This window comes from Candidatus Phytoplasma pruni (assembly GCF_013391955.1).
Lineage (GTDB): Bacteria > Bacillota_I > Bacilli_A > Acholeplasmatales > Acholeplasmataceae > Phytoplasma.
Genome location: NZ_JABUOH010000051.1, coordinates 1 through 54,887 on the forward strand (window position 1 = coordinate 1; position 54,887 = coordinate 54,887).

The following is a 54,887-nucleotide window of genomic DNA, read 5'->3' on the forward strand; positions in this document are numbered from 1 at the left end:
TTATTTTAATAATTATAAAATTATTTTTAAATTATTACATATTTTATATTTAATAATAAAATTATTTATAATAATTAAATAATATTAGCGAAACGATCGAATAACAATAAAGCGTCTTTTTGTAAATGATTTTTAATAATAAAATCTAAATTTAAAGGCCAATCATTATATTTGATCGTTAATAAAACACGATATAAGTTGTTTTTTTTAGGAATTAAAGGAATAGAAGGACCTAAAACTTTTATTTTATGATAAACATTGTTTTCTAAAATTTTTTTCAAATTATGAGCGATATTTAACACATTGTTAATAAATCTATGAGCTATCATTATTTTACTAACAAAAACAAAAGGCGGATTTTGGGAAGTCTTTCTTTCTTGTAAATTGGTTTTTAAAAAATAATTGATATTATAATTCACAGCGCTAGTGATAGCGTAATGTTGAGTATCGTAACTTTGTACCATAACTTGTTCTTCTTGAGCGTGTTTAGCCATATGAGTTAATAATTGAAAGGTTTTTTCTGAAGCTTTAAAATGAGGAATATTTAATAAGATATCTGCCATAATAATGCCCACTAAAGAGACATTAGAAAAATTGAAATTTTTAGCGATAATTTGGGTCCCTAATAAAATATCTATTTTATCTTTTTTAAAATCATTTAATATTTTTTCGTATTTTTTGACATTAGTAATAGTTTCTGAATCCATTCTCACTATTTTGCTATGTGGGAATTTATCTTGTAAAAAATCTTCCACATATTCAATCCCTAAACTAACTTTTTTCATAGCTATTTCTGAGCAAGAAGGACATTTAGGAGTGAATTTTTCACTATATCCACAAAAACTACATTTTAAAACGTTTTTAGAACGGAAAAAAGTTAAACTTTGTTGACATTTAACACATTTAGGAACATAACTACAAAAACGACATAACACAAAAGGCGAAAAACCTTTCGAATTAATAAATAAAATATTTTTACGCTTATTTTCAATGTTTTGTTCTAAAGCTTGAGTTAATTCTGTCGATAAAGGCGATAAATTGCCTTTTTTCAATTCTTCCCTCATATCAATCAGTTTCATCGTTTTTGGTTTATCATTTACTTTTAAAACTAACAATTCATCTTCTTTCTTTTTAAAACGGTAATAACTTTCTAAAGAAGGGGTCGGGCTGCTTAAAATTAAAGGGATCTTGTGGTAAAGACTTCTAATATGAGCCAATTCTTTAGAATCATAATTAGGTATTTTTTCTTTTTCCAATAAAGATTCATCATGTTCTTGGTCGATAATGATAGTGCCTAAATTATTAAGAGGCGAAAAAACCGCCATCCTCGTACCAATCACTAAATTAATTTTTTGTTCCTTAATGGCTTGATTTTGTTTGAAATTTTCCAAATGAGTCATTTCTCCGTTTAAAACTGAGATCGGTAAATTAGGAAAAAAAGTTTTAATTTGAGCTACCAATTGTTTAATTAAAATAATTTCCGGGACTAAAAGAAGGATTTGTTTCTGGTTGGCTAAATTCTGTGCTATTAATTTTAAATAAAGGTGCGTCTTATCTAAATCACTGTCATAATATAATAAATAAGTTTGCTGACGAAATAAATCTATTTTATCAAAAACAGCTTGTTGATGAGAAGTTAACACAATTTCTTTATTAACTAGTTCTTCTGAAACCTTTTTTTTATCCCCTATCAGAGAGGATTTTTTTTTACGAACAGTTTTTTTTATCATATTTTCATAAGATAATTCTTTTAAATCATCTTTAGTGATAGTGATAATATCAATGATTTTTTGGTTTTTTAATTTTTGCAATTCCTTGTTTAAAGATTCTTTTTCGACCTTTAAAAGCCATTTATTTTTCTCTAAATAAGTTTTAATTTCAGAAGGTATCAATTCTTCTTGAAGAACGATTATTTTTTTAACATAAGGAACTAAAAGGCTTTTCGGGAAAATGGTTCTATAAACAGAAGATTTCAGCGTAAAAGGGATTTTTAAAATTTCATCAGCTAATAAAAACATTTCTTCATCGAAAAAAGGTGTTTTATCCAATAATTCAAGAATCGGTTTTTTCGCTAATTTACTAGTGGATTTAATTTTAACAATATAACCTAAACGGTGTGTGTTCTGTTTACCAAAAGACACAATCACTCTCATACCTTTTTTCACTAAAGGTTCTAATTCAGTAGGTATAACATAATCAAAACATTGATTTAACGAAGCACTTTCTACATCTATAATAATTTCCGCAAACATCCTGAACCTCTTTTATTCTTATTATATACAGATAATATATAATAAAAAAAAGATAAATAATAAATATTTATCTTTTTTATTTATTTATGTCTTCTAAAAGTTTATCAATATGTTTGCCATAAACTAAAGATTGATCATATTTAAAAATTAAATTAGGAATTTTTTTAATATTTCTGATTTTTTTAGCCAATTCCATACGAATTTCTTTTTTATGTTCTTCTAAAACTTCAGCCGCTAAAGCCACAGTTTCTTCGTCATCTTTTAAAAGAGTATAATAAATATTACTAAAGGATAAATCTTTAGTTAAATCAACATCAGTGACATTGATATACCCTATTTGGTCGTTTCTAACTATTTGATTAATTATAAAAACTATTTCTTTGTGAATTAAATTCGCTGTTCTTTCATTTGTAATACTCATATTATTTACACTACTTTCTCCATTTTAGAGGATTCTATTATATCATCAACTTGAAAAGTGTTGAAATTATCTAAAACAATACCACATTCATGACCTTGTTTGGCACTATTGATATTATTTTTTAAATGTTTTAAAGAAGTTATTTTACCTTCGTAAATCACTTCTTTATTACGGATTACTTTCGCTAAAGAATTGTTAAAAACGGTTCCACTAGTAACATAACAACCTGCTACATGGCCGATAGAACTAATATAAAATATTTTTCTAACTTCAGCTTGGCCCATCATTTTTTCTTCAAAAACAGGTTTGATTAATTTTTTCAAATCAATTTCAATATCTTCCATCATTTTATAAAGAATTTGATAAGTTTTAATTTCTACTTTAGAATCTTGCGCAAACTTAAGCAAATCATTATTTAAAGGAGTGTTGAAATTAATCAATAAAGCTTCAAAAGTTTTGGCTAAATTGATATCATTAATAGTTACCATTCCTACAGAAGTTTTAATGAAATTAATTTTCACTTCTTCGGTAGACATTTGCCCTAAAGCTTTTTGAATCGCTTCAATACTTCCTTGTGTATCAGTTTTTAAAATGATGTTTAAAGTTTTAGTTTCGTTTTCGTCTTCTAATTCAAAAACATTATCATTATAAGCTGCTGTTTCGTCTAAAAGAGCGTATTTTTTTTCTTTCGCTAAATGTTGCCTTTCATCTGCCATACGTTTTGCGACTTTTTCATTCTGAACTACCATAAAATGATCGCCAGCTTGAGGAACTTGTTTTAAACCCGAAACTACTACTGGTTGCGAAGGTACCGCTTGTTTAAAACTTTTCTTTAAATCATCTTCTATAGAACGTATTTTACCATAAGTTTCCCCGACAACAACCACATCACCGATTTTTAAAATTCCGTTAGTGAGAATTAAAGTAGCTAAAGGACCTTTATTTTTCACTAAACTAGCTTCTAAGACAGTTCCTTCGGCTTTTTTAGTTAAATCAGTTTGAATGTTTTTAATATCACTCATTAATAAAATCATTTCTAATAAGTTGTTTAAACCTTGTTTTTTAAGAGCCGACATTTCAATATAAGGAGTATTTCCGCCCCATTCTTCAGGTAATAAACCATAATTAGATAATTCGGTCATAATGTTTTCTTTTTTATTGTTCAATTTATCGATTTTATTAATAACAACAATAATATCTACATTAGCCGCTTTAGCATGTTCTACGGATTCAATAGTTTGCGGTTTTACTCCGTCATCGCAAGCTACCACTAAAACACAAATATCAGTTACTTTAGCCCCTCTAGAACGCATTTGTGAAAAAGCTTCATGACCTGGACTGTCGATAAAAGTTATTTTATTATCATTATAACTAATTTCGTAAGCACCAATATGTTGAGTAATCCCCCCAAATTCTTGGTCTACTACACGAGTTTGTCTGATAGAATCTAATAAAGTTGTTTTACCGTGGTCCACATGACCCATAATAGTCACAATAGGAGCTCTTTTGGTCAATTTAGCGTTCTCTTTTTTGGCTTTACCTTTTTTTTGATCTGGATCAGCTTGAGGAGAATAAATGATTTTAAGGTTTAATTCTAATCCCAAAAGTTCAATAGTTTCGCGATCTAAGGTTTGATTAATATTAGTTTTAACACCCATTTGTAATATTTTTTTAATTAAAAAAATATTAGAAACTTGTAAGTGTTTAGCTAAATCTTGAACTGTGTGTTTAGGATTGAAAACATAACTTGTTACTCCAATAGTTTCGTTATCAGTCGCTTTTTCTTCTTTTGGATTTTTTTCTAAATTCATATTTTTCTGTTCTCCTTTGAATAGTATTTTTCTTCTCTTATCAATTTAACAAATCCCAAAGTTGTTTATAAATCTTTTCATCAACAAAAGATTTTAATTTTTTGTCTAAAAGTTTTTTTTGTTGAATTAACAAAAGATTTTCATTATTTAAAATAAAATAAGCACCTCTTCCGGGTAGTTTTTGTTCCAAATCAAGAGAAATAACGCCTCGGTTGGAAATCGCTACACGAATCAACTCTTTTTTGGGTCTTTTTTGACGACTAGCGATACAAGTTCTTAAAATATCTTTGGGTAAGAATGCTTTTTTCACCATAACGATTAAATCATTCTACTTCTTCTTGTTGGGATAAGGTTTGAATGTTAATGTTCCATTTAGTCACTTGAGCAGCTAATTTAACGTTTTTACCTAATTTACCAATTACTAAAGAGACTTGATCATCAGCCACCACAACAGACGCTGTTTTATTTTTTTCGTTAATAGCGGTAATTTTAAGAATTTGAGCTGGTTGAAGAGAGTTGGTTATCAATTCTATCGGATCGGAACTCCATTGAAATAAATCAATTTTTTCACCCTTTAAAATGCTAACAACACTTTTAATTCTGCTTCCGCCCTCACCGATACAAGAACCAATAGGGTCTACTTTAGGATCAGTAGAAATTAAACCTATTTTAATTCTGTCTGAGGGTATACGCGCTATTCCCATAATTTTAATGATGCCTTCTTGCACTTCTGGAACAAATTCTTTTAATAATTCAACAACAAAATTAACATGAACTCTACTAACAAAAATTTTAGGCATTTTAGTAGTATTTTGAACTTCTGCGACAAAAACTAAAATTCTTTCGCCAATATGAAAATTATCATTAAGAAGGGTTTCTTTTTTAGATAATAAAGTATTGATTTCTTTTTCTAATTCTAAAGTGTAGAAATGATCATTTTCAGCTATTACTTTACCGCTGATCAATTTGTTTTCATAATTTTTAAAAAAATTATAAATGGTCTCTCTTTTTTGTTTGATCAATTCTTCGTTAAATTTATTTTTAAAATCTTTACTAGCATAAAAATTAAAATCTTTCGGATCAACTTCAATTTCGATAATATCTCCTACTTGTGCGTCTTCTTTTAATTTTTGCGCCTCCTCTAAATCAAGGCAACTATATTCGTTAGCGTTTGGCGTTTCTTCGTCGTTATGATCAATTACTAAATATTGTTTATATAAGAAAATTTCATCATATTCTGGATTAATTTCTGTACGACAACTTTTAACTTGATAATTTTTTTTACAACCAGAAACTAAACCTTTTTCAAAAGATTGAATAGTCTGTTCACGAGTCAGTTCGTATTCTTGCGATAATTGATCTATATTGTTTAAAAATTCTTTATTTTTCAAAAAAAACCCTCCTTTTCTGAAATCTTTTCCTTTGTAAATGGGAATAAAATTAAAAAAGTGATTATATAAAATAACCACCTAACAAGAAATATTATATATAATCTAAATTAACAATTTATTACTAATTATAGTGTATCATTTATTATATTAAAAAAACATAAAAAAATGCATTATTTATCAAAAATAAATCATTTACTCGGCCGAACCTTCAATAAAAGCACTTTTTGTTGTCTTTTTTTGTTATGGTGTGGATAATGAGATTCGAACTCACACGAGAAAATTTCTCACATGTCCCTCAAACATGCGCGTATACCATTCCGCCATATCCACACAAAAAAATAATAAAAATTAATTTATTATTTTTTATTCTAAAATAAACATATAAGGACGCATTGTATCGTCATTTTCTATTTTTTCAACTTCTAAAAAAGGATATTTATCTGATAAAAAACCTTCTATTTGGTCTAAATGTTCTTGAGAAACTTTTTTATAATCATAAAAAATAGTTAAAAATTTATTGTCTGAATTAACCATTTTTTCTAATAAATATTGTGTTAATGCGTTTAATTCTAAATGATTATAAAGAATTTTTTCTTCTAAAATGGCTAAATAATTATCTTTATTATTTTTTAAAGATTCTAATATTTCCGCAAAATGTTCTTCATTAATATTTAATGAATCTGTAGGAAATTGATTAGCTTTTTTTAAATGAACTACTTCACCAATTTTATTTTCTTTAATGTTTTGTTGCATATTCGCTAAATTATCTTGTAAAGAAGCCGTTTCATCAAAAGATAAAAGTGCGCTATAACTTTCAGCTATATTTTTGGTTTCTACTAAATTCACCTTTAAATCAGGGTAAGCTTTTAAAGCTTTTTGTGCCGCTAATTTATTCTCCTCACCGTTAGTTAAAACGATAACATGAGAAGGTTTTAATTGTTTAAAAATTTTGCTAAATTCTTTTGAAGAAACTGTTTTATTAGATTTATCGGATTTATCAATGATATAATTAACGTTCATATCTGCAAAAATATTTTTGATTTCTTCATTAGAAACCACCGATATTAACGAATAGCTTAATTGAGAAGAATTATCGGCGTTTTTTTGTTTCACGACGTTTTCGTTTTGTTCTTTCATGTTATCAACTTTACATCTTTTTAAAGTTCCGTACTGTAATAAATTAGTTAAAACATCGCCAGGCATATTAGTATGAATATGTATTTTAACTAAATTATTATTTTCTAATAAAATCAAAGAATCACCAATTTCTAATAATTCTTTTCTTTTATTTTCTAAATTAAAACCACTTTCAGGTCTTAATTGTACGATATATTCAGTACAATACATGTATTTTAGATTTTCTTCTACGACATGTTCGATATTATCAAAAGAATGAGCGCCTTCGTTGAATGCATCGTCTGTTTCTAACATTAATTCATCATTTTCTAAGACATTTAACATACCTTCTAAAATGCAAACAAAACCCGCTCCGCCACTATCAACAACATTAAATTTTTTCAAAACAGGCAGTAAATCCGTTGTTTTATTTAAAGAAATTTTAGCGTGTTTAATCATATATTTTAAAACATCTTTTAAAGTCTTAAAACTCTTTTTCTTATGAGTTGCTTCGATAGATTCGCGTAAAACAGTTAAAATAGTGCCTTCTACGGGTTCCATAACCGCTTCATAAGCTTTTTTATAACCATTCACAAAAGAGTCGATAAATTGAGGAATATCAATCGTATCTGTTTGAAAAACGTTAATTTGTTCAGCAATTCCTGAAAAAAACTGAGATAAAATAACTCCCGAATTTCCTTTAGAACTAATTAATAAAGCATCAGATAAAACTTTAGACGTTTTCACGATAGACGGATCGTCAACAAGTTTTAGTTTTTCTATTCCTTCTACCATAGTCATTTGCATATTAGTCCCTGTATCTCCATCTGGAACAGGAAAAACATTTAAATTGTTTATTTTTTGATAATTATTTTTTAAATTAATAGTGCCATTAATTACCATTTTTTTAAATAAAATACCATCTATAATTTTGTGATCTGTCATTATTTTTTAATCCTTTTTTATAATTAATATGTTTATTAGTAATAATAATTAGTTTTGGTTTTAAATTTATAAAATGTTTTTTATGATTCGTTGATCTATAATATTTATAGAAAAATTTTGGCAATGATTATAGTTAATAGTTTTATAATCCATACCTGTGTAATTCTTATAAATTATAAAATATTTTTTAAAATATATTTAAAAAATAATGAAAAAACCCCTTTTAATTATAACATAATTAAAATGGGAACTCATTATTTATCTCTTGGTATTGGTCTTTTTTCAAGCAAAATTGATGAAAATATTTTTTAGATATTTCTTTAAACTGTATTTTTGTTGTTTTTTAGGTTCTTTTGGTCTTTAATGATAAAAATGGTTAATGATGAATTTTGAAAGTTTTAAAGCGAAAGAAAAGCCTAAAAAACCTTATTGAATAATAGATAAATCTTAATTTCTGGCAAAAAGTCCTTTTTACTATTTTACTATAATGAAAAAACGGTTATCAGTTATTTCATTATAGTAAATTTTCCAAGTCTTCTTTGTTAATGGTTTCTTTTTCTAACAATTCATGAGCTATTTTTTCTAATAAAGGCTTATTTTCAACAATAATTTGACGCGCTTTTTCTAATGAATTATTAACTATTTTTTTAATTTCTGCATCAACAGCTTGTTTATCGGAAAAAATGGAATCTTGTACAGGTCCTAAATCAGACATTCCTAATTTAGTGACCATTTGGGTCGCTATTTGGGTAGCATATTTGAAATCGCTATAAGTTCCGTTAGAGATATCGTCAAACATTAACTCTTCGGCTGCTCTACCGCCTAAAAAAGTGGTAATTTGTGCTAACATCCTGTTTTTAGAAGAAAAAAGAGTCTCTTTATCGGGCATCATTAAATTATAACCACCAGCACTTCCACGCGGAATAATAGTTACTTTTTGCACCTTAGGAGCATGTTCTAATTTTAAACCAATCACAGCATGTCCTGCTTCGTGATAAGCTACCATTTTTTTCTCTTCTGGTTCGTATTTGGTATATTTCTTCGCTGGTCCCATCATGACACGATCAATAGCTTCTTCTATTTCGACCATAGTTATTTCTGTTTTTTTGTTTCTGACAGTTAAAATAGAAGCTTCGTTTAAAACAGAAGCTAATTGGGCTCCGCTCATGCCGATAGTATATTTGGCTAACTGATGGAAATTGACTTCAGCAGCCATTTTTTTATTTTTAGCGTGAACTGCTAAAATTTTTTCTCTCGCTTCCACAGTAGGCAAAGAAATAGTGAAATGACGGTCAAATCTACCGGGTCTTAATAAAGCTGAATCTAGCATATCTGCCCTATTAGTCGCACCAATCACAATAATACCGGTCGTTTTAGCAAAACCATCCATTTCGGTCAATAATTGGTTTAAAGTTTGGTCTCTTTCTTGAGAACCTCCATTAGCATCCGCATGCCTTTTACCGCCTAAAACCTCAATTTCATCGATAAAAATAACACAAGGCATATTTTGACGCGCTTCTTCAAATAAAGCTCTTAAACGAGATGCACCAACACCAACGTATTTTTCCACAAAATCAGAACCAGAAGCAACAAAGTAAGGAACATCGGCTTCTCCGGCAACCGCTTTCGCTAATAAAGTTTTACCAGTTCCTGGCGGTCCTTGCAATAAAATCCCTTTAGGAATAGAAGCGCCGATATCTTGGTATTTTTCAGGATTTTTTAAAAAATCGATTAACTCTTGCATTTCTTCTTTTTCTTCTTCATTGCCAGCAACATCAGCAAAAGTGGTCACATTTTTTTCTTTAGGAGTAATGCGGTAAGAGGATCTTTCGGAAGGTCCTGTTATAATTTTATCAATCGCTTGTTCTATTTCCTCGTTAGTGATCATCTCTTTGTTATAACGAGCGGATAAAAGAGCCGCTTCGTTCATAGTGGCTTGCAATTGAGCTCCATTAAAACCTTGAGTTTTTTTAGCAATAGCTTTAAAATCAATTTCTTCCGCTATTTTTTTATTTTGGGCATGAATTTTTAAAATAGCTTCACGCGCTAAAACATCAGGTTTATTCACCTTTAATTGACGGTCAAATCGTCCTGGTCTTAATAAAGCTGAATCTATCACATCCACTCTATTAGTAGCACCAATCACGATAATACCGGTATTTTTACTAAAACCATCCATTTCAGTTAATAATTGGTTTAATGCTTGGTCGGATTCTTCGTTATGACCGTTACCGCGGACATTACTTCTTTGACCCCCTAAAGCGTCTATTTCATCGATAAAAATAATACAAGGCGCGATCGCTCTGGCTTCTTGGAATAAATTTCTCACGCGAGCCGCCCCAACACCAACATACATCTCTACGAATTTAGAACCAGAAGTGACCAAAAAAGGCACTTTTGTTTCTCCCGCTAAAGCTTGGGCTAATAAAGTTTTACCAGTTCCCGGCGGACCAGTTAATAAAACGCCTTTCGGAATAGAAGCGCCTATATCTGCATATTTTTGGGGATTTTTTAAAAAATCCACTAATTCTTGCATTTCTTCTTTGGTCTCTTCATTGCCAGCAACATCTTTAAAAGTGATATTGGGTTGTTTAGAACGAGAAATACGTAATTTTGATTTCGCTTCATTATTGGTGATTATTTGGTCAATAGCCTCATTAATAGTTTCGTTATTGATTCTTTCTTTGTCTTTTAGTAATGATAAAATAGATGCTTCATTCATCACCATTTGCAGTTGAGCCCCGCTAAAACCTTGTGTATTTTGGGCAATATTATTCCAATCAACATTAGGAGAAAGTTTTTTATTTTTAGAATACATCTTTAAAATTTGTTTTCTCTGATGAATATTGGGCAAGTTAAGGATAAAATGACGATCAAAACGACCTGTTTTTAATAAATTAGTATCTAGGATTTCAAATTTATTAGTGATCGCTATTACCACAATATTGTTCTTTTTTTTCAAAAGATCTAATTCGGCTAAAAATTGGAGAAAAACCGCATCTATAATATAATTTTTTTTAAAACCTATGACATCTATTTCATCAATCATAATAATACAAGGAGCGCTTTTTTGGGCTTCTTGGAACAATTCTCTAATTAAAGCAATACCGGCTCTATTATCAGCATACATTTGTACTAAATTATAGCTAGAAACCGTAAATAAAGGCATATTGGTTTCCACAGATAAAGCTTTGATTAGTAAATTTTTACCCACTCCAGAAGGACCAGAAACTAAAAAGGTTTTCGCTAAATCTATGTTTTTATCTTGGTATTTTTCCTGATTTTTCAATAAATCGATTAATTCGGTTAATTCTTCTTTAACTTCGTTATGACCGATAATATCTTCAAAAGAAACAGTTAAAGGTTGAGAATGAAGCGTTTTATCTTCTGTTTTTTCTTTCTTTTTGTCAAGATCTTTTTGATCCTTTTTTCCTTTAGAAAATAATTGTTTGAAAAAAGGCTTATTACGTTGAGAAATGATAAAAAAAATTAAAACAAAAAAAGCGATAGTTTTTAAAATAGTTAATATTTGAGCTAATGTATCCATATCGTTTCTTTCCTTTCTTGAACCTCTTTAATCCTTGGAGATAACACCCATTTTGGTTATTTAATGGTCAAAAGATGTTTTTTGTTTATGTAGGTTTTTCTTTTCATGAAGCTTTTTTAAAAAAAAGATAGAACAACATGAAGGTTATTATATATTATAATGATAAATTGAAAAACATTTGAATTAATTTCTGACAGAAAAAAAATTTTTCCAAAAGAGAGCTTTTTCTGGTTAGAATGTTGAGGTAATATTTTGCGTTTTTTCGGTCTTTTTGGATATCAGTTGTTTCATCTTTGTTAAAATTTCAAACATAGCGAAAGTATCTTGACTACAATATTCTAATAAAGCTGCCTTTTTTTCGGCTAATTGGTCTTTTTCTAATTGATGAAAACTAGCGTAAGTCGTGAGCGCTTCTGCACCATTTTTAATTGTTAAATGATCGTAATTCATCGTACTAAATAAAGGTAACACGTGTTTAATAGAGTAAGAACCGTTCAAATCAGGATGATAAAAATTATGCTGACTAGCTTCCTCTTTGGAAAAACCTAATTTTTGAAAGCTTTTGACATTGCCCTTGATAACATCTAATAAATCGAATAAACGTTGGATCATGTTTTTGATTTTTAAGCTATATTCGGGAAATAAAGATGCCAATTCTTCCAATCTTTTTTGTTCAAAAGACTTATAATAAACCACTATGCTGCCGCCATCGTCCGGAATAATGGTTAATAATTTTTCCAATAATGCTTTTCTCTGGTCTGTTTGATTATCTGAAGCTAAAAAGGCATAATTATCTTTCTTTTTATCGCATAAACCAGGTGTTTTTTCAATATGAACGGAAAATTGAAACAGTGATTGAGAATAAGGTTTTTCGCCTTTAAAACGTGGTAAGGGCGAAGGGAAGGTTTCGAAATCTAAAAAATAAAGCGGATATTGGAGAGTATTGATCATAGCGTTGATTTTCTCCCAATGATAATAAGGTTGTTGGGTTTCTATCGCCGTTCTTTGCATTAAATTATTGGGTCTAGTCAACCAATCTATCGGCAAATCCAACGCATGATAATAATTTTGTCGTAATAAATCACGCACAGATTGTTGTTTAAAGCCTAAATGGCTATTAAAATAAGTAAATAAATTATTTTTAAACGGTATTTTGGTATAATGTTGAATTTGTTCCATCATCAAGTCTTTTTCACTGTTGGAATCGTTTAAATGTTGAGTTAATTCCAACACATCTTTTTCCATGATTTTGTGGGTTAAACTCATTATTGCGGTCAAATCGATCACAGAAAAGAGTTGAGAATCATAAGTGTTGGAACCCGAAGAAACGTATTGCCCGTTTAACAAGACTAAAAAATATTTTTTCTTTTTTTCTCTGTAAAAAGGGTTATTTTCTAAAAGCCAAGCTTGAAAAGCTAAATCATAAAGATGGTTCCCTAATTTGCTTTGAGGAGTTAAATAATGCCTATTTTGGTTTAAAAAATCATAAGCTTGAGGGTTGATTTGATAGCAGAGGGGCGATTGAGATTTGTTGGAAACTGCTTCGAATAAAAAATGTTCTTTTTGAGCGTGATCTTTAAATTTGATTTTTAAATATTCGTTCGCCAGAGAGGCTTTAACCTCATAAAGTTCCACCACAGAATCATTCTCACCAAAAACATCCACAAAAGAGCTGAATTCGTGGTTATTTATCGCATAAGAGAGCTTTTTTTGATAGGACGTACTTTCATGATAAATAACTTCACCTGAGAAATTATTTTGCAAATATTGCCCAAATAACAACTCTAATTTTTTAAATTGCGGTAATTTCACTGCTAATTGTTTTTGTTCTTCTAAAACGGCTGCATTTTTTTCAGCCGGAATAATTTGTTGTTTTAATCTTTGAATAATGGGGTTTTTTTGCTCTTCCGGAGAAAGCAAAAGGTCCAATTCTGGTTCCCAAACAAAAGTTTGTTTTTGCTTTTGTTCTAAAATTTCTTTTAAATGCGTATATTTCAATAATTTTAAAAAACTAATAAATTGCGTTTTAAAGATATTCACATTTCACCTCTTTTAATAAAATTATAACATAATAAAAGCAGATGTTTTGGGTTAGCTCAAAAGATTAAGAAGAGTTCTACATTATAAAAAAGGTTCTTTTTTCGTCGTTTAATCAACGAAAAAAAGAACGTTATTTAAGCTTTAAAAATTTTTTTAAGAAGATAGAAACTTAAAAGAGGGATTGAAACTCCCATAGTCCAAATCATGGTTTGATAAGAAGAAATGGTTTTTTCTTTGGTTTCAGAAACTAAAGACAGGTTCGGAAGAGGATCTATTTTTTTGGATGGATGAATTATGGTCTCTAATTTATTCACCTTAAAAAGGTTATTTTCTTGCAAAGAAGGTGGTAAAACCAGAGGGATTGTTTCTTCTCTTTCCAAAGGTTGATTATTGGCTAAATCGTGAATAATGTCTTCTAAAAGAGGCTTATTGGCTTGGATTAAAATTTTACTTTGTTCTTTGAAAAAATTTATAATCCCTAAATGCTCCTCTTTTTCTTCCTTTTGGGGAGTTATTTGAGCTAAAAAGCGCTTATATTCCGGTTTTTGATGTTTTTGCAAGTCTTTTATTAATTGATCTACTTTCTGTAAATCTTCAGAAGCGTGGAAACTTTGGTATTTTTGATCCAATAAAGTTTTTTCCGCCATAGGTCCGCTTAAAGCATAAAAAATTTGGCGAATTAAATTATCCTTTTGCCAAACGACATTTCCCCCTTTTTTGGCTGTATTTAACACAGTTAAACAATTACGACAAACTTTCGTGTCTTCTGGAGGTTGTTTTTCCGCCTCTTTTTTAGATGAATCGCCTAGCGAAGGATTAAAAACCATTTCGACCAGAATATGACCGGCTTGATGGGATAATATATTTTTTTGATATATGGTCCAAGATAATTCCGGATGCAAACGAGTCAGTTTCAGAAAATGCATGCTTTCTTGGATTTTTTCTAAAGTCACTTGGTTTTCTGACCTTTTTGGGTTAGAAACAGACAATAAGGCTAAAAGGCGTTCTAATTCTTGGTGTTCCCAATCTGCAGTATTATCGGCAATATAACGCATTAAAGTTAAATTACTCTCTAAAACTTTTTTACCCTTTATTTTGATAAATTTATATCTTTCGCCTAAATTCCACAAATTAAAAGGTATGTCAATAGCAAAAAGCTTCTCAGATGCAGGAAACAAAGGTTTTTGCATCTTTTTTTCTTGATTAACATTACTGATAATTAAAAAAGAACGTGTTTTTTGTATTTCTTTTAAAGTAGCCAATAAATGGGTCATAAAAGGTTCTTCAGGCGGAAAAAGATCCATTTTATCAACAAATAAAATAGAACGTTCAGAAGGGATAAAATGAGCTAATTGGTTTAAATCAGAAGCATCTTTATTCTGTTGAAAACTTAAAAATAAAGCTTCCACGGAAACATAATAAAAAGGTATTTTTAATTTTTGCGCTATTAATTCCACTAATTGTTGTTTATCATCGGTACGTTGACCGTATAACAAAATGCCATCAGCAGGTAGAACCTCTGATTTAGCAAACTCTTCTAAATAACCCCATAAAAGCTTTTTTTCTATTGAATGGTTGATAATATCTTTCTTCCAAGAGAACGAACTTTCTTTAAAAGCGGTGGATCTGAAAACCACGATTTCTTGTATAGAATTTTCTAAAGATAAATTCTCTATATCTATTTCTTCCGTATCTAAGGGAGAAAAAGCCTTGTGCAGATAAACCCCTAAAACATCAGGATAAACAGAAGGAATCGTTTTTTCCATACTTAAACCGTTGGTATTATACGAAGGAAGAGCGGCGTTTATTTTAAAATTAGGATCTATGAATTGACGTTGGTTTAAGTATTCTTGCATTTTAACAGCGACATTATCTAGAGGATTTAGATAAACATCTGTGATTTGAGGCACAGAGACGGGCAAAAATAAATTTTGATTTTTAGCTAAAAAAGCATTATAAGTCGGCATCATGCGTTCTCTTGCTTTTTGAGGTGCCATAACTAGGTGAAAAATAACTGCATTATGCAGGCGATATAAAGGAAAAACGATCTTTTCTAAATATTCTTGATAATTGTCAATCGGAACACTAGTTATAAATTTTTGCCAGTTTTGTTTGACTTCTTGAAAGACAAGGGCAACGGCGGATACTACTTCTTCCGAAAAATCTAAAACCATTTCAGTCAATAAATGGTCTATATCAGGGATAATATCATGAATATTTAACACCATTTCTACAGCGTCTTGTTTAGAAGCTAAAAAAGGTTTAGTTCTTCTTATGCGTCTATTTTTGGGAATAAATTTAGTTTTTTTAATTTTAGCGAAAGATGATCTAATCTTGTTCATTGCAAAAAGAGCTCTAGGAATCGGTATCCCCCTAAAAGAGAATGTTTTTTGGGGATTAAAAAAAAGTAAAACACTAAGGCATAAAATCAATAATGTTTTGATAATGATGAATTTATTAAAAGATAATTTTGTGGAATTGTTATTTGACGTGAGTTGATAAAACCTTTCTTTTGAATAATAATTATGTAAAACAATTATCCAATAATATTTTATCCTTTTTCCTCTTTATTTTTACTCGGAAAAAGATAAAAAAGAAGAGCTTTGTCAACACTTTTAATCCCTTTTTTCGGTTATAAAAATTTTTAAAGCGATTTGGTTATCTTGGGAGAATCTTGAAAATTTTTCGTCCTGAAAAACTTGATTTTGATAATTTCATCTTTTAAAGGGCGTTTTTTGGTTCGAAAAAGAGTCTAAAAAATCATCCAAACTGATGGAACCTTTTTCTTTGTCTAAAAAAAGTATCCATTAAAGATCATTTAACAAACAAAATAACCCCATTATCCCCTTTATAAGAGTTAAAAACCCTGATAAAACATAAAAAATAATTATTTCCAAAAATAAAAAACAGAAATCCTTTATAATAAAAATATAAGAAAGCATTTAATTTATATTAAATGTTTTATAATTATAAGTGTGAACGATTAAAAGATATATTATGACATTTTTAATATATCATTAATGTTTGGAAATAACTATCAATTATAAGGGTAAAAAAGTATGATTATAAAACTTTTTAATAAAAATATCTCATTTGTAAAATTACTTTTCATGATTTTAACGAATGTTTTTTATTATTTAACAATAAGTTTATTATTATACTTAATTTTATTAAATGTTTTAAATTGCTTTTACCCCAAAAAAGCTTCTAAATTTTTATTTTTAAATATGTATTGGATTAATAGCGAAAGTATGGAGCATGATATTCATAAAAACGATATTATCATTGTGCAAAATTTAACAGAAAAAGAATGTTATAATTTGAAAGCTACAGATAAAGACCAAAAAGGCGATGATATAGTTTTTTTTGTTGAGGAAGAATATCAAGAAGGATCGTTAAAAAAGATTCCTTTTGTCGTCCACCGAGTAATTAGCAACGACAAAGAAAATAAAAAATTGACTACTCGGGGCACAAATAACGATGAAACCTTTGATTTTGAGGAAAAGATTGATTATAGCAACGCTTTATCCAAAGTGATTGTAGTTATACGTTTTGCGGGTATATGGAATTTTATGACTAATCCTGGGACTATTATTGGGTCTTTGTTATTAGGCTTTTTATTGATTGTTTTTTATTTAGAAGTTATTAAACCGCAAAAACAAAAGAAAAATGCAAACCAAGATATAACATCCGAAGAATCAGCTTCATAACTTTATCCAGCTATATAAGGCAAAAAAATTTAAAAATAGTAGGTTCTTATCATTTTACAATTAATCAAACAATTTGAAGCGTTTTTAACCATTGAACGTAATTATTCCCCTTTAACCATTAAAAATTATCTTCATGATGTGAAAGATTTTCAAACCTTTTTAACGTCTAAAAAGATATCTTTTGAGAGAGAAAGTCTTTCTCAGGAAAAACACGCTCGTTCTTTTGTGAGTTATCTTTCTGCACAAAAACTCAAAAACATCAGCATTATGAGGAAAATATCAGCTTTAAGGACTTTTTATAATTTTTTAATCGAAAGACATGGTTTTATCAATAATATCTTCAAAGCGATACCTATTAAAAAAATTCCCAAAAAACTACCTAAAATCATTTCTGAAGAAGATATTCAAACTTTATTGGATTCTATTGATTTATCAAAAGACCTTGCTTATAGAAATTATTTAATCCTAGATTTACTTTATAGTTGCGGTTTAAGAGTGAGTGAATTAATTAAGCTCAAAATAGAGGATATTTATTTTTCTAACGCCCAACTCTTAATTTATGGTAAAGGGAGGAAAGTGCGTTATTTACCCGTTCATGAATCTTTATTATCCATGTTAAAACATTATATTGCCAATATTAGGGCTAAAATAATGTCCAAAAAAGCTTTAAAACATAATTTTTTATTGGTTAATTATCAAGGAACTCCTTTAACCGAAAGAGGAGTAAGAATGATTTTAAACGAATTATCGTTAAAAACAACCAATAAAATCAAGCTTTATCCGCATATGTTAAGACATGCTTTTGCCACTATTTTACTAAATAATGGGGCTGATTTAAGAGTAGTGCAAGAATTATTAGGTCACAATAGTTTAAAAACAACTCAAATTTATACTTTTGTGTCCAATAATGTGTTAAAAAATAAATTTATTTCTAATCACCCCCGCAATACTTATAAAAAAAAGAAAAAACCCCAGAAAAAAGGAGAATTATCAAATGAATAATAAGGAAAAATGTGTTTTTGAAGTAGTGAGTGCTTTTCAAGATCAACAAATTAATTTACCCAAAAGACAAACCAATTATAGTGCTGGTTATGACTTAGAAGCTGCAGAAACTATGGAAATTCCTTCTCAAAAAGTGGTTTTAGTTCCTACCGGTATTAAAGCTTCTTTTCCTCATCATCAAGTGTTATTAGTTTATGTAAGATCTTCTTTGCCTTTAAAAAAAGGCTTAATGTTGGCTAATAACGTAGGTGTCATTGATAGCGATTATTATAATAACGAAAAAAACGAAGGACATATTTTTGTCCCTTTATATAATTTTTCCGATAAAACGGTGACAATCGAAAAACACGAAAGAATCGCTCAAGGTCTTTTTCAAGATTTTTACGTTACTGATGATGATCATGTTGAAACCAAGCAAACCAGAAAAAGTGGTTTCGGTAGCACTAATGAAAAAAGTTAAAACAAACTAACTTAATTAATGATAAAAAAATAAAAATATATTAAAATATTATGTTAAAATATTTAAGTTAAAATCAAAAAATTATGAATAATAATAAATTATAATTTAATTTCTTAAATTTATTAAATTAAAAACGTTATTCATGTGAAAAAAATTTTAAATCTCATTCTTCAAAATAAGTAAATTTAAAAAGGAGTACTCAGAATCATGGGTGTTGTTACAATAAAACAATTGTTAGAATCAGGAATTCATTTTGGTCATGCGGCTAAAAAATGTCATTACAAAATGAAACCATATTTATTTTCTTCCAACGATGGGGTTCCTATTGTTAGAAATAGAATTCACATTATCGATTTGAAAAAAACATTGGAAGCTGTTGAATATTCATACAAAAATCTTGTGCAAATAGTGGAAGACGGAGGGAAAGTTTTATTCTTAGGAACTAAAAAACAAACCCAACACATTATTAAACAAGAAGCGGAAAGAGCGAATCAATATTATATTAACCAAAGATGGTTAGGTGGTACTTTCACTAATTTCCAAACTATTTTAACAAGAATTAATTATTTAAAAGAGTTATACAAGCAAGAAGAAGATGGCGTATGGAAATTACTTTCTAAAAAAGAAGTAGCTACCTTAAAAAAACAAAGAGATAAGTTAGAAAAGTTTTTAGGCGGAATTAAAAACATGTCTCAATTGCCACAAGCTATTTATATCGTTGATGTTCAAAAAGATACTATAGCTATCGCTGAGGCGAGAAAATTAGGTATTAAAATTTTTGGAATCGTAGATAGTAACTGTGATCCTGATTCAGTAGATTACATCATTCCTGCTAATAACGATGCTATTAAAGGGGTAAAATTAATTACTTCTATCATCGCTGATGCAGCTATTGAAGGTAGTGGTTCTAACCAAACAGCACCTGTTGAAGAAACAACTGATGAATCTGGCGAAAAACCATCTGAATCAACACCAGAAACTGTTGACGTAGAAAAAACTCAAAATAACGATCAAAACGTAGAAAAAGAAAACGTTTCTACTAATTAATTACAACTTTTAACAGACAAAATATTTTTCATAATCAATTAGTAAAAAAGATGTTTCTCAATAAACATCTTTTTTACTAAAAGATCGATTTTACTTGTATTTCTTAATACAAAAAAAGAATTAATAAAAATTTGGAGAACAAAAATGAAAATCACACTAGAAATGATTAAAGAATTAAGAAAAAAAACTCAATCAGGCATGATGAATTGTAAACAAGCTTTAGAACATACTCAAGGCGATATGGACAAAGCAGTAGCTTATTTAAAAGAAAAAGGCATGATTAAAGCTAACGAAAAAAAAGATAGAGTTTCAGCTGAAGGTTTAACTAATGTTGCTTTTAAAGGTAATAAAGCTGTTTTATTTGAACTTAACTCAGAAACTGATTTTGTGGCTAAAAACGAACACTTTATCGCCTTACTAGATCAACTTAAAAATAGTTTATTAGATGCTGATGCATCCGTTAAAACTGTGGAAGATTTTTTAAATTATCATTGGAACGGACAAAGCGTTAAAAACCTTATTTTAGATAAAGCGGCTATTATCAAAGAACAAATCGTTTTAAAAAGAATTCAAACTGTTTATAAAAAAGATAACGAAAGTTTTGGTCTTTACAAACACCAAGGAGGAAGAATTTCTGCTTTAGTGCATCTTGACAAACAAAACGAAGAAGCGCAAACTCATATTCCTATCCATGTAGCTGGTTTTAATCCGAAATTTTTAAGCAAAGAAGCGGTTGATCCTAATTTTGTGAAAACAGAAAAACAACTTTTATTAGAAAAAACTATTAACGAAAAAGCGAAACAAAATTTACCAAGTGGTTTATTAGATAAAATCGCTAGTGATCGTTTAAATAAAGTTTTAGAAGAAATTTGTTTATTAGAACAACCTTTTTATAACAATACTGACCAAAAAGTAAAAGAATTTTTACAAGCTAATCAAACTAACGTGATCGCTTATTACCGCTTTGAAGTGGGCGAAACAGCAGAACAAAACGAGCAATAAACCTGATATTTATTCATTTTCTAACTATAATAAAAAATAAAAAGTAGCAAAGGGGAATAAAATGTTTAAAAGAATTCTTTTAAAATTGAGCGGGGAAGCCTTAAAAGGAGACGATTTTAACATTAACCCACAAAAAGTTAAAAAAATTGCTGAAGAAATTAAAGAAATTAAAGACTTAGGTTTACAAATAGTTATTATTGTTGGTGCGGGAAATATCTGGCGCGGTCATATCGGTCAAGAATTAGGTATGGAACGTAGTCAATCAGACTATATGGGAATGTTAGGTACAATTATCAACTCTTTAGCTTTGCAAGACGCTTTGGTCAATTTAGATATTCAAACTAGGGTTATGACGGCTTTTCATGTGATTGCTGTGGCTGAACCTTACATCAAAGGTAAAGCATTGCGTCATTTAGATAAAGATCGTGTAGTTATTTTAGGCGCTGGGGTTGGTTCTCCTTACTTTTCCACTGATACCGCTGCTGCTTTAAGAGCGGCTGAATTAAATATCGACGTTATTTTAATGGCTAAAAACGGTATTGAAGGTGTTTATAATAAAGATCCTAAAAAACATAATGACGCTGTTTTAATTAAAAAAATAGAACATAAAGATGTTATCGCTCAAAGGTTAGATGTGATGGATATAACAGCCATTTCTTTATGTTGGGAAAATGGTATTGATATTTTTGTTTTTGATATGAACACCAAAGGTAATATCAAAAAAATCATTTTAAAAGAAAAAATAGGGACTATCATCACTTCTAAGGAGGAAAAATAAAATGCATGAAATGACACAAGAAATCTTAACAGATTTAAAACAAAAAATGAATAATTCTAAAGACTCAATGTTGACACAATTTTCCAACATTAGAACTGGGGTAGCTAACCCGAAAATATTAGATAAAATCACTATTAATTATTACGGTGCAGAAACGGTTTTAAAACATATTAGTATGATTTCTATCGTAGAAGGAAATCAAATCCATATTAAACCTTTTGACGCTACTTTAGTACCTAATATTAAAAAAGCTTTATTAGCTTCTGATTTAGGAATTACTCCTCAAACAGATGGTGTTTCGATTAAATTAGTTTTTCCTCAACCTACAGAAGAAAAAAGAAAACTTTTAACCAAAGAAGTAGAAAAAATTTCTGAACAAACGAAAGTTATAGTAAGAAATTTACGTCGTTCCGGCAATGATAAAGTTAAAAAATTAAAATTAGCGGAAGATGAAGAAAACGCTTTATTAAAACAAATTCAAGACTTAAATAATCATTTTATTAAACTTTTAGAAACAGAAACTGTTAAAAAAAATAAAGAATTATTAAAAATTTAAAAAGAGACGATAAAATTATGTCATCTAAAAAAATTTATATCGGATTAGGGATGCTTTTAGCTGCTTTATCTTTTTTTGGTTTTTTTCTTTGTATTGATCAGAACAAGGACAGCAATTCTTTTGCTTATATTAGTTTAGGAACGGCGCTTCTTTTTGTGTTTCATTCTTCTATAGAAATGTTAAAAGTTAATCATCAAGATAAAAAACCTTCCCGAAGACACATGATAATCGTTAGTTTATTCAGTGTTTTTCTTTTTTTCTCTTTATTAGCGGTTATTGTGAGTTCTTTTAAGGGCGAGGATAAAAGCATTATTGTTCCGGAAGATAAAACTTTTTTAATCAGTTGTTTATCCAGCTTTTCTCAATATACTTTATTTAGTTTATTCGGTTTGGCTTTCGCTTTGTTTTTATATTTTCTTTTTAACAATTCTTTTCGTACTCAACATTTAACTCATGTATTGTTAATTTTAGCTTATATTAGTGTTTTTAGTGCTTCTTTTTTAAGTTTAATATTAATAAGCTGCAAATGGTTTTTGTACTTGTTTTTAATCACTATTGCTAGTGATAGCTTCGCTTATTTTATTGGCAATTTATATGGCAAAAGACTTTTATTTCCTAGTGTGAGTCCCAAAAAAACTTGGGAAGGTTTTTTGGGCGGCATAGCGGCGACTACTTTGTTAGCTGTTTTATTTTATAGCAGTTATTTAGACAATTATCAAGCAATTATTTTTTTAGTGGTTTTCACTATTATAAATTCTATTATTGCTCAAATGGGCGATTTAATCGCTTCTAAATTTAAAAGAGATTACAAAATTAAAGATTTCAGCAACCTTTTACCCGGTCACGGTGGTCTATTAGATCGTTTTGATTCTATTTTATTTTTATCTTTTTTTATTGTTTTAATTTTATTAAGCCCTTTTTCTGAATATGTTGTCCAATATATGGCTTTTTTAAAATAAAGAAGTAAAAGAAATATTTACCTTACCCAAAGACTTCTTTTTCATAAAAGAAAAATAAAATGTTAATTTAGTTGGTATTTTGTTATAATAAAAGTAATTGAGAAACATTTTTTGCGATAGAAATATGATTTTTTATTATTGATCAGAAATGTTTTATATAATGTTTTTTTTAAGAAAGAAAGGTATCCTACATAATGAGTAAATGTTATTACACAGGGAAAACAACTGTTTTCGGAAATAAACGTAGTCACGCAATGAACGCTTCTAGAAGAACATGGAAAGCTAATTTGCAAAAGATTCGTATTATTGATGAAAAAGGCAAAGTTAAAAAAATTTATGTTTCTGCCCGCGCATTAAAAAAATTAAAAGTTGAAAGAGCTTAATTTATTTGAGTTCTTTATAAATTATTAATTATTAAAAAAGACTATTAACGAATAATAGTCTTTTTTTATTTATTGATTTATCTTGTGCTTAGACCTTATGAATGTAAGGTCTTTTTTCTTTTAATAAAGGTTTTTTTAATTTTAGCGAAATGTTGGAATCAAGAAATTCATAAATAGTTTTATTTGAAATTTCTTTTTTTACCATTAGCAATCAATCCTTATTTATCGGATAAGCTGAGTAATAGTTGTATAAGTGCTGATTATCGATAGGTTTGTTATGTAAGTAATCCAGATCGTTAAAGGAATATAACCAAGGATCTTCATTATGAGTTTGTTTGCTTAAATCAAAAGCAGTTCTGTTGCCATATAAATTAATCACCGCATCAATCGCTTGTTTAAGTTTTTGATATTCTGGGCCGAAAAGATGGTTTTTATTCCCTTCAGGGTGTTCTTTTAAAACACTATATTGAGCATCTTTGAATTTGAAATAAACTAAAGGGCAAACAGGACCATATTCCCACGCTTCAAAAGAATCATCCATTAAAGTCTTTAAATTATTTTGATTAGCGGAATTATCCACCAAATATTTGACAAAAGAATAAAATAATATTTTTTGTAATTTGGTGTTGGTCAAATCATTAATCTGTTTTTCTTCAAATTGATCGATAATATAATTGCTAATGTCTAAAACATCTAATTTAAGAAGATTTTTCATATCGCACGAACTCCCTTTTATATATTTTATTTTTTAATTATAATAGAAAAAGGACTTTTTGTCAATGCTTTTTCATATTTTTATATTATTTTAGTGATTTTGATGGGTGTTTTTTTAAACATTTAAAACGAGTTGATGAGAATTATTTATCTGCTTAACTGATAGGATGGTTCCGATAATGCGGTATTTTTGGAATTTCTTTCTATTTTTTAGCGAAAAAAACCATCATTATAGATGGCTTATTCATGTATTATTTATATTTATTTTATGGTTGAAAAAGGATTCAAAGAAGTGGTCTTGCTAAAATTTATTTATTTTGTTAAATTTTTTATTTCTTCGAATAAATCTTTAACTATTTCTGCGTTATCCAAATTTATACTTTTTTTATAGGAATCTATCGCCTTCAAAATAGTTTTTTGCATTTGAGCTCGCTGTTGTTTTGTATTAGTGTATTTTTTGTTAATATTTTTTTTAATTTCTGCGTGAAGAAATTTTTTAGAAATAAAATTTTTAAATTTTTTATAAATTAAAAAACTTACTTTATTGGAAACGGTATTTTCAGAATCTAAGAAATGATATCTGTCATAACCAATGGGAAATAAAACGCCATCAATAATATGAAACAACAATCTTCCTTTATCTTTTATTTTTATTTTATGAATTTTCAATTCTTGTTCTGTTGTCATTTCAAGAGATTTCTTCGTTTCTTTATCGAAATATGTTTGTTCCTCATCATTCATAATAAATTGTTTAATCAATTCTTGAGGTTGTTGAAATATGCGATAATTAAAAGCTTTTTTAATATCTTTTTTTTGAAGTTGTTCCCATTCCTTTCCATTAATTTTGTTTTGAATAATTTCTATTTGTAAAAAAATATCAAAAACAACTTCTGAAGGAAAATTGTCAAAAGCAAATTCTCCTTTTTCTAAAAAATAATCTTTATCAATTTTAAAACTGTTTTTATTTTGTTGTTTTGTTATCATTTTGCTAAACCTTTTGTGAAAATTTACAATTTATTTATTTTGTAATATTCATAAATATGATCTCGTTCTATTATTCTTTCTTCGAAACGTTGATTCAGGCGCCAAGCATTAATCCAAGGGTCTTCGCTATGAGTTTTATCTGTCAATTCAATGCCAGTTTTTTTTCCATATTTTGCTAATATATAATCGATAGAGTCTTTCCCTATTATTTGATTAGTATTGATATATGCATTGATATGTTCCTTGTTGATCGGTTTACCTTGATTGCCTCTGAATAAAAAATAAAGAGTTGGAATAACGGGTCCATAAGGCCAAGCTTCAATGGAATAGTCAAATAAGGTTTTTTTGTTTTTGTGTTGAACTAAATAATGAGCATAACTATAAAAAATTAATTTTTGTAGTTTTAAATTAGTTATATCGTTTATTTCTTGTTTTTGCGCTTGATGGATTAAATAATAGGACATATTTATCAAATTATCTTTTGCTTTGAATAAACCGTCTAAGAACTTCATTTCAAATTTATAATTAACTATTGCCATTTGATCTCTCCTTTTTGCCTTATTTAATTATATATCACAGCGAATTAAAAAACATACACCTTTAAAGAATTGAATATTGGTATGTTTCAAATTGCTAAAATATTTATTAATTAATTCTATTATAAAACAAAAAAACAAAATGTCAATACTTTTTAACTATTTCATACGTATATATTATAATTTATTTTTGCGAAGGTAAAATTTACTAATAGTGATATCTTCAATTGGAGTTTCTCTGCCTTTTGCAAAAGCATCTTGCCAAGGGGCTTCAAAATGGGTTCTATCTGATAATTCTTGACCATTTAAAGGACCGTATTTTTCCATAATATAATCGATGGCTTTTTTATATGATCCTTGAATCTTTTCAACGTTGCCTTTTTGAGTTTTACGACGGATGTTTTCATAAGAATAATCCTTAAAAATGTGATATAAAGGCGGATAAACTGGCCCCCATTTCCAAGCTTGAATAATTTCGCCTATTAAAGGTTTTTTATAAGTAGTTAAATGTTTGGCATGAGAGTAATAAATTAATTTATGTAATTTCATATGAGTCATTTTAAATTCTGTTTCTTCTAAAATATAATCCGCTACGTCAAAAACATTGATTTTTATATCATTTTTCATTTGACAGGAATCCTCCTTATTTAATTATATAATTATATATTATAATATTATTAATCCTATTTACTTTAAAGGAATTACTTCTTATCATCATTAGGTTAAAAAAATTTAATAATGATTTTGCCACTCATTATTAAAGTTCGTTTTCTTGTTGAGAATAATATTGATAAATTTTATCAGGATGAATCATTTTATTCGCAAAAAGAGGATTTAAATCAAAAACTTCAAACCAAGGATCTTCTGATTGGGTTTTCTCCATTAAAGCGTAAGGATCCATAGCTCCATATTTATCCAATATATATTTTATTTCTTCCCTTCCTTCTATTTGTTGTGAATCAGAACCAGAAGTGTTTGTAAGATCAATAACATCGTTACCAAAAACACGAAAAGTGAAATATAAATTAGGAATAACTGGACCGTAAGACCAGGCTTCAATATGATCGTCAAATAAAACTTTTTTATGGACTGCTAAATAACGAGCATAAGTGTAAAACATTAGTTTTTGGAGTTTGAGATTAGTTAAATCTTGGATACCTTTTTGGCGTGCTTGTTTGATTAAATAGAAAGATAATTGAATTAAAGGAGTTTGTTTGGTTTTATCATATAATGTTTTGGTAAATTCATCGTTGATAAACTGTTGAGAAAGGGTTGTTTTCATTATTTCTCCTTTCTTTTATTATTGTCTTTTATTACTGATTAATCTAAATTATAATTTATTTTTTCTGACGTAATATTTTTTCATAGCTTCGTCGCTGATGGAAAAATTAAGTCCTTTGTCAATAGCCTCACGCCATGGTTGTTCAAAATGAGTTTTATTGGTTAACCTTTGTCCGTCCCAATGACCGTATTTTTCAATGATATAATCAATAGAATTTTTGACTTTACCTTTGATTTTGGTAAAATCACCTTTTTTAGTTTTTTGTTTTATCGCTTCAAAAGTAAAATCTTCGAAAATAGGATAAAGTTCTGGAAAAACGGGTCCATGAGCCCAATCTTGAATTTCAGCATCAGTTAAAATTTCTTTGTGTTTTACCAGATGCCTTACATGAGCGTAATAAATTAATTTATGTAATTTCATATGAGTCATTTTAAATTCTGTTTCTTCTAAAATATAATCCGCGACATCAAAAACATTGATAAGATCATCTTTTTGCCTTTTTGCCATTTTAGCGCACTCCTTGGGAAATTTATTATTATATATTATAATAATATTTCCCCACTTTTGAACCTTTTTTTTAAAAATATTTATTATTTAGGTATGATTTGTTATATTATAATAAGAAAGACATTTCAAAAAGATCACCCAGAAAGGAACCAAAGACTATGCCGGACACTAAAAAACCTTTGCCTTATAACCCTTTTAAAATCCATCATCATTCTACTTATTACGAAATCTTGTTAGAAATGACATACGAAGAAATATGCCATTTTTTAAAATTGCAGCATGGTCCAGTACCTAAAAGTTATTTCACTCACGCCCATTGTTTAACTAAAACACCTGGTATCACAAGAGCTAAAAAAGAAGGCTTATTTATCCATCATATAGACGAAAGTAAAGCCCCTTTACTTTCTGATCCTCAACAAGCCTCACAAAACCCTTTTGCATACCAACAAGCCGATAGATTAGTGTATTGCAACCTCTTAGAACATTTAATACTGCATACTAAATTATTATACGAATTTAACCAAGGTAAAGAAGGGATAACAGCTTTTTTAATACCGGAATTAAACACAATTTATAGTGGTAATAAATTTCCTCAAGCATGGAAAAATGGTCCTGTCACAGCAATCGTAAAACCGTGGGAAAAAGCTTATTTTCAAACTCTTACCCAATTAAAAGAATACGGTTATCAAATGGTCTTACCGCCTTTAGAAACAGTTAAAAACCTTAAAAAAGTGGCTTTTTATCAAAAATTACAACAATTAGGTTTAGCTTTAGTGTTAAAGCCGTAATATACTCTTGTTTCTTTTATCCCCTTTTATCAATCCTCTCTTAATAATTGTTTAACTTCCTTTTTAGTTAAAGAACGGTACTTTCCTTTAGGGAGATGATCTAAGGTCAGAAAATCATATCTATAACGCTTTAATTTTAAAACTTCAAAACCCATTTCTTCCATCATTTTTCTAATTTGACGGTTTTTCCCTTCCGTAATAGTGATCGATAACCAAGTCGAAGGTAAAGGTTTTTTGGTTTGTTTTAAAAGATGGACTTCTTGAGGAATAGATAAATAATTATGATCAATCATAATCCCTTTTGTTAACTTTTTTAATTCTGAGGAAGTTAAAAAATGGTTGATTTGGACATGATACTCTTTAGGAACTAAAGAAGAAGGATGAGTTAATTTTTGGGTTAATGCACCGTCATTAGTAATAATCAATAAACCTTCTGTTTTGAAATCCAGTCTACCAACAGGATAAAGTCTTTGTTGATGCTCTTCTTTAATTAAATCAAGCACAATAGGTCTTTTTTTATCATCTTGGACACTAGTGATATAACCACTAGGTTTATGGAGTAAAAAATAAAGATATGAGGCTTTTTGAATAGGTTTATCATCTACTAAAATAACATCTTGGGGAGATACTTTAGTACCTAAGGTAGTCACTATCTTGCCGTTAACTTTCACTCTTTTAGCTAAAATTAATAATTCGGCTTTTCTTCTCGAAGCGATATTAGAGTTAGCTAAAATTTTTTGTATTCTTTCCATTGTATAAACCTACTTTTTTTATTTTCTTTTTTTTAATCTCTTAGTATCTTAAATTATAAATAATTTTTCTTTAAATGATTGATTTTAATCTTTACTTTTGCAATAAAAAGAGGAACTTAATGAAAAGTTCCTCTTTTAGGGTTAATATTGAAAGTTAATTGGTTGGTTGTTGAGCTGCAGGGTTTTTAATAAATTCAATGAATAATTGATCAAATTTATTAAAAGCTTCTGTTTGTTGTTCTTGATTTAAATTTTGAAAAGTTTGATTATCTTGTCCAGTAATGTCTTTAATGACTTGATCTATTTTGTCTTGATAATAAAAGGTTTTTTCTTGATTGCCTATTTTTTGAGTTACTTTATATTTATCAAAAACATAGTTTTCTTTAGGACTACCGTAAGGAATGACTTCTAAAAGACCTTTGGCACCTATGATTTTGGTGGTTTTTTCTTGGTTTGGTTCTTTTGTGTCTTCTTTGGCTTCTATATATTCTAATTGAGGATATTGTGATAGATCCACTATAGTTCCGTCTCTTTTTCTTGTTTCGTATCTGTCGATTGTCTGTTCAATAACCTCGCCACCATCGGCTTTATTTACTATAGCGTCATAAACAATATCTTTGGTAAAGGTGATGTTGTCAATATATTCTTGTGATAAATGAGGATCACGTGGAGAAAAAGGGTTAAATCTGCCAACAACTTCTAAAGCGAAAAAACCTTCTCTTTTGATTTCTTTATAATATATTTGATTTTGCAATCCTTTTCCTTTTTCAGAAGTTAAATCAGAAAGTTGATAGTCTAATTTTGGCTCTGTTGGAAAACCATGTTGAGTAATTTCGCCTTGTTGTATTACTCTGTATTCCATATTTCCTGTTTGAGGATTTCTGACTGGCATAATAGTATCTCGTTCTTTAATGGTTGGTTTTAGATAATAAGGGATTTTGGAATTTAAAAGGATGTAATTATCGATGTTAAAATCGTTTAATTTGCCAGGTAAAGTATAATGTCCCAAAGTGTTGATAACACGATCCACATGATAAGGAAATTCGGCTTTAAATAAGATAGGTAGATCGAAAGTTTCTTCTTTTTTATATTTATCTTCTATTGCTTGTTTTTCTTGGGCTTGTCTTGTTTCTCTTCTTGTGGCTGCATTTGCGTTAAAATCTTGAAGATCTTTTATCTCTTGGTCGTATTTTTCTTCTAGTTTTTCTCTTAAACTATTATATTCGTTCACTAATTCTTGAACTTTATTTTGAAATTCTGTTCTTGTTTGGTTTTTTTTGCTTTCTTCTTCATTTTCATATCGCTTTAAAACTTCTTGATATGTTTTTTCGTTTTGGTCCAAGTTTTCTTGAAGTTTCACCAATTTAGGAATATATTGACCTATTAGATTTTTTTTATCTTGTGGATACGATGCCATTCTATTAGGTAAATTTTCTAAATATTGCATCCTTTGCTTATATGTTCTTTGACTTATTATATTGTTTGTTAGTTGTCGATTTAGGTCGGCTCTTGTTAGTGTTGCACTTAGTGCTGCTTTCTCCATTTCCTTATATTCTTTTTCTAATGCCTCCAATTTATCCTTATATTGATTTTGCATACTTTGATAAGTGGTTCTGTTAAACTCTGATTGCGCGGTTAACATATCATTTTTTAATTGTTGATCCAGGCGTTTTTTCTCCATTTCCAGAGCTTGTTTTTTTTGTTCATATTGATCGGTTATGGTTTTTAATGCTGCCTTTAATGTATCGCCTTTGTCGAGCTCTTCTTGTAAAAGGGTTTTTTTACATTTCGTAGTTGTCGTTTTGCTTGAAGAGAAAAGCCCACCTTTTTTTATCACAACTTTATCTTTAACCCATTCATATTCAAGCTCTTCCAATTTGCTTGCTTTTTCTTGTGTTTTATTTGTTATTGTTGTTTGATTAGCTTTTATTTGATTTGTTTCAGCTGTTTTTTCTTTGTCATGCTTCGTCTTCAAAGCACTCAAAGCATTTGTGCGCAGAGTATCTGTTGTTGGTGTACTGGTTTTATATATTTGATATTTTCTTTTGCTTGGATCAGCATTATTATATAAAAATAATTTAGTATCGTAATATTTTCCGAATTCGTCGTAAATAAATTTATCTATTTTGTCTTTTGCTTGTTTTAAAACTTCTTTAGCTTGATTTAATTCGTTCAGGAGTTCTGTGCATCCATCATAAGTGCTATAAGATGAATCACGAGCAGCATCATATGTTTTTTCCGCCTTTCGGACAATCTTTTTCTGTTCTTCAAATGCTGTTTTCACCTGTTGATATCTTTCAAATAAGTCTTGATTGTCTGCAAACAACAATAAATAAGGGTCTAAGATAACATCTCTTTTAAATTCTACATATTCAGTAATATCTTCCTTTTTAGGGTTCCCATCGGGGCCTTTTTTTGGTTTAGTGAATTTAACAAAGTTGTCTAATTCTACGCGGAAAGGATAAGCTGTACTTGTCGTTTTTTCTTCTTCTTCTTTTTGGTATATAATATCAAAAGAACGTCCTTCGGGATTGCGTTCTGAATATAATTTAACTGGTTCTGTACTATCATTAAAATAAAAATCAAATTCAGGCGTTAAACTGCCATCATCGTTTAAAGCGTATAAATAATTAACAACTCTGTTCAAGCTGTAACCACTAGCACTTGTATGGCGTTCTTCCCCTTCTTTTTGGGCTTGATCTATGATGGATGGATAATGCATCAATATTTCTCTTGCTTGTGCATCTGTATAACGTACACCTTTTTTAAAAAGAACGGGTGTATCGACAGTAATCATTTTATCATATATTCTCTTTTTTTCCTTATATATAGGCACCGATTCTAAATTATACTTCTCTTCTATAATCTTTGCCCATAAGGATTTATACATTTTACCATAATCAAAATCAGGCGGAGCTTGTAATTTAAACACTGATTCTACCGTAGCTTCATTTCTTGGCAAAACTCCTAAAGCGAAAACCAAAGGTAATAAGAAATAAAAGAAAACCAAGACAGACAAAAAGAAAAGCCCTTTAGAGATATTTTTAAATTTTTTATTTTTCAAAAGTTTCATTTTATCACAACTTTTTTTGTAATTAAAAAAAAGATTATTCTTTTTTTTAATTAACGAATTTTTCTTATAAGAACTAAATTTTTAAAAAAGTAAGGAGAAGACAGTTTTTAAAAAAAAAGCGAGTAATTGATATTCTAGCATTTCTATAATTATCTCAATTATAACATAATTAAGGCCCTAATGTCAATCTTTTCTCTTCATAAAGCTCCTCTTTTGGCCTTTTATCCCTTTAAGGTTCAATAAATCAAAAAAAAATAAACAAATTTGATATAATTATTTATATTAAATATCATCTTTTATAATCTTTTTTTTATGTTTTTTTTAAAAAAAAGATGATAAAGAATGCATGATAAATATTTAATAAATCTTACTCAACTACAAGGTGAATATAAATTATGAAAGTAGGAATTGTAGGTTTACCCAATGTTGGTAAATCAACTTTATTTAATGTTTTAACTAATATGAATATTTTAGAAGCGAATTATCCTTTCGCCACTATAGATCCTAATGTTGGTATTGTTCCTATCCAAGACCAACGTTTAAACCATTTAGCCAGTATTTTCCAATCTCAAAAAATTATTCCCACCCAAATTGAATTTATCGATATTGCTGGTTTGGTCGAAGGAGCTTCGAAAGGAGAAGGTTTAGGTAATAAATTTTTAGGTCATATCCGTAATGTAGATACTATTTGTCATGTTGTCAAATGTTTCGAAGACCCTAATATTATGCATGTTAGAGACTATATTAACCCGATTGAGGAAAGTAATATTATTGAAACAGAATTAATTTTATCTGATTTAGAACAAATAGAAAAGCGTTTAGCCAAAATAAATAAACAAAAAAAGGCTAAAAACGATAAAGAGACTTTACAAGAACAAGAATTATTAACCAGAATTAAAGAACATTTAGAAAACGAAAAACCCGTCACGGAACTACAGTTCACTCCTGAAGAACAATTAATTATTAAAAATTTTAATTTATTGTCTTTAAAACCAATGATGTATATTGGTAATTTTCATGAAAAAGATTTAAAAGATTTAGACCAGAACCCTTTTTACCAAGATATGCAAAAATACAGTCAAAACAAACACCGCCAATTCGTCCCTCTTTCTATTTTATTAGAAAAAGAATTAGCCGGTTTAGAGGAAGAAGACCGTCAATCTTTCTTACAAGAGTATAATTTAAAAGAATCCGCCCTCCAAAACGTGATTCAACAAAGTTATCAATTATTAGGTTTAGAAACCTATTTCACGACCGGAAAAGACGAAACCAAAGCTTGGTCTTTTGTAAAAGGTTCCACCGCTCCCCAATGTGCTCGTTTAATCCATACCGATTTTGAACGTGGTTTCATTAGAGCCGAAGTTTATAATTATCAAGATATCCAAACCTTAAATTCTTTAACTAAAATTAAAGAAAACGGTAAATTAAGACTAGAAGGTAAGAATTACTTAGTCCAAGACGGAGATATCATTGTTTTTCATTTCAATGTTTAAAAGGGAGATTATCCTGATTCAAGCAAGAATTAAACCAAAAAAATATATATAAAGAAAAATAAAGGAGAAATAAGCCATTATGAAGACAGATTACAAAAATACTTTATTAATGCCTCAAACAGATTTTCCTATGAGAGGTAATTTAAGCCAAAAAGAAGTAGAAATAGAAAAACATTGGGAAGAGATCGATTTATACCAAGAAGTGTTAAAACAAAACGCTAATAATCCTCATTTTATTCTTCACGATGGACCTCCTTACGCTAACGGAGAGATCCATATCGGTCACGCTTTAAATAAAATTTTAAAAGATTTTGTCGTCCGTTTTCATACTATGCAAGGCTTTTATTCCCCTTTTGTTCCGGGCTGGGATACTCACGGCTTACCTATTGAAATCGCGGTTTTAAAGAAATTTTCCCAAGATAGACATACTCATAGAACGGAATTTCTTCAAGAATGCGAAAGATTCGCTTTATCTTTTGTAGAGAAACAAAAGAAGAACTTTAAAAGGTTAGGTATTTTAGGGAACTGGAACGAGCCTTATATTACTTTAAATAATACTTATGTCGCGGATCAAGTACGTGTTTTAGGTAAAATGGTAGAAAAAAAATTAATTTTTAAAAATTTAAAACCTATATATTGGTCTCCTTATTTACAGTCTTCTTTAGCGGAATCAGAAATTATTTATCAAGAACACCGTTCTTTATCTATTTTCGCTTGTTTTAAAATTAAGGAGAAGCCTGAATGGCAAGATGTTAATTTATTGATATGGACCACTACTCCTTGGACTTTACCTGCTAATGTCGCTATTTGTGTCCATCCCAAAAAAAACTATCATTTAGTAGAAGTTAACAACCAAAAATATATCGTAGGAGCTAATGTTTTAGAGAAGTTAAAGGAAAAATTTAACTGGCAAAAGGTAGTTATTTTAGATACTTTCCTAGGCGATACTTTAGAAAATATCACTTATGAAAATGTGGTTTTCCAACGCCAAGGTAAAATAGTCTTAGATACTTATGTTTTAGATAATGAAGGTACTGGTTTAGTTCATACTGCTACCGGACATGGTTATGATGACTTTTTAGTTGGTAAAAGGTATAATTTAGATGTTATTTGTAGTGTCGATAAAAAAGGTTTAATGACGGAGATAGCGGGACCTTTTAAAGGTGTTTTCTACTCTAAAGCGAACGAATTAATCGCGGAGGAATTAGATAAACAAGGTCTTTTAGTCAAATCAGAATGGATCACTCACTCCTATCCTCATGATGAACGTATCAAAAAACCCGTTATTTTCTTAGCGGTAGAACAATGGTTTTTAGATATTAACCAAATTAAACCCCAAATTTTAGCCGAAATAGAAAAAATAGATTGGTTCCCTCAATGGGGACAAAAAAAGATGACCCATATGATTACGAACCGTAATGATTGGGTGATTAGTCGCCAAAGAATGTGGGGTGTACCGATTCCTATTTTTTACGCTGAAGATGAATTGCCTATTTTAGAGGCTGATTTAATTAACCATATCGCTGATTTATTCGAAAAACACGGGAAAGAGATTTGGTACCAATGGGACACCAAAGATTTATTACCACCTGGTTATACTAATAAAAGAAGCCCTAACCATCGTTTTACCAAAGAAAAAGATGTGGTGGATGTTTGGTTTGATTCTGGTACTTCTTATAATGTTGTTAACCGTTTATCACCAGATTTTTTACCGGCTAATGTTTATTTAGAAGGTTCGGATCAATATAGAGGTTGGTTCAATTCTTCTTTAACTACTTCTATCGCTGCTTACGGCAAAGCTCCTTACCAACAAGTAGTGACTCATGGTTTTATTTTAGACGGTAAAGGCGTTAAAATGAGTAAATCATTGAATAATGTGGTGGATCCTTTAACTATTATTAAACAAAAAGGAGCCGATGTTTTAAGGTTATGGGTTTCTAGTATTAGTTATAACGCTGATGTTAGGTTAGATAACGCTATTGTTCAACAAATTGAAGAAAAGTACCGTAAAATCAGAAATACTTTACGTTTTATGTTAGGTAATTTACATGATTTTAATCCTCAAACTAATTATATCGGTTTTGAAAAAAGATCCGCTATTCATCAAGCGATAGTGTTAGAATTTAAAGAGATTTTCTTACAGGCGATTGAATATTACGAAACATATGATTTTGAAAAAATTATGAGTTTATTATATCCTTTCATTTCTGTCCGTATTAGCGCTTTTTATTTAGATTTCACTAAAGATGTTTTATACATTGAAAAAGCGAATAATGAAGAAAGACGGGTTATTCAATCCACTATTTATGATCTGTTAATTGATTTATTGAAACTATTAACCCCGATTATTCCTCATACAACTTCAGAAGCTTATAAAGCTTTACCTTTCCAAAAGAAAAAAGACATTTATTTAGAAAAAATGCCGACTAAACAAGAATTAACGGCTTTTGTGCAAAAACATTATTCTGAGGCTTTAAAAGAAGCTTATAAAAACTTCTTTAATTTAAGAGAAGTGGTGATGAAACACTTAGAAGAAGCGCGTCAAAATAAATTTATCAATAAATCTTTACAAGCTAAATTGGTCCTTCATTTGCCTAAAACAGATGTTGATTCTTTGGTTGTTTTAGATGTTAAAGACCAATTGAACCAATTATTCATTGTTTCTCAAGTGGAGCTCCATGAAGCGCCAGAAGTAAAAGTTGTCGTTCAACAGGCGTCAGGTTCTACTTGTCCTAGATGTTGGAATGTCGTAGACAACAAAAAAGAAGAAGATTTATGTCAGCGTTGTTCCCGAATAGTGGTGGAATAATAATAAATCACAAGGGCGATTGATAGGTTTAAAAGGTTAATGGGCATTATAATATCAAACATAAATGATGTTGGTTAAAATTAACCTTTTTCAGGTCTTTTTATAAAAAATCAATCAATAAGGGGCAATATATTGAGACGATGTATATAAACGATTTTCTCAATAATCATTTCGCAAACGCAAACAAGTTTTCTTTTTTAAGCATTTTTACATGAAATAATTTTAATTTTATTGTATAATTAAATTAGTCATTCTTTATGATTCTTCTTCTGATGGTGGAAGTTGGAGATTTAAAGTGTGATGTAATTATGATAGTAATATCTTATTTTTACCTTTCGGCACAAATATAAATTAAAAAAAGAGACCGCTGCTACGGTCTCTTTTTTCTTACCATGAAATGATAATGGTAATTTTAAAAAATTTAATTATGATAATCATAATCCCATCTCCTTTCGGTACAAATATAAAATAGTTTAATGTCTTTTCGGACAAAAAGGAGACTTTTTAATTATAACAAAAAAATTAACCTTTTTAAGGTCTTTTTAGTGAAAATAAAACAATAAGGGACCCAAATATTGAGGCAATTTATATAAACAATTTTCTCAATAATTTTACAACAACGGGAAAAATTTTCTTTTTTACTCATTTTTACATGAAATCATTTTAATTTTATTGTATAATGAAATTAGTCATTCTTTATGATTCTTCTTCTGATGGTGGAAATTGAAGAAATAAAGTGTGATGAAATTATTATAGTCATATTTTCTTTTGACCTTTCAACACAAAATAATAAAAAAAGAGACCGTTGCATCGGTCTCTTTTTTCTTACCATGATATAATAATGGTCATTTTAAAAAATTTAATAATTACAGTCATATTTTCTTTTGACCTTTCAACACAAAAATAAAAAAATAAAATAGTTTAATGTCATTTTGGACAAAAAGGAGGTCATTTAATTATATCAAAAAAAATTAACCTTTTTCAGGTCTTTTTAGTGAAAATAAATCAATAATAACCAAATATTTAGGAAAATAATATAGATTATTGCCTACATAATGATTGTGCCAAATAAACAATTTTTCTTTTTTACTCATTTTTACATGAAATAATTTTAATTTTATTGTATAATGAAATTAGTCATTCTTTATTGTTCTTCTTCTGATGATGGAAATTGAATAAATAAAGTGTGATAAAATTGTAATCATAATAATCATATATGATCTCTTCCTTTCAAAAAAAGTTATAAAAACAAAAAGAGACCGATGCGACGGTCTCTTTTGTATTACCATGATAAAATAATGGTAATTTTACAAATTTGAATAATAATAATCATTGAAAAATCTCCTTCCTTGTAAAAAAGTTATACAATAGTTTATTGTCGTTTCGGACAAAAAGGAGACTTTTTAATTATATCAAAAAAATTAACCTTTTTCAGGTCTTTTTATAAAAAATAAATCAATAAGAACCAAATGTGTAGAAAAGCGATTTACATTATTGTCTAAATAAGAATTGCGCCAAATAAAAAAATTTTTATTTTTTTAATCATTTTTACATGAAATAATTTTAATTTTATTGTATAATTAAATTAGTCATTCTTTATTATTCTTCTTCTGATGGTGGAAATTGAAGAAATAAAGTGTGATGTAATTATGATAGTCATATCTCATTTTTGCCTTTCAAAACAATACAATTCAATAAAAAGAGACCGTTCCAGCGGTCTCTTTTTATTACCATGATATAATAATTGTAATTTTACAAAATTTGATAAAAATATACATTTAAAATTCTCCTTTCTCAACTGTTCTAAAATGGTGTAATGTCGTTTTAGAATCAAAAAGGAGAATTTTTCATTATATTAAAAAAACACAAACCTCAGTTAAAAGAGACCTATTTAAAGGTCTCTTTTTTTATTACCATATCGCAATAAAGAAAAGATAAAACCACCTTTTTATGACTCAATTATTTATGCGGGAATATATTTTATGCCAAAAAATACTCCCAAAGATTGCAAAAAAAAACGTATAATGAAATCATATAGACGAGAAGAAAAAAAGGAAAAGGCAACCAATTTAATCTTATGATGAAACAAATCAAGCAATTTATGGCAAATAAATCTCAAAAATATTTAATCATTATGATAACTTTAATATTACTAGGATTGATCTTATTAGGAGGCGTGATTTTTGGGGTTCATTATTTAATAAGCAAACCAGGCAAAAAAATAGACTATACCCCAAAAGAGCCTATTTATCAATTATCTTCTCCTGATAACACTATGGAGAAAACGAAAGACGATAAAGGCGAACCTATTATTATTGAATATAACTCAGACAAACAAAAGATCAAAACAAGTAGTTTTTATCAAAATGGTCAAATCAGTAATACTGACGAATATAACCCTGAAACAGGTCATAAAATTAAAAGTACCATTTATAACCTTGACGGAAGTATTTACCATTCTTACTTAAATAGCGAAGATGAAAACAAGGAATGGATTAAGAATAAAGAATCAGAAATGCAACAACAAATAGCAGAAAAGGACAAAGTAGAGAAAGATGAAAGAGAGCGAAAAAGAATAGCCCAAATTGATGATGATTTAGAGAATAAAAAAGAAGTAGAAGTGTATGATTATACAATTAAATCGATTAACGAATTCAAAAGACTTATCGATCTTCAACGGAAAATAGATAATAATATTTTTACGATTAAGTCATTATTAAACAGGTTAAACTTTGAAGATAAAATGCAACGAATCGAAGCGGGTTTGCCGAGCGGGGGAAATTTTTTTCAAAAGGAAAAAGAATATGTAACACAACTGCAAAATTCTTTACAAGCGATTTTTTTTCCTGAAATGCCTCAAAAAATAGACAACTCCGATGATCCTAAATATTGGACTAAAAATAGATTCAATCGCCGTCGCCGTACCATCGCTTATCATGAAGAAAGAATAAAACAATTAAAAGAATATGAAAATCAATTAAAAGATGTGGAACCTCAATTAAAAGAATACGAATCTCGTGTCAACCAATTGAAAAATGAACTTCCCGAACCCGAAGGGAAAAAATAGCCTGCTTGCCATTTCTTTAAGGGGATGAAATTATCGAAATTAAAGTAGGGAGAATTAGTTTTGAAATAAATGATCGCAATCATTGATCAAAAAATACAGATGAGCTAAATTTAAAGCAAAAACGGAACCTGTTCTCAAAAAAAATTAAAAGACATAAAGATCACTCTTTTTCTCCCACTTTAGACCATAATATATAAGAGCATTGTCGCCAAAAGATAATAAAAATAAGCTCTTAAAAAGCAAAAAAGGCCTTATTGCAGCCTTTTTTTAATTTTTGTGTTAATATTTTTAAATATTGTTGTATAATATAATTATTCATTCTTTGCATTTTTTTACAGTGTAGAGTGTGATGAAATAATAATGGTCTTTTTGAAAAACATTTTTAAAAACCATTTTTTTCTCCTTTCATGTTCGATATACACTTTAATGTGGAGTCGAACGCAACATAAAAAGATATTAATCCAATGAAAAAAAGATTAATATTGTCCAAAGTTTTTATGACGGAATATCTTCTTACAAACTTACAATAGTATTATATCCGTCATAATAAACAGCAGCTCAAACGAAAAAAAAGACTCTCTTGGAGGGTCTTTTTTTTATCTCCCAAACAGTTGCTTTTGAAATTGATTTGTTATATAATGTGGATAATATCAGAAGTAAGATAATTTTTTCGTTAAAAACTTAAAAAAGAAAAAGAGCAGCCAATGGAAAGAAAAAAAGTAATTTCATTAAAAGATAAAATAGATTATCTTTATCAAGTTGATTATTTGCACAAACATCTCGCCACCTATAAAAAGAAAGGGAAATTCCCTACAAAAGATTATTTTCAATATTTTGAAAAACAACAAGAAAAGTTGAAAAAATTAATCCAAGAACAAGGGTTTTACACTAAACAAGATTGGCAAAATTTACAAAACAATCATCAAAAAGATCCTACCTTTCCAACAGAAACATGCCAAAATGTGATTCAAAATTTTGATCATCTTTCCTTGGATGAATTATTGACTCCTTTAGTTTTTAATTTAAAAAATATTTCTCTTCCAGATTATCTCACGCCACAAAATAAACCCTTAGATCAAACCACTACAAACATGGTTCAATACGTTCACACGCTGTATTTAGTCTTAAATGAATTTAACAACTACCAAAAAACAAGGCTTTTATTTTGATAGTCAAATCAAAAGTTTTGAAAAATATCAAAAAAAATTACAAACCATGACGGAAAAACATGGTTTTTATGGTAAAACAGAGTTTCAAAATTTAGAAAAAAACTTACAAGCGATTAATTTAAAAAAAGATTTTTTCGGCAATTACGTTCATGAAGCAATCCAAACTATTATCGATCAATTATATTTTATTTCCGTGGAAATATTAATTATCCCTCTAGTGAAACCGTTAACTTACCGCTTTGTCACGATTTATCATGAAGCAGGACACGCGATTATGGACTTATTTTCTCAATATTGGGAATTCAAGAGTATTAAAATACATCCCACAGGTGGGGGTTATTGTAGTTATATTAGTAAAACCAAAGGCACATTAAAGCCGCAACAAAAAATAACTAAAATTAAAGAATTAATGGCTTCTTCTTATGGCGGTTTAGTGGCTGAAGAATGGTTGCAAAAACAATATCATCAAATCAAACCCCAAGCTAGTACTGGTGATTTGAATTTGGTCAAAAACGGCGCTTTACAATTGTTATATTATCGTGAATTTAAAAAATTTAAAGTTAAAATCAGAGTTAAAGATTTTAAAATTAGGTTTTGGAAGCAACTGACTCAAGACCAAAAAGAATATATAGAACAAGTTGAAAAAGAGGCTTATCAAAAAGCCGTAGAAATCATCAAAGAAAAAGAATTTTTATTAAATATGATTTATGAGATATACATTCAAAACAATAAACCTTCGCTCACTAAAGCTAAATTATTAAAAGAATTAGCCAAACATAATATAACGATTGAGTGATAAAAAGATCCCCCAAGAGGATCTTTTTTTTATACTATAAACTTATTTTTTTGTGTTATAATGAATGAAACCGTGTTATAAAAATCTTACTATATCACTTATATTCTGGCTGAAAAAAATTTAGACGGTTTTTTAAAGGAGAGTGGTTGAAATGGACATTTATGACATTTTGCGATATATAAAAAAAGATAGACAAAATTTAATTAAAATAAAGGAGTTTTATGGTTAATAAAACATGTTTAAATTTTAAAAATTTATTTAAACTCGTTGTGATGACTTTACTTTTACCTCTTTTTTTATTCTTTTCTACTAAAACGCATCTCCACGCTATGATGATGGAAATGGAAGCGCCGTTCTCTTTAGAAGAAGAATCTTTATTAGTTGATAAACCTTATCAAGATGATGGTCAACTTCCTTATTGGACGCCACAAAGACCTTCTTATGAAAATAAAGACCTTCTTATGAAAATAATGATGATTGGCAACCTTCATCCGGCATGACGGATGGCTTATGGGATGAAGAATATTATTTGTACAATAAAAACACTCGTTTAGATAATAAAACAGCAGAAGAACAATTAATGGAAGCTTTGCTAAAAGCGTTGGAAGAGTCCGGTCAATTAGATGAATTTTTATATTATGTCAAAAAATTCGGTTTAAAAGCTGCTTTAGAACATTTAAGTGAATTATTCCCTCAAGTTTTACAACGTTTAGAAAAATCAGGTTTTTTACCACTTTTAGAACTGGTATTAAATAAATTATATTCCCTAGAAACTTTAGAAAAATTAGGCAATGCTTTAATCGACATGTTACAAAAATTAGGCAGAACCGCGCAAGCCGAAGAATTAAAACGTTTATTAAAGGAAGGTGTGTTGACAAAAGAGGACAAAGAAGAAACTTTTGCTCAAGTTTTAGAAGAAGCGTTAGGAAGAAAAGGACCTAGACCAAAAGGTGAACCAAGATGGCCTAACGCAAACACAAGAAAAGATAAAGGTACGCCTTATTCAGATAAAAAGAAATTAAAAATACTTTTAAAAAACAATTCAAAAAATTATTAACAACATGTTTTAAATAAAAAAATATTTTGGACATAATTGAATTTCAAAATAGACTTGCAAATGAAAAAACTCAAAATAAAAAAGAGGGACAAGTATGGAAAAAACAAGAGATATAAAATTAGAAAATACAAGAGCGTTTTTTCTTGTCCTTCCTTATTTATTGTATTGGTTCGCCCATTATAAAGAAAATTATTGGTTCATCAACTTACAACACCTTCAACTGTTTGAAGAATACCAAGCTAAATTGAAAAAATTAATCCAAGAAAAAGGTCCTTATTCTAAACAAGATTTTGAATATTTAAAACAAAATACCAAAAATTATTATGAAAGAACCAAAATTCAAAAAGTTATTCAAAGTTGTGAAGATTTCACAGTGGAAGAATTATTAACTCCGTTGGTTGTTAATTTAAATGATGTTGATATCAAGGATTATTTAACATCAGAAAAACCAATCGATAAAGAGGTTCAAGACATGATTCGTTATGCTAAAACGTTGTCTATAACCTCAAATGAATATGATAAATACCAAAAACAAGGTTTTTTTGATCAAAATGATTTTAAAATATTTAAAACATATCAAAAAAAATTACAACAAATAACTAAAAAACAAGGTTTTTTAAGTAAAAAAGATTTTCAAAATTTAGAAAAAACCTTGCAAAATGTTAATTTAAAAAAAGATATTTTCAGCCATTACATTATAAAAGTAATTGCCGACGTTATTAGAAAATGGGATGATTTTGATATTGAAACATTAATCATCCCTATAGAAAAACCGTTTACTCACTATGAAAAAACTCTCTATCATGAAACAGGACACGCTATAATAGCTTTATTTGCTCAATATTTAAATTTGAAGTACATAAGAGTTTATCCTAACGGAGGAGGATATTGTGAATTCGTCTATCCGTTCGAAGGGCGATTAACAACAAAACAAAAAATTGAAAAAATTAAAGAAAAAATGGTGTTTGATTATGGCGGTTTAGTGGCTGAAGAATGGCTGCAAAAACAATATCACCAAATCAAACCCCAAGCTAGTTCTGGTGATTTAAAATTCTTAAGAGAAGGTGCTTTAAAATTATTATATTATCAAGAATATAAAAAAATAAAAGAAAATATCAAAACTAAAGATTTTAAAATTAGGTCTTGGAAACAACTGACTAAGGAACAAACAGGCTATATAGAACAAGTAGAAAAAGAAGCTTATCAAACAGCCGTAGAAATCATCAAAGAAAAAGCCTTTTTAATGCCGCTAATTCATGATATTTACATAAATAATAATAAACCATTTCTTACTAAAGAGGAATTGTTAAAAGGATTGGAAAAACATAATATAAATATTTAAAAAGGCAAAAAAAATATGGAAAAAACAACAGATATAAAATTAGACAACACAAGAGCGTTTGCTCTTGTCCTTCCTTATTTATTGTATTGGTTCACCCATTATAAAGAAAATTATTGGTTTAACCACACAGATCACCTTCAACTGTTTGAAGAATACCAAGCTAAACTGAAAAAATTAATTCAAGAAAAAGGACCTTATTCAAAACAAGATTTTGAATATTTAAAACAAAATACCAAAAATCATTATGAAAGAACTAAAATTCAAAAAATTATTCAAAGTTGTGAAGATTTCACAGTGGAAGAATTATTAACTCCGTTGATTGTTAATTTAAATGATGTTGATATCAATGAATATTTAACATCAGAAAAACCACTTGATAAAGAGGTTCAAGAAAAGATTCGTTATACTCAAATATTGTATATTGTCTCCAATGAATTCGATAAATACCAAAAACAAAGCTTTTTTTATCAAAAGGCTTTTAAAATGTTTCAAAAATATCAAAAAAAATTACAACAAATAACTAAAAAAAATGGTTTTTTAAGTAAAAAAGATTTTCAAAATTTAGAAAAAAACTTACAAAATGTTAATTTAAAAAAAGATATTTTCAGCCGTTACATTATGAAAGTGCTCAATCAAGTTATTGAAAAAGGGAATGATTTTGATATTGAAGAATTAATCATCCCTATTGAAAAACCTCTTATGCAGTCTGTAATAACTATTTATCATGAAGCGGGACATGCTATAATAGCTTTGTTTGCTCAATATTTAGATTTTAAACACATAAGAGCTTATCCTAACGGAGGAGGATACTGTAGTTGGACCTATTCGTTCCAAGTTCCATCAACAACAAAACAAAAAGTTGAAAAAATCAAAGAAAACATGGCTTTATCTTATGGCGGTTTAGTGGGCGAGGAATGGTTAAAAAAAAAATATCATCAAATCAAACCCAAAGCTAGTTCTGGCGATCTGAAATCCATTAGAAACAGAGCTTTACGATTATTATATTATCGTGAATATAATCAATTTAAAGAAGAAATCAAAGCTAAAGATTTTAACATTAAAACTTTTGCCTCTTTAAATAAGGAGCAAAAAGAATATATAGAAAAAGTTGAAAAAGAGGCTTATCAAAAAGCTGTAGAAATAATCAAAGAAAAAGCCTTTTTATTGCCACTAATTCATGATATTTACGTAAAAAATAACAAACCATTTCTTACTAAAGATGAATTGTTAAAAGGATTGGAAAAACATAATATAAATATTTAAAAAGGTTTTTTTCGAATAAAGCGCTACAAAATTGTAGACTAAATATTATATAACTTATAAGAAAGAGAACAACTGTTTAAAATGGAAAATAACAAACAAATTGATTTAGAAAAAATAATGGATTATACATATATTCTTCATAGTTTATCTGTCACATTAAAAATTTATAAAGGAGAGGGAGTTTTTAGAAATGATGCAGATTTCGAAAATCACCAAAAAGACCAAAAAACACTACAAAATCTTCGCAAAGAACAAAAACATTACACTAAAAAAGAATTTCAATTACTGAAAAAAAAATATAGGTTTTGGAACTACGAATCGGATATAAACTATGTGATTAGATATTATGATATCATTTGTATTGAAGAATTATTGACCCCACTGCCATTTAATTTTCATAATATCGATATTAATGATTATTTGGTTCTGAAAAACCCTCTGGAAGCGGATACGCGAGAAATGATTAAATACACGCAAGCGCTTTATATTGTTTTTGTTGAATTGGAAAAATACCAACAACAAGGTTTATTTTATCACGAAGATTTCGATCTTTTAGAAAAATATCGTATTAAATTGGCTCAATTAACAAGCCAACAAGGTTTTTATAATAAAGAAGATTTTGAACAATTAAAAGATCATTTAATTAAAAACGGATTAAAAAGAGATTTTTTTGGCAATTATATTTTCAAAAATATCCAACATATTGTTGATCATTTTGACCTTTTTTCTATTAAAGAAGTTATAAAACCTGTTCATAACCCTATTATGAAAAGATTCACTTCCACACATCATGAAGCGGGGCACGCGATAATCGCTTTATCCTCTAAATATTGGGACTTATGGAGAATAGTTGTTTTTGAAACAGGAGGGGGAGGGTGTGACTATTTTTCCACGAAAATGGGTGAGTTAACTGCAAAACAAAAAGTTGAAAAAATAAAAGAATTAATGGCTTTTTATTATGGCGGCTTAGTGGGCGAAGAGTGGTTGCAAACACAATATCATCAAATAAAGCCTCAAGCGAGTCCTAGTGATTTGGCCACTGTTAGAAAAAAAGCTTTAGAATTGTTGTATTTTAATGAATATAATAAATTTAAAGAAAATATCACAGCTAAAGATTTGAATCTTAAAACGTTTAGATATTTATCAATTCAACAAAAAGAATATATTGCAAAAGTTGAAAAAGAAGCTTATCAAAAAGCCGTAGAAATCATCAAAGACAAAGAATTTTTAATACCTACGATTTATGAAATTTATACCCAGAAAAAACAATATTTTCTGACTAAAGACGAATTATTGGAAGAATTAAAAAAGAGAAATATAGAATTGAACTTGCCCAACTAAAGATATTCACAATAAAAACCAATAATTAATCCCAATAAAAAAAGATCCCCAAGAGGATCTTTTTTTTATACTATAAAGATTAAGATTTTTTAATGTTTTTGATTAAATCTCTATAAATAACAGCTTGTTCGAAATTTAACTGTTTAGCAGCTTCTTTCATGGACTTTTGCAGTTGTTTTAAATCTTGCTTATTTTTTTGGTTTTTACCAGAAGCTAATAAAGAAGCTTCTTCTTTTTGAACTTTTTGCTTATCCATAATAGTTTTTTTGACAATAGTTTTAATAATAGGAGTTGGTTGAACATGATGGACACGGTTATATTCCTCTTGAAGAGTTCTACGACGTTGTGTTTCTTCTATCGCTTCTCGCATAGCGTCAGTAATCACATCGCCATAAAGAATGGCTTTACCGTTGATATTACGTGCCGCTCTACCGATAGTTTGAATCAGACTTCTTTTATTTCTTAAAAAACCTTGTTTATCAGCGTCTAAAATAGCCACTAACGAAACCACTGGCAAATCCAAACCTTCTCTTAATAAATTAACTCCAATTAAACAATCATAAGTACCGATCATTAAATCTTCCAAAATAACTAATCTTTCTAAAGATTTGATTTCACTATGTAAATAAGCCACTTTGATGCCTAAATCTTTTAAATAACTAGTTAAATCTTCGCTCATCTTAATAGTGATAGTGGACACTAAAGTTCTTTCGTTCTTTTCCGCTCTTTTTTTAATTTCAAAATATAAATTTTCAATTTGGTTTTTAGTGGGACGAACTTCAATAATAGGGTCTAGTACAAAAGTAGGGCGAATAATTTGCTCCACAATAGGTAAATTTTTATTTAATTCATAATCACCCGGAGTAGCGGATAAATAAATTATTTTATCCATTTTTTTTTCAAATTCAGGGAATCTCAGCGGTCTGTTATCTAAAGCACTCGGCAAACGGAAACCATATTGAACTAAATTATTTTTTCTGGAAAAATCGCCTTCATACATTCCTCTGATTTGAGAAACGGTCACGTGAGATTCATCAATAATAGTTAAAAAATCATCCCCAAAATAATCGATCAAAGTAGTAGGTGTTTCGCCTGCTGCTTTCAAAGATAAATGTCTAGAATAATTTTCAATACCATTACAATAACCCAATTCTTGCAACATTTCTAAATCATATTTAGTTTTCATTTCTATTTTTTGTGCTTCTACTAGTTGGTTTTTATCTTTGAAAAAAGCTATTTGTTCGGTTAATTCTTGTTGAATACGCAAAATAGATTCTTCTAATTTTTCTTTATCGGTAGCATAAAGAGAAGCAGGAAAAATAGTGATATCTTCTAAATTAGCCAAAATAACACCATCAATAGTGTTAAATAGTTTAATCTCTTCCACTTCATCATCCCAAAAAATAATTCTGATCCCTTGTGTGGTATCAGAAGAAGGAACGATATCTATCATATCTCCTCTCAACCGAAAAGTACCTCTTTTAAAAGAGTAATCATTTCTTTGGTAATTCAAGCCGACTAATTGATTAACCAATTCTTTTAAAAGATATTTCATCCCTTTTTCTAAATAAAGAATCGACTTTTTGTAATTCTCAATATCACCTACACCATAAATACAAGAAACAGAGGAAACCACGATTACATCGTCATGATTGATTAAAGAATTAATAGCACTATGACGCATTTTATCTATTTCATCATTAATTAAAGAATCTTTTTCAATATAAGTGTCATTACGGACGACATAAGCTTCTGGTTGATAATAATCGAAATAAGAAATAAAATATTCTACTTTATTATCAGGAAACATGGTTTTTAATTCGTTAAATAATTGTCCAGCTAAGGTTTTATTATGAACTATAATCAAAGTTTTTTTATTTAATTGATGGATAATATTAGATATAGTAAAAGTTTTACCTGTCCCTGTAGCGCCAATGACAATCTGTTCTTTATGACCTTTATCTAAATTAGATAACAATTGTTCGATAGCTTTAGGTTGGTCTCCGCTAGGTTTATATAAAGTTTTTAATTTAAAAGCCATTTTCCTTTACCTTTATCATCTATGATTTTATCTTTAAGATTTGGTTTAAATAATGTCCCGTATAACTCTTAGTATTCTGGCTCACTTCTTCTGGTGTTCCTTGAGCTACTATATTGCCGCCATGAACTCCCCCGCCAGGACCTAAATCAATCACATAATCGGCGTTTTTAATAACATCTAAATTATGTTCAATTACCACTAAAGTCGCTTTTTTATCTGTAATACGGTGCAGAACTTGGATTAATTGTTTGATATCTTCAAAATGTAGACCTGTAGTCGGTTCATCTAATATATATAAAGTATCCGGAGTAATTTGTTTATATAACTCGCTAGCTAGTTTAATTCTTTGGGATTCTCCTCCAGAAAGAGTAGTGGAACTTTGTCCTAACTGTAAATAACCCAAACCAACATCTTTTAAAAATTGGATATGTTCTTTGATTCTTTTATGGTTATCGAAAAAGACTAAAGCTTCATCAACTGTCATATTTAACACATCAGCGATATTTTTGCCTTTATATTTAATAGTTAAAGTGTCTTTTCTGAAACGACTACCATGACATTCATCACATGTAACAAAAACATCAGGTAAGAAATTCATAGAAATTTTTCTAATCCCATCGCCATAACAACGTTCACAACGACCTCCTTTAACATTAAAGGAAAAACGTCCTTTTTGATATCCTCTAGTTTTGGCTTCATTAGTTTGAGCGTATAATTCTCTTATTTTATCAAAAAGACCCGTATAAGTCGCCGGATTGCTCCTTGGGGTTTTACCAATAGGAGATTGAGAAATTTCCACTATTCTACGAATGTATCCTTGGTCATCTACCATATTAACATTGTTTTTATCTTTTGATAAACGCTTTTTTTTATTTTTTAAATTTTGCAATAAAACGTTGTTCACTAAAGTGGATTTGCCGGACCCTGAAACACCCGTTACCACGTTAAAAACACCTAAAGGAAAAGCAACGTTAATCTTTTTTAAATTATTTTCAGAAGCGTTGGTCACATGAACCATTTTTTGAGCATTAATGGCGCGTCTTTGTTGCGGATAGGAGATATTTTTTTGGTTGGATAAATATTGACCCGTTAAACTGTTTGGATTCGCCATCACTTCAGAAGGAGTGCCAAAAGCAACGACCTCTCCGCCATAACGACCCGCTAAAGGACCAATATCAATTAAATAATCAGACGCTAACATCGTATCTTTATCATGTTCTACCACTAAAAGCGTATTACCTAAAGCAGTCATTTTTTTTAAAGCAACGATTAAATTATCATTATCTTTTTGATGTAAACCAATGGAAGGTTCATCTAAAACGTATAAAACACCTGATAATTTAGAACCAATTTGAGTAGCTAAACGAATTCTTTGCGATTCTCCGCCTGATAAAGTGCTGCCTTTACGTTCTAAAGTTAAATAACTCAAACCGATATCTTGTAAAAAAGATAATCTTTGAGAAATTTCTTCCAATGGTAAAGCCGTAATTTTTTGTTCTTCTGGTGATAAATCTAGATGATTGATAAAATGAGCTAATTCTTCGATCGACATTTGCGTCAATTCATAAATGTTTTTATGATTGATTTTGAAAGTTAAAGCGGCTTTATTGATTCTGGCCCCTAAACAATGCGGACAAGTTTCTTCAATCAGAAATTTTTTAAACCAACTCATCACGCTTTCGTTTTGAGATAATTTATCATAATAATACTCTAAAATAGTAATCACGCCCATTGTCATTTCCGGTTGTTCGTGTTGATCATTATTAAGATCGGCTTTGCCGTATAATAAGATGTCTAATAATGCAGGTTCTAAATCTTTTAAAGGAATATTCATATCAATTTGATTGTAAGCACAAAATTGTTCTAAATCTTGCATTTTATTGTAAAAATCACGGCGTTGTTGGTAAAGAATAAAACCGCCTTGATTCAGAGATTTATTAAAATCAAATAAGCGTTTTTGGTCAAATTTATTTCTCATCCCTAAACCTTTACAAGTTTCACAAGCGCCTAAAGAAGAGTTAAAAGAAAATAACCTCATATCTCTTTCTGGAATGGTAAAATCAAGATCATCATTACTATAATTAAGATGAAATTTTAACATTTCTTGATCATTTAACCAAACAAAGACTTTTTCTTTAACTAAAGCTAAAGATAAATCTAAAGAATCGTTTAATCTACTTTCTATCTGATCTTGTATTTTTAAACGATCAATAATAACGTTAATATCATGTTTTTCGTTTTTATTCAAAAGAGGAATTTCATCCAAAGAAAGGATTTTTTGATCTACCATCACTCTGGTAAAACCATCTTTAATCAAACGTTTAAAAAGCTTTTGGTGGTTACCTTTTTTTTGTTCCACTATAGGAGCCATTATCACGATTTTACTATCCAATGCTAATTGCGCAATTTGTTGAACAATTTGTTCAGTCGTTTGAATTTGAATAGGTTGATCAGTATGAGGATTATAAGGGACGGAAATATGAGCGTAAATAACTCTTAAATAATCATAAATTTCTGTAATAGTACCAACAGTAGAACGAGGATTGTGAGAAATAGTTTTTTGATCAATACTAATAGCCGGACTTAATCCTTCAATTTGATCCACATCAGGTTTTTCAAAATTACCTAAAAATTGACGAGAATACACGCTTAAAGATTCCATATACCTTCTTTTACCTTCTTGATATAAAGTATCAAAAGCTAAAGATGATTTACCTGAACCAGAAACGCCGGTAATAACGATAAATTTAAATTTAGGAATATCTAAATTAATATTTTTAAGGTTATGCACGCGGGCGCCTCTAATTTTAATGATTGTATTATTATTAGACATAAATATAGTTTTAAAGCCTTTCTATTTGAGAAAAATATTTTTTTCAAATGCAGAATATTTTTTGATTTATTCTCCCATTTAAGAATATTTCTTTTTGATTTGTTCTAAAACACTACAAGGGATATTTAATTTTTGAAAATCTTGACAAGAAGCATTTTTAATATCTTCAATATCTTTAAAATGTTTTAATAAAGTTTGATACCTTTTTATGCCTAAACCTTTTATATCAGTTAACAAGCTATTTTTATCTTCCTTTTTTTTCAATTGAAGATGAAAATTAAGAGTAAAACGGTGCACTTCATCACTTATTCTTAATAAAAAACGGTATAAATGGCTGTTTTTATCTAAAACAATGGTTTTATCTTCTAAAAGTAATTCAGTTAGTTGGTGTTTATTATTTTTTTTCAAAGCTCCTAGTTTAATATCTAATTTTAAGTAATCTAGGGCTTGTTTACAAGCATTGAATTGAATTTTACCACCATCTACTAAAATCAAATCCGGCATTTGCACGCCCATTTGTAAAAACCTTTGATAATGTCTGATTAAAACATGCTGGAAAGCATCATATTCGTTTTGATATTCTTTTTCTACCGTAAATTTACGATAAAATTTTTTATTAAATTTAAATTCTTTAAACACGATCATAGCGGTCACAAAAGATTGTCCGAATAATTGTGAATTATCAAAAGCTTCGATATAATCAATCTTTTTATCAAAAATATGGGACAATTCATCTAATGATTCTTGCATAATTTCGAATTTAGATTTATGGACTAAATTGTACTTCAATAAATTTTCTTGAGCGTTTTTTAAAGATAAAGCGTATAAATCACCTTGATTTTTTTTCGAAACAATACGTATTTTAGCTTGTAAAATGTTTTGAATATTAGGTTTATCCAACGCCATTTCTTTGCCTAAAATAATTTCTTCGGGAATAATTTGTTCTTGATAATATAAATATAAATAAGTCACTATATTTTCCACCACATTGCCTACATAATTAAACACTATTTGATGGTTATCAAAAACATTGCCACGATGCATTCTTAAAATATATAAAGATATATCATCTTCATTATAATAAAAAGCAACGATGTCGCAACTTTTTAATTTATTATCATTGATAAATTGTTTTTCCACTATTTTATTTAAATTAAATAAAAGATCCCTATATTCGATAGCTTTTTCAAATTCTAGTCGAGAGCTAGCTTCTTCCATAGAAGTTTTGATTTGTTTAAAAATTTCTTTATTATTGCCTTCTAAAAATTTAACTATTAAATTGATGTTAGGTACATAATCGACTTCTTTTTGAGCGCAAGGCCCTAAACATTGGTTAATATGATAATAAAAACAAGGTTTTTTGCCGATAGGTTGACATCTTCTTAAAGGATAAACTTTATGCAGCAACTTAACTGTTTCTTTTAAACTTTCTGAATTAGGATAAGGGCCAAATAACCTTTTTCCCGGAGGAACATTTTTATAACGAGAGATAATCAAACGAGGGTGTTTTTCGTTAGTAATTTCAATATAAGGATAAGTTTTATCGTCCATTAATTTAAAATTATATTTGGGCGAATAGCTTTTAATTAAATTAGCTTCTAAAATTAAGGCTTCTAATTCGTTATTAGTTAAAATATACGAAAAATCAACAATTTCTAAAACTAAAACACCAGTTTTTTTATTATGAGAGCCGGTAAAATAACTTTTCACCCGGTTTTTTAAATTTTTCGCTTTACCTACATAAATCACTTCTTGTTTTTCGTTCTGAAACAAATAACATCCCGGCTCATTAGGTAAATTTTTAATTTTGTCTGATAACATCTTTACACCATAAATTTTGATTTTTTGGCAAAAAAATATTAAAAAGGTTGGATATGCTTTTTCCCTATAAATCACTTTGATCAAGATTATAAGTAAAAAAATAAGATGTAATTATAAGTTATTAAGATTATTAATTGATCCTAAAAACTTATTAATCACATCATTTGGTAATGACTTTTATAAATAATCAAACATAAAAGCATCAAATTCTTTTATGTTTGATTCTATCTCGTATTGGCTTTGTTAATTCAACCAAATACTGGTAAAAACGAATTTATAATCTTATTGGGGTATGAAATACAAATGATTGCATTATTCTTTTTCTAACATAGTAAGAATTAAAATTCTCGCTATTTGTTCAAAAATTAATATTAAAGTTGTTAAGAAAGCGAAAGCTAAAGACCATTCGTATTTTTTAGAAATATCAAATTGCATGATTTGTTCAGCGTTGTCAAAATCTATCGCTAAGAAAGCAGATCCTAAAACTAATAATACTCCACTAATAGCTAATTGAGCGATGTGTTTGTCTAAAAAATTTGGACCACCCATAATACTTACCAGCATATTAATCATTAAAAAAGCGATAATAACTATAGAACTAACTAAAACAGCCATTCTAAATTTATTATTAACTTTTAAAATACCTTGATAATATAAAAAATGCATAATCAAGAAAACAGCCAAAGTACCAACAACTGCAGTAGCTAATATTAAAATGATCGCGCTATAAGCACCATTTAATACTGAGATCAAACCAAAAACACCACTAATCAATATACCTTCAGAAACGGCATACATAATAGCAAAAGGTTTTTGATTCATTTCGCCGGCAAAAATACTAACCATCATAGATACAAAACCTAACGTGGAAGCGACACCGATGGAAGAATATAATAATTGAGCTTTAAGTCTTGGATAACCTGAAGCGATAAGAGAAACTAAGGAAAAATGCAATATACCTGATACAAAAACTGTTAACAATAATATCATTGTTTTTACAGCAACACCTTTTTTAGTTGCAGTGTCAAGTGTTCTAACTTGATTAGCCGCAAGCGCTTGTTCTCTTATTTGTCTAAAAACAACATTTTCTTTTTGTTGCATGGGAAAATTACCTCTTTTTAAATTTTCATTTAAATTTATAAATAATGTTATATATTTCATGATAAATCAATAATAAAATTTTTTTTATTTTAACATTAAATATTGAATGTTTTTGATTTATTGTTTTAATTGTTTAATTCATAATGCGAACTACAATATTTATTCAAGTCTTAATTATGATATATAGATAAATATTTCTTCAATTATGGTTTTATTTTAGAGATATCATTCTTTTGATATTTATCTTTTCTATTTTAACAAATAAAACATATAATTAAACAAACATTCCTCTATATCGTAATTTTAAAAGATTTAGTAATAAGTTAATATCCTTCATCCTCCGTTAATCAACCCTTTTGGTTGAATTTGTTACGAAAAACAATTTTTATATAATCTATTATAAATATCAACTTTTAATTGCTTTTTTTACATTTTTAAAAGTTTATATTTATGTTTATATTATAAACTTTTAAAATTAAAAGTCAACTTTTAAATTTACTTTTTTTTAAATTTTTTTATATGATGGAAATGGATATATTTGTGTTTAAGACCTAAAAGAGGATGATTCTCTTTAAGAATTGAAATAAAGGCTTCTTTTTTTATTGCCTTTAAAACTTTGAAAAACTTGATTAGATGTTAATTCGTCAAGATGAAATAAGCTTTTAACCAAAAAAATGTTGCTAAAGATCTCTTTTTTG

General features: G+C 28.7%; 41 protein-coding genes and 1 tRNA gene. 20 read left to right on the plus strand and 22 right to left on the minus strand.

All coding sequences use genetic code 11. The annotated features are described in order from the left end of the window. Positions 1–74 precede the first annotated feature (74 nt). From priA to HR065_RS02275, 10 genes are all read right to left on the minus strand, one after another. The gene (priA, locus tag HR065_RS02230) at positions 75–2,252 is read right to left on the minus strand and encodes a replication restart helicase PriA (protein ID WP_178734280.1); all 2,178 of its coding nucleotides are present in this window, start codon (positions 2,250–2,252) and stop codon (positions 75–77) included. 76 nt (positions 2,253–2,328) lie between these two features. Continuing rightward, positions 2,329–2,673: a 30S ribosome-binding factor RbfA gene (rbfA, locus tag HR065_RS02235; protein ID WP_178734281.1), complete on the minus strand. Its 345-nt coding sequence runs from the start codon at positions 2,671–2,673 to the stop codon at positions 2,329–2,331. Between the two features lie 5 nt (positions 2,674–2,678). Further along, entirely contained in the window at positions 2,679–4,484 is a 1,806-nt protein-coding gene (gene infB, locus HR065_RS02240) for a translation initiation factor IF-2 (protein WP_178734282.1), read from the minus strand. A gap of 40 nt (positions 4,485–4,524) precedes the next feature. Further along, entirely contained in the window at positions 4,525–4,797 is a 273-nt protein-coding gene (locus tag HR065_RS02245; protein ID WP_178734283.1) for a YlxR family protein, read from the minus strand. A gap of 10 nt (positions 4,798–4,807) precedes the next feature. Next, the gene (gene nusA, locus HR065_RS02250) at positions 4,808–5,875 is read right to left on the minus strand and encodes a transcription termination factor NusA (RefSeq protein ID WP_178734284.1); all 1,068 of its coding nucleotides are present in this window, start codon (positions 5,873–5,875) and stop codon (positions 4,808–4,810) included. Positions 5,876–6,118: 243 nt separating this feature from the next. Beyond that, a tRNA-Leu gene (locus tag HR065_RS02255) sits at positions 6,119–6,205 on the minus strand. A gap of 33 nt (positions 6,206–6,238) precedes the next feature. Next, on the minus strand, positions 6,239–7,936 hold the full coding sequence (locus HR065_RS02260; protein WP_178734285.1) for a DAK2 domain-containing protein: 1,698 nt from the start codon (positions 7,934–7,936) through the stop codon (positions 6,239–6,241). 514 nt (positions 7,937–8,450) lie between these two features. Beyond that, positions 8,451–11,483 (minus strand): ATP-dependent zinc metalloprotease FtsH, encoded by a 3,033-nt coding sequence (ftsH, locus tag HR065_RS03730; RefSeq protein ID WP_178734286.1) that lies wholly within the window; start codon positions 11,481–11,483, stop codon positions 8,451–8,453. Positions 11,484–11,714: 231 nt separating this feature from the next. Further along, positions 11,715–13,523: a DUF2779 domain-containing protein gene (locus HR065_RS03765; protein WP_178734287.1), complete on the minus strand. Its 1,809-nt coding sequence runs from the start codon at positions 13,521–13,523 to the stop codon at positions 11,715–11,717. Positions 13,524–13,657: 134 nt separating this feature from the next. Further along, positions 13,658–15,865 carry an AAA family ATPase gene (locus HR065_RS02275; RefSeq protein ID WP_178734288.1) on the minus strand — a complete coding sequence of 736 codons (2,208 nt, stop codon included), beginning with the start codon at positions 15,863–15,865 and terminating at the stop codon, positions 13,658–13,660. Positions 15,866–16,750: 885 nt separating this feature from the next. On the opposite strand from HR065_RS02275, the gene HR065_RS02280 reads away from it, so the two are divergent. The 9 genes from HR065_RS02280 (at position 16,751) to rpmB (ending at position 23,420) form a co-directional block, all read left to right on the plus strand. Next, entirely contained in the window at positions 16,751–17,233 is a 483-nt protein-coding gene (locus tag HR065_RS02280; protein WP_244948342.1) for a S24/S26 family peptidase, read from the plus strand. Positions 17,234–17,296: 63 nt separating this feature from the next. Then, the gene (locus tag HR065_RS02285; RefSeq protein WP_308704520.1) at positions 17,297–18,235 is read left to right on the plus strand and encodes a tyrosine-type recombinase/integrase; all 939 of its coding nucleotides are present in this window, start codon (positions 17,297–17,299) and stop codon (positions 18,233–18,235) included. Further along, positions 18,228–18,695, plus strand: a complete 468-nt coding sequence (dut, locus tag HR065_RS02290; RefSeq protein ID WP_178734290.1) for a dUTP diphosphatase — start codon at positions 18,228–18,230, stop codon at positions 18,693–18,695. The genes HR065_RS02285 and dut overlap by 8 nt, the downstream gene beginning before the upstream one ends. Positions 18,696–18,902: 207 nt before the next feature. Further along, on the plus strand, positions 18,903–19,742 hold the full coding sequence (rpsB, locus tag HR065_RS02295) for a 30S ribosomal protein S2 (protein WP_178734291.1): 840 nt from the start codon (positions 18,903–18,905) through the stop codon (positions 19,740–19,742). A 144-nt stretch (positions 19,743–19,886) separates the two neighbouring features. Further along, on the plus strand, positions 19,887–20,744 hold the full coding sequence (tsf, locus tag HR065_RS02300) for a translation elongation factor Ts (RefSeq protein WP_178734292.1): 858 nt from the start codon (positions 19,887–19,889) through the stop codon (positions 20,742–20,744). Between the two features lie 61 nt (positions 20,745–20,805). Further along, positions 20,806–21,522: a UMP kinase gene (gene pyrH, locus HR065_RS02305; RefSeq protein ID WP_178734293.1), complete on the plus strand. Its 717-nt coding sequence runs from the start codon at positions 20,806–20,808 to the stop codon at positions 21,520–21,522. 1 nt (position 21,523) lies between these two features. Then, positions 21,524–22,078 (plus strand): ribosome recycling factor, encoded by a 555-nt coding sequence (gene frr / locus HR065_RS02310; RefSeq protein ID WP_178734294.1) that lies wholly within the window; start codon positions 21,524–21,526, stop codon positions 22,076–22,078. Between the two features lie 17 nt (positions 22,079–22,095). Continuing rightward, the gene (locus HR065_RS02315) at positions 22,096–23,037 is read left to right on the plus strand and encodes a phosphatidate cytidylyltransferase (RefSeq protein ID WP_244948343.1); all 942 of its coding nucleotides are present in this window, start codon (positions 22,096–22,098) and stop codon (positions 23,035–23,037) included. A 194-nt stretch (positions 23,038–23,231) separates the two neighbouring features. Next, positions 23,232–23,420: a 50S ribosomal protein L28 gene (gene rpmB, locus HR065_RS02320; protein WP_017191542.1), complete on the plus strand. Its 189-nt coding sequence runs from the start codon at positions 23,232–23,234 to the stop codon at positions 23,418–23,420. Positions 23,421–23,631: 211 nt separating this feature from the next. Here the strand turns inward: rpmB and HR065_RS02325 are convergent, their stop codons facing one another. The 6 genes from HR065_RS02325 to HR065_RS02350 form a co-directional block, all read right to left on the minus strand. After that, positions 23,632–24,135, minus strand: a complete 504-nt coding sequence (locus HR065_RS02325; protein ID WP_178734295.1) for a Panacea domain-containing protein — start codon at positions 24,133–24,135, stop codon at positions 23,632–23,634. Between the two features lie 311 nt (positions 24,136–24,446). Continuing rightward, positions 24,447–25,118 (minus strand): hypothetical protein, encoded by a 672-nt coding sequence (locus HR065_RS02330; RefSeq protein ID WP_178734296.1) that lies wholly within the window; start codon positions 25,116–25,118, stop codon positions 24,447–24,449. Positions 25,119–25,141: 23 nt separating this feature from the next. Beyond that, a complete protein-coding gene (locus HR065_RS02335) occupies positions 25,142–25,657 on the minus strand; it encodes a Panacea domain-containing protein (RefSeq protein WP_178734297.1) in 516 nt (171 codons plus the stop codon). A 174-nt stretch (positions 25,658–25,831) separates the two neighbouring features. Continuing rightward, the gene (locus HR065_RS02340; RefSeq protein ID WP_178734298.1) at positions 25,832–26,281 is read right to left on the minus strand and encodes a Panacea domain-containing protein; all 450 of its coding nucleotides are present in this window, start codon (positions 26,279–26,281) and stop codon (positions 25,832–25,834) included. Positions 26,282–26,411: 130 nt separating this feature from the next. Beyond that, positions 26,412–26,936 carry a Panacea domain-containing protein gene (locus tag HR065_RS02345; RefSeq protein ID WP_178734299.1) on the minus strand — a complete coding sequence of 175 codons (525 nt, stop codon included), beginning with the start codon at positions 26,934–26,936 and terminating at the stop codon, positions 26,412–26,414. 48 nt (positions 26,937–26,984) lie between these two features. Beyond that, positions 26,985–27,443: a Panacea domain-containing protein gene (locus HR065_RS02350; protein ID WP_178734300.1), complete on the minus strand. Its 459-nt coding sequence runs from the start codon at positions 27,441–27,443 to the stop codon at positions 26,985–26,987. Positions 27,444–27,601: 158 nt separating this feature from the next. On the opposite strand from HR065_RS02350, the gene HR065_RS02355 reads away from it, so the two are divergent. Continuing rightward, positions 27,602–28,231: an SAV1803-related protein gene (locus tag HR065_RS02355; protein ID WP_178734278.1), complete on the plus strand. Its 630-nt coding sequence runs from the start codon at positions 27,602–27,604 to the stop codon at positions 28,229–28,231. Between the two features lie 29 nt (positions 28,232–28,260). Here the strand turns inward: HR065_RS02355 and HR065_RS02360 are convergent, their stop codons facing one another. After that, a complete protein-coding gene (locus HR065_RS02360; protein WP_178734301.1) occupies positions 28,261–28,983 on the minus strand; it encodes a pseudouridine synthase in 723 nt (240 codons plus the stop codon). A 154-nt stretch (positions 28,984–29,137) separates the two neighbouring features. After that, positions 29,138–32,002, minus strand: coding sequence for a coiled-coil domain-containing protein (locus HR065_RS02365; protein WP_218644389.1), 2,865 nt, complete (start codon positions 32,000–32,002; stop codon positions 29,138–29,140). A gap of 449 nt (positions 32,003–32,451) precedes the next feature. Between HR065_RS02365 and ychF the strand changes: the two genes are divergently transcribed. The 10 genes from ychF (at position 32,452) to HR065_RS02415 (ending at position 46,393) form a co-directional block, all read left to right on the plus strand. Beyond that, on the plus strand, positions 32,452–33,549 hold the full coding sequence (gene ychF, locus HR065_RS02370; RefSeq protein ID WP_178734303.1) for a redox-regulated ATPase YchF: 1,098 nt from the start codon (positions 32,452–32,454) through the stop codon (positions 33,547–33,549). A gap of 79 nt (positions 33,550–33,628) precedes the next feature. Next, positions 33,629–36,358, plus strand: coding sequence for an isoleucine--tRNA ligase (gene ileS, locus HR065_RS02375; protein WP_178734304.1), 2,730 nt, complete (start codon positions 33,629–33,631; stop codon positions 36,356–36,358). A gap of 2,077 nt (positions 36,359–38,435) precedes the next feature. Next, positions 38,436–39,425 (plus strand): DUF2963 domain-containing protein, encoded by a 990-nt coding sequence (locus HR065_RS02380; protein WP_178734305.1) that lies wholly within the window; start codon positions 38,436–38,438, stop codon positions 39,423–39,425. Between the two features lie 704 nt (positions 39,426–40,129). After that, positions 40,130–40,594 (plus strand): hypothetical protein, encoded by a 465-nt coding sequence (locus HR065_RS02385; protein WP_178734306.1) that lies wholly within the window; start codon positions 40,130–40,132, stop codon positions 40,592–40,594. Then, complete coding sequence (locus HR065_RS02390) at positions 40,554–41,390, plus strand: hypothetical protein (RefSeq protein WP_178734307.1); 837 nt, start codon at positions 40,554–40,556, stop codon at positions 41,388–41,390. The genes HR065_RS02385 and HR065_RS02390 overlap by 41 nt, the downstream gene beginning before the upstream one ends. Positions 41,391–41,611: 221 nt before the next feature. After that, positions 41,612–41,890 (plus strand): hypothetical protein, encoded by a 279-nt coding sequence (locus tag HR065_RS02395; protein ID WP_178734308.1) that lies wholly within the window; start codon positions 41,612–41,614, stop codon positions 41,888–41,890. Continuing rightward, complete coding sequence (locus HR065_RS02400) at positions 41,887–42,447, plus strand: dehydroquinate synthase/iron-containing alcohol dehydrogenase family protein (protein ID WP_178734309.1); 561 nt, start codon at positions 41,887–41,889, stop codon at positions 42,445–42,447. The genes HR065_RS02395 and HR065_RS02400 overlap by 4 nt, the downstream gene beginning before the upstream one ends. 94 nt (positions 42,448–42,541) lie before the next feature. Next, the gene (locus tag HR065_RS02405; RefSeq protein ID WP_178734310.1) at positions 42,542–43,789 is read left to right on the plus strand and encodes a zinc metalloprotease; all 1,248 of its coding nucleotides are present in this window, start codon (positions 42,542–42,544) and stop codon (positions 43,787–43,789) included. Positions 43,790–43,804: 15 nt separating this feature from the next. Then, on the plus strand, positions 43,805–45,052 hold the full coding sequence (locus HR065_RS02410) for an FtsH/Yme1/Tma family ATP-dependent metallopeptidase (protein WP_178734311.1): 1,248 nt from the start codon (positions 43,805–43,807) through the stop codon (positions 45,050–45,052). An 81-nt stretch (positions 45,053–45,133) separates the two neighbouring features. Continuing rightward, the gene (locus HR065_RS02415; RefSeq protein ID WP_178734279.1) at positions 45,134–46,393 is read left to right on the plus strand and encodes a hypothetical protein; all 1,260 of its coding nucleotides are present in this window, start codon (positions 45,134–45,136) and stop codon (positions 46,391–46,393) included. 79 nt (positions 46,394–46,472) lie between these two features. Here HR065_RS02415 and uvrB read toward each other — a convergent pair whose 3' ends face one another. The 4 genes from uvrB to HR065_RS02435 form a co-directional block, all read right to left on the minus strand. Continuing rightward, positions 46,473–48,434, minus strand: a complete 1,962-nt coding sequence (gene uvrB, locus HR065_RS02420; protein ID WP_178734312.1) for an excinuclease ABC subunit UvrB — start codon at positions 48,432–48,434, stop codon at positions 46,473–46,475. Positions 48,435–48,453: 19 nt separating this feature from the next. Beyond that, a complete protein-coding gene (gene uvrA / locus HR065_RS02425) occupies positions 48,454–51,267 on the minus strand; it encodes an excinuclease ABC subunit UvrA (RefSeq protein WP_178734313.1) in 2,814 nt (937 codons plus the stop codon). 78 nt (positions 51,268–51,345) lie between these two features. Continuing rightward, positions 51,346–53,088, minus strand: coding sequence for an excinuclease ABC subunit UvrC (uvrC, locus tag HR065_RS02430; protein WP_178734314.1), 1,743 nt, complete (start codon positions 53,086–53,088; stop codon positions 51,346–51,348). A 312-nt stretch (positions 53,089–53,400) separates the two neighbouring features. Continuing rightward, positions 53,401–54,189: a Bax inhibitor-1/YccA family membrane protein gene (locus HR065_RS02435; protein WP_178734315.1), complete on the minus strand. Its 789-nt coding sequence runs from the start codon at positions 54,187–54,189 to the stop codon at positions 53,401–53,403. Positions 54,190–54,887: the final 698 nt, after the last annotated feature.

Bases quoted from the DNA above. Each gene is read 5' to 3' on its own strand.
- priA (WP_178734280.1), bottom strand. From the start codon at position 2,252: ATGTTTGCGGAAATTATTATAGATGTAGAAAGTGCTTCGTTAAATCAA.
- rbfA (WP_178734281.1), bottom strand. From the start codon at position 2,673: ATGAGTATTACAAATGAAAGAACAGCGAATTTAATTCACAAAGAAATA.
- infB (WP_178734282.1), bottom strand. From the start codon at position 4,484: ATGAATTTAGAAAAAAATCCAAAAGAAGAAAAAGCGACTGATAACGAA.
- HR065_RS02245 (WP_178734283.1), bottom strand. From the start codon at position 4,797: ATGGTGAAAAAAGCATTCTTACCCAAAGATATTTTAAGAACTTGTATC.
- HR065_RS02260 (WP_178734285.1), bottom strand. From the start codon at position 7,936: ATGACAGATCACAAAATTATAGATGGTATTTTATTTAAAAAAATGGTA.
- ftsH (WP_178734286.1), bottom strand. From the start codon at position 11,483: ATGGATACATTAGCTCAAATATTAACTATTTTAAAAACTATCGCTTTT.
- HR065_RS02275 (WP_178734288.1), bottom strand. From the start codon at position 15,865: ATGAACAAGATTAGATCATCTTTCGCTAAAATTAAAAAAACTAAATTT.
- HR065_RS02280 (WP_244948342.1), top strand. From the start codon at position 16,751: ATGTATTGGATTAATAGCGAAAGTATGGAGCATGATATTCATAAAAAC.
- dut (WP_178734290.1), top strand. From the start codon at position 18,228: ATGAATAATAAGGAAAAATGTGTTTTTGAAGTAGTGAGTGCTTTTCAA.
- rpsB (WP_178734291.1), top strand. From the start codon at position 18,903: ATGGGTGTTGTTACAATAAAACAATTGTTAGAATCAGGAATTCATTTT.
- tsf (WP_178734292.1), top strand. From the start codon at position 19,887: ATGAAAATCACACTAGAAATGATTAAAGAATTAAGAAAAAAAACTCAA.
- pyrH (WP_178734293.1), top strand. From the start codon at position 20,806: ATGTTTAAAAGAATTCTTTTAAAATTGAGCGGGGAAGCCTTAAAAGGA.
- frr (WP_178734294.1), top strand. From the start codon at position 21,524: ATGCATGAAATGACACAAGAAATCTTAACAGATTTAAAACAAAAAATG.
- HR065_RS02315 (WP_244948343.1), top strand. From the start codon at position 22,096: ATGTCATCTAAAAAAATTTATATCGGATTAGGGATGCTTTTAGCTGCT.
- rpmB (WP_017191542.1), top strand. From the start codon at position 23,232: ATGAGTAAATGTTATTACACAGGGAAAACAACTGTTTTCGGAAATAAA.
- HR065_RS02325 (WP_178734295.1), bottom strand. From the start codon at position 24,135: ATGAAAAATCTTCTTAAATTAGATGTTTTAGACATTAGCAATTATATT.
- HR065_RS02330 (WP_178734296.1), bottom strand. From the start codon at position 25,118: ATGATAACAAAACAACAAAATAAAAACAGTTTTAAAATTGATAAAGAT.
- HR065_RS02335 (WP_178734297.1), bottom strand. From the start codon at position 25,657: ATGGCAATAGTTAATTATAAATTTGAAATGAAGTTCTTAGACGGTTTA.
- HR065_RS02340 (WP_178734298.1), bottom strand. From the start codon at position 26,281: ATGAAAAATGATATAAAAATCAATGTTTTTGACGTAGCGGATTATATT.
- HR065_RS02345 (WP_178734299.1), bottom strand. From the start codon at position 26,936: ATGAAAACAACCCTTTCTCAACAGTTTATCAACGATGAATTTACCAAA.
- HR065_RS02350 (WP_178734300.1), bottom strand. From the start codon at position 27,443: ATGGCAAAAAGGCAAAAAGATGATCTTATCAATGTTTTTGATGTCGCG.
- HR065_RS02355 (WP_178734278.1), top strand. From the start codon at position 27,602: ATGCCGGACACTAAAAAACCTTTGCCTTATAACCCTTTTAAAATCCAT.
- HR065_RS02360 (WP_178734301.1), bottom strand. From the start codon at position 28,983: ATGGAAAGAATACAAAAAATTTTAGCTAACTCTAATATCGCTTCGAGA.
- ychF (WP_178734303.1), top strand. From the start codon at position 32,452: ATGAAAGTAGGAATTGTAGGTTTACCCAATGTTGGTAAATCAACTTTA.
- ileS (WP_178734304.1), top strand. From the start codon at position 33,629: ATGAAGACAGATTACAAAAATACTTTATTAATGCCTCAAACAGATTTT.
- HR065_RS02380 (WP_178734305.1), top strand. From the start codon at position 38,436: ATGATGAAACAAATCAAGCAATTTATGGCAAATAAATCTCAAAAATAT.
- HR065_RS02385 (WP_178734306.1), top strand. From the start codon at position 40,130: ATGGAAAGAAAAAAAGTAATTTCATTAAAAGATAAAATAGATTATCTT.
- HR065_RS02390 (WP_178734307.1), top strand. From the start codon at position 40,554: ATGAATTTAACAACTACCAAAAAACAAGGCTTTTATTTTGATAGTCAA.
- HR065_RS02395 (WP_178734308.1), top strand. From the start codon at position 41,612: ATGGTTAATAAAACATGTTTAAATTTTAAAAATTTATTTAAACTCGTT.
- HR065_RS02400 (WP_178734309.1), top strand. From the start codon at position 41,887: ATGACGGATGGCTTATGGGATGAAGAATATTATTTGTACAATAAAAAC.
- HR065_RS02405 (WP_178734310.1), top strand. From the start codon at position 42,542: ATGGAAAAAACAAGAGATATAAAATTAGAAAATACAAGAGCGTTTTTT.
- HR065_RS02410 (WP_178734311.1), top strand. From the start codon at position 43,805: ATGGAAAAAACAACAGATATAAAATTAGACAACACAAGAGCGTTTGCT.
- HR065_RS02415 (WP_178734279.1), top strand. From the start codon at position 45,134: ATGGAAAATAACAAACAAATTGATTTAGAAAAAATAATGGATTATACA.
- uvrB (WP_178734312.1), bottom strand. From the start codon at position 48,434: ATGGCTTTTAAATTAAAAACTTTATATAAACCTAGCGGAGACCAACCT.
- uvrA (WP_178734313.1), bottom strand. From the start codon at position 51,267: ATGTCTAATAATAATACAATCATTAAAATTAGAGGCGCCCGCGTGCAT.
- uvrC (WP_178734314.1), bottom strand. From the start codon at position 53,088: ATGTTATCAGACAAAATTAAAAATTTACCTAATGAGCCGGGATGTTAT.
- HR065_RS02435 (WP_178734315.1), bottom strand. From the start codon at position 54,189: ATGCAACAAAAAGAAAATGTTGTTTTTAGACAAATAAGAGAACAAGCG.